Origin of the sequence: Collinsella aerofaciens (genome assembly GCF_019131995.1) — a bacterium.
Classification (GTDB): domain Bacteria; phylum Actinomycetota; class Coriobacteriia; order Coriobacteriales; family Coriobacteriaceae; genus Collinsella; species Collinsella aerofaciens_S.
Map to the genome: position 1 here is coordinate 1 of NZ_JAHONA010000020.1, position 40971 is coordinate 40971.

Consider the following 40971-nt stretch of genomic DNA (forward strand, 5'->3'; position numbering starts at 1 on the left):
TCGCCTTCCATTTTCGCTCCCCTCGGTCTGCCGCCTGCCCCGCGCCCGGGCCTCCAGACATTGCACTGACGGGAGCGCTACAATCCAATTGGCTTGTCCGATTGTCCGCGCTCATGCTCCTATTAGGTCATGGCAGGACTCCGGGACGCGGATGCCGGGGCGAGACAGGTCGGATTTGAGGACGGCCGAAGAGGCGTCAGCAGGTCGGTGGGTCATCGTCCCGGCATTCAGCATCAGGGTAGCGCTGCGACGCGGAAATCGCGCGCCGTCGCCGCGCCCCGCAGTGCCCGCTTCCCCCAAGGACAATTATCAGTGCAGGTAGGCGGGTTGCGTATTTTCGGAAAACCGAGGGATGGTCGACCCATATGGTTCAAACGTAGTAGATAGGTCGTTTTCGTGGCGCGGCCCCAAAACAGTCTTTTGGGACGGGTGGTATCCTTGGTAGCCCTGTGCTGCAAACGCACCTTAAACGCAAGGAGTCCCATGGATCTTATCGCCCAGCTCGCCCGCGAGCTCAACCTTAAGGCCGCCAACGTCGAGGCAGCCGTCAAGCTCATCGACGAGGGCAACACCATCCCCTTTATCTCGCGCTACCGCAAGGAGGCCACAGGCGGAATGGACGACGTCGCCCTGCGCGCACTCGACGAGCGCCTGTCCTACCTGCGCAATCTTGAACAGCGCAAAGAGGACGTCCTTCTGCTCATCGACGCCCAGGGCAAACTTACGCCCGAGCTCGAACAGCAAATTCGCGAGGCCGCGCAGCTCCAGCGTGTCGAGGACCTCTACAAGCCCTACCGCAAAAAGCGCATGACCCGCGCACAGAAGGCCCGCGAGGCAGGCCTGGAGCCGCTTGCCAACGTGATCATCATGCAGGCCTCGGCCAAGGGCAGCGCGCTCGACACCGCCGCGGCCTACGTCAACGAGGAAGCCGGCTTCGACACGCCCGAGAAGGCGCTCGCCGGCGCGGCGGACATCGTGGCCGAGACGGTGGCCGAAGACCCCGAGAACGTCGCCGACCTGCGCGCCTTTACGCAAAACACCGCCGACATCATCGTCGAGGCCACCGACCCCGCCGAGAAGACCCCCTACGAGCCGTACTACAGCTATGATGAGCCGCTGCGCCGTATTCCCAACCACCGCGTGCTGGCTATCGACCGCGGTGAGCGCGAGGGCAAACTCCGCGTGCGCGTGAACGTCGACGGCGCTGCCGCCACGGCGCGCCTCGGCAGCCGTTGGCCCCGACGCCAGGGCGTCTTCGCGCCCGTCTTTGACGCCGCCATCGCTGACGGCTACAAGCGCCTCATGGCCCCCTCGCTGGAGCGCGAGGCCCGCGCCAAGCTCACCGTTCGCGCCCAGACCGAGGCCATTAATGTCTTTGCCAAGAATCTCGAGGGCCTGCTCTCGGCACGCCCCGTGCGCGGCGCCCGCGTGCTCGCGCTCGATCCGGGCTACCGCACCGGCTGCAAGGTCGCCGTCATGGACGAGACCGGCAAGCTGCTCGACCACGGCGTGGTCTACCCCACCAAGCCGCGCCACGACGTCGCCGGCACCAAGCGCGAGCTCGCCCGCCTCGTCAAAAAGGACGGCGTCAACACCATCGTCATCGGCAACGGCACCGCCAGCCGCGAGACCGAGGAAGTCGTCTCGGAGTTCATTGCCGAGCAGGCGCCCAGCCTTCGCTACACCATCGTTAACGAAGCCGGCGCGTCGGTGTACTCCGCTTCCGAGCTCGCCAGCCAGGAATACCCCGACCTGGACGTCACCGTGCGTGGCGCCATGAGCCTGGGCCGCCGCCTGCAGGACCCGCTGGCAGAGCTCGTCAAGATTCCGCCCCAGTCCATCGGTGTGGGCCAGTACCAGCATGACCTTGACCAGGCCGAGCTCTCGCGCACTCTGGGCCACGTGGTGGAGGACGTCGTTAACCGCGTGGGTGTCGACGTAAACACCGCGAGCGCAAGTCTGCTGGGATACGTATCGGGCATCACGCCGAGCGTGGCCAAAAACATCGTGGCCTACCGCGAGGAAAACGGCGCCTTTACCGATCGCCGCCAGCTCAAGAAGGTCCCCAAGCTGGGGCCCAAGGCATATCTCAACGCCGCGGGTTTCCTGCGCATTAGCGGCGGCAAGAACCCACTCGACGCGACAAGCGTCCACCCCGAGAGCTACGAGGTGGCCACGGCCGTCCTGGAGCGTGCCGGCGTTGCGGCAAGCGAGCTCAGCCGCGGCGGCGTGCCCGACATCGAGCGCCGCCTGGGCAGCATCTCGGCGCTAGCAAGCGACCTGAACTGCGGTACCCTGACGCTCATCGACATTGTCAACGAGCTCAAGAAGCCCGGCCGCGACCCGCGCGACGACGCGCCCGAGGTGGTCTTTAGCCGCTCGGCGCTTTCTATCGACGACCTGGAACCCGGCATGGAGCTCAAGGGCACGGTGCGCAACGTCGTCGACTTTGGCGCCTTCGTCGACGTGGGAGTGCACCAGGACGGCCTTGTGCACATCTCCAAGCTGGCCAACCGCTTTGTCAAGCACCCGAGCGACGTGGTGCGCATCGGTGACACGGTCAAGGTGTGGGTCGAAAAGGTCGATCGCGACCGCAAGAAGATCTCGCTCACCATGGTACAGGGCAAGTAAACCGCCAAAGCAAAGGTACCCCCTGTAGCGATGTGCAAAATCGCGAGTATTCTGCAAATTCCACCGTTCCGGATGCCCCTCAGAGACGAAAAAGCATGGAACAGCCCCCGTTTTAGCGTCATCAGAGCCAAAACGGGGGCCGTTCCATGCTTCGGTTAACTGATAAAGACCTTTACCTTGCTGAATACTCTCAATTTTGCACGGCGCAGGCGGGGGTACCTTTGCCCACGGCAGGATATGGAAGCCAAGCGCCAACTTGCTGGCAAGCTCGTGTCGGCAGCCCCGGCCTTTCCTTTGCCTAGCGCGACCCTCGCGGAGCGCGTGAGCGATAGGGAAAGGAAAGCCGGGGCGAGCAGCCCGCGGCGTAGTCAGTGTTCGCGCTACGGCAGGATATGGAAGCCCAAAGCGGCGATATCCTTGGCAAAGCCGCGCACGGTGTCGAGCGAGACCTCGTACGGGTCGCGACCGATGTTCTTGCGCTTGGCCAGGATGCTGTTGGGCACCGTAATGATCTGGCAACCGCAGGCTTCTGCCTGGTAAATGTTGATGAGCTCGCGCGTGGACGCCCACAGGACCTCACAGTTGGGCTTTGCGGCGGCCTTCTTAACCGACTCCGTCATAAACGGAATGGGGTCGACGCCGGTATCGGCGATGCGGCCGGCAAAGAGCGAGATGATGGACGGCGTCTCGGTGTCAACGGCCTCGACCATCTCGTCGACCTGCTTAGGCGTAAAGATGGTAGTGACGTTGACCTTGATGCCGTCGGCCGAAAGCTTGCGCACCAGCTCGGCGGTGGACTCGCCCTTGGTGGTCACGCACGGAATCTTGACGTAGACGTTCTCGGCCCAGGTAGCGATCTCGCGCGCCTCGACCTCCATGGTCTCGACGTCGTCGGCAAAGACCTCAAACGAGACGGATACATCGGTGATGTGGGCCAGGACCTCTTTGGCAAACGCGCGGTAATCCGTCACGCCGCCCTTCTTCATAAGGGACGGGTTGGTCGTGAAACCCTGAACGTTGCCGTTCTCGTACATGTCGAGCATGCCCTCGAGGTTTGCACCGTCAGCGAACACCTTGATTGCCATCTGCCTGATTCCTTTCGCTTGCACATGGGCGTTAAACTGCTAAACACTTTACCTACGTTTATCAAGGCGTGAGCTGCGGTTTTTTATCTTCTCGGCGAACGGTATAAACACCTCAGTGTTTGGATTGATAAATCGATTGAGCATGCAAAAGCAAAGAGTCGCAGTTTGAGCAAACGTCAGAACGCGGGATTCATTAGATGAGGCCGAAATGCTGCATCGCTGTGACGGTACCGTCGTGTGCGACATCGTCGGTCACGTAGTCGGCGACCGCCTTGACCTCGGGCATGGCATTACCCATGGCCACGGCCGTCTCGACGGCGGCGAGCATGCCCAGGTCGTTGCCCGAATCGCCAAAGCCAAAGGTGCGCGCATTTCCCTCGCGGCCCAGATACGTCAGCGCTCGCGCCACGCCCACGCCCTTGTCGATGCCCTTGGGGCTCAGCTCGCGATTCTGGCCACCGGTGTTGCACAGCTCAAACTCGCGATCGATAAAGCCGTCATCATTGGCTACGCGAGCCAAACTGGGCACATTGAGGCATACCTTGCCCACGCGCAGACTGCCGTCGACGCGCATCTCCTCGGCGCTGTGCACCACAGAAGTGCCGATCAGAGACGACTGCTCAACACCCGCAGGTTCCAAGGCAAAAGTAGCCACGTTGGTCTCGAAAAAGGCCTCAATCCCTGCCGCGGCCATACGGCGTGCAAGCTCCTCGATAACGTGCTCGTCAAAGCAGTCCTCATGCACCACGCGGCCCTCGACCTCGAGCGTCGCTCCCGCCATGGCAACGACGCCCGCGGGGTCGAGCGCGCGCAGGCCATCGGCGATCAGCCACAAGGGACGACCCGTGCAGATAAATGCCTGGTGACCCGCATTGCGCAGGCGATGAAACGCCTCGACGACCGCCTGCGAGGGGCGAACCGCCGAAAAGTCCTTGTCGGTCATGTTGTCGGGATCGAACGACGTCAGCGTGCCGTCCACGTCAAAAAAGAGCACAGCGGGTTCGGGACACGCATCAATCATATGGGTTCCTTTCGAGGATAAGGGCAAACGAAGCATCCATCATATAATGGAGCGACGCAATCAGAGAGGTCACCCATGGAATTTCATGCAAGCTGCCCCGAGGGCTTTGAATCCGCACTCGCCGACGAGCTCAAGCGGCTCGGGCTTTCGCATGTCCGCCGCCTGAAGGGCCGCGCTACGTTTGAGGGCGAGCTCGAAGAAGGCTACCGCGCCTGCCTGTGGTCGCGCCTGGCGAGCCGCGTGTTCGTGGTGCTCGGGCGCTTTGAGGCGCAGGATGCCGATGAGTTGTACGACGGCGTTTACGACATCGCCTGGGAGAGCATTGTTCGCCCCGGCGCCACCATCGCCATCACCGCCCGCGGCGTGACCGAGCAGCTGCGCAACACGCGCTTCTCGGCCCTGCGCGCCAAGGACGCGCTGTGCGACCGTCTGGCCGAGACCACGGGCCGTCGCGCCGATGTCGACGCCGCCGATCCCGACGTTCACCTGCTGCTTTCGCTGCGTCAGCGCCGCGCGAGCATCAGCCTGGACCTTTCGGGCGACCCGCTGTTCAAGCGCCTGCCGCCCGCCGCGACCCGCGCCGGCGAGGGCACGCACGTGCTGCGCCCCGACTACGCCGCCCTGGTGCTTGCGCAAGTCGGCTGGACCGCACTGTGCGAGCGCGAGCTAACGGCCGACGATTACGAGAATGAAGCTCTGCCCACGCTGGTCGACGCCTCGTGCGCCGGCGGCGGCCTGCTGCTGGAAGCCGTGAATATCCTAACCGACCGCGCCCCGGGTGCCGTCCGCGAGCGCTGGGGCTTTGAGGGCTGGCAGCTGCATGACGCCGCCCTGTGGGAGCAGCTGCGTGCCGAAGCGCGCGAGCGCGAGACGACGGCACGCGAGCGCCAGGCGCGCATCGTTGCCGTGGATGTTGACCCCGCCGCCCGCAAGACCGCTGAGCGCATGGTTAAATGTGCCGGCTACAAGCGCTTTGTCGATTTTTGCGCCGCCAAGTCCGCCACCGTACTGGACCATGCGGGCGCCGTTGCCGGTGCCGCCGTGGTCGCGGATACGACCGAGACACCGCTTTCGCTCATGCATGACACCATGACGCTGGTCGGCGAGCTGCGCCGCGCGCCCGAGCTTGCCGCGGCGCCGGTCGCCGCGCTCACCCGCGACGGATTGTTGGCCCGCGCGCTCCACGCCGAGCCCAAGCGCTCGATCGCCGTCATGCCCAACAACGAGGAGGCGACCGTCGAAGTCTGGCCTTCGCTCGACCACGCCGCCGCAGCGTTTGAGGCTGCGACCAGCGCGGATGCCGAGGCTGAGGTTGCGGACGCCAACGAAGTCAACGACAAAGCCGCCGCTTCCGCCATGCCCGAGCCTGCCGCCATGCTCGACCTGGGTGACGGCAAGCCGCTGCCCGTGCTCATCCCCGAGTCGGAGCAGTTCGCCAACCGCCTGCGTAAGAACGCCCGTCTGCGCCGCAAGTGGGCCAAGCGCGAGGGCGTGAGCTGCTACCGCGTCTACGATGCCGACCTGCCCGATTACTCCGCCGCCATCGATCTGTACGAGGGTTGCCCGCAGACGCCGGGCCGCTGGCTCGTCATCGCCGAATACGCTGCGCCCAAGACCATCGACCCCGCACTAGCCCAGGCCCGCATGCTCGACATCTTGGCCATCGCGCCACGCATCCTAGATGTTCCGGCCGAGCATGTGCACGCCAAGGCCCGCATGCGTTCACGCGGCGGTTCGCAGTACGGCAAGCAGGGCGCCGGCAAGGGCGGCTCGGGCGAGCGAGCCAACATCGCGCGCCGTCGCCTGCCGCTCATCGAAGAGGGCGGCCTTACCTTTGCCGTCAACTTTGACGACTACCTGGACGTCGGCATCTTCCTGGATCACCGCGTCACCCGCAACCTAGTGCGCGAGCACGCCAAGCAGGCGCGCCGCTTCCTCAACCTGTTTGCCTACACCGGCACCGCCACCTGCTATGCTGCCGACGGCGGCGTCGAGGAAACCGTGACAGTCGACCTTTCCAACACCTACCTGGACTGGGCCGAGCGCAATATGCGCCAAAACGGCTTTGTTGGTCCGCAGCATCATTTTGTGCGCGACGACGTGCTCGCCTGGATTCGCGACCAGCGCCAGACGCGCAACCGCTGGGACCTGATCTTTGTCGACCCGCCCACGTTTTCGAACTCGTCCAAGATGGGCCGTCGCACCTGGGATGTCCAGCGCGATCACGTTGAGCTGTTGGCCGGCGTGTCGCGCCTACTCACGCAGGGCGGCCATGCCATCTTTAGCTGTAACCTGCGTGGCTTCCGTCCCGAGACGCGCAAGCTCGCGCGTGCGGGCGTGGTGCTGCAGGACATTACGGCGCAGACCATCCCCGAGGACTTCGCGCGCAACCAGAAGGTGCACCACTGCTATATCGTGCGCCGCCTGCCCATCGAGGACGCCATGGCCGAGGTCGGCTTTAGTGCCGAGGAGATTGCCGAGCGCGTCGAGGAGCTGCGCAGCCCCGAGACCCGCAAGCCCCGCGCGGCAGCGCCCCGTTCGATGCCCACCGGCGACGACAGGCCGCACGCCACCGGCAAACCCTCCCCCGCCGGCAAACCAAAAAAGAAGAAGTTCTACGCCAGCAAACCAAAGGGCAAATAACAAAGTTGCGGTGGAATACGGACTGTTTTGCCTGGAATTAGGCAGATTTAGACCGTATTTCACCGCAACTCATATTGGGATGGTGGTTGGCGATCTAGCCTTGGGTGACCAGTCGGTAACCGATGCCCACGTGCGTTTGGATATAGCGCGGATGCGCGGGGTCAGACTCGATCTTCTTGCGCAGCGTGCCCATAAAGACGCGCAGGCTCGCAAGGTCGCTCTTGGTCGCCGTGCCCCAAATCTCGTGCAGAATAAACTGATGCGTGAGCACCTTGTCGGCGTTGTGCGCCAGCAAGCAGAGCAACTTGTACTCGATCGGCGTCAGATGCAGCTCCTCGCCGTCCATCGTGGCGATGCCGGCATCAAAGTCGATATGCAGCTCGCCGGTATCGAACGTGCCCTCGGACGAACCCGCACCTATTTGCGCATACGAAAGACGCCTGAGCGTGGTGCGGATACGCGCGAGCAGCTCCTCGACCGAAAACGGCTTGGTCAGATAGTCATCGGCACCGGCATCGAGCGCGCGGATCTTGTCTGCATCCTCGCTGCGCGCCGAGACCACGATAATCGGCATGCCCGACCACGTGCGCACCGACTCGACCACCTTGACGCCGTCCATATCGGGCAAGCCCAGATCGAGCAGCACAATGCTCGGCGCCTGCGACGAGGCGGCGGCGATGGCGGCATGGGCGGTCTCCACGGCCATATGACGCAAGCCGTGCGCCTCGAGCGCGGCAACAATAAGGTTGCGGACGGCGGGATCGTCCTCAACGACCAAGATGAGCGGTTTTACGGCAGAGTTCGGCACAGCGCTACTCCTTATCAAACGAAACGTCGGCGACGGGAAGCTCAATCGTAAAGACCGAGCCGTGCGGGTCCGCCGCGGCAACCTCTATGCTACCGCCATGCGCCAGCGCAATGGAGCGGCAGAGCGAAAGACCCAGGCCCACGCTGCGATGGCTGTCGGCAAGACCGTGGTTGGCGGTGTAGAACGACTCAAAGATTCGCTCGCGGTCCTCGGGCGCAATGCCCGGACCATCATCGGCCACCGAGCACGCCACGCGTCCATCGTCGACGCTAATCGAAATCATGATATGCGAGCCCGCGGGCGTATAGGTGATGGCGTTGTTCACCAGATTGACCACCAGCTGCACCATCAGGCGCGCATCGACGTTGACGAGCGCCGGCTCATCGCACGCCACCACCTTAAGGTCGTGCTCGCGCACGGCAGGGTTCACGTGGCGCAGCGCCTCCTCCACGATATCGTCCATGAGCTCGAGCGTGGTCGACAGGCGCATACCGCCGCCCTCGAGCTTGGTGATGGCGAGCAGGTTCTCGACGGTGGCGTTGAGCCATTGCGCATCCGAGCGAATGGACAAGAGCAGGCCGCGGCGCGTTTGGGCGTCGAGCACGGCGGTGCCGGTCGAGCCCTGGTCGAGCAGCACATCGGCATTACCCGAAATACTGGTGAGCGGCGTGCGCAGGTCGTGCGAGATGGAGCGCAGCAGGTTGGCGCGCAGCTGCTCATTTTTGGCGAGCACCGCCGCCTCCTCACGGGCCTCCATGGCACGAGCGCGATCGAGTGCCAGCTCGCCTTCGCTCACGATGGCATCGGCAAGTGTCCGTTCCTCGTGTGTTAGCACATCGGGCTCGGCAACGATAGCCAGCACGCCCACCACCGAGGCGGGGTCGCCCGAGCGCACGAAGCCGTCGCCTGTGCGAACCGTCAGGTAGATGCCATAAAACGCCGAACCGCCAAACGTGGCGTCGAGCGGCGTTCCCACGTAGGCGGACGCCGAGAGCCTCGGCGGCATCTGCGGCGGCAGCTCGTGCACCGGGGCGGCATCGCCCACGGCCGTGTACGTCGCACGCGGCAGCAGGTCATCGCCCTCGGCGTCGGCGCTGTACCACACAACCGGACAGCCCGAAAGACGCGCCAGCTGCGTGGCCATGGCGTGAACGATCTGATGCTGATCGGCGCACCGCTGCAGCATGCGGTTGGTCTCGAGCACCATATGCGTGCGGCGGTCGCTGGCGGCAGCCTGTGCCAAGGCGCGGCGCAGGGCCAACGCAATCGAGCTCGACACAAGCGAAACCACGAACATGATGAAGAACATGCCGGGATAGCCGCGGTCGATAAGCGACAGCGAGTAGCGCGGGTCGACAAACAAAAAGTTGTAGAGCGCCACGGCGGCAGCCGAGCTCAGCAAGCAATACAGGCGACTCCAGGTAAAGAATGCGCACAGCTGAACGGCGAACACATAGACGATCATGATGCTCGGCGCGAGACCCGGATGGTCGAGCAGCGCGCCCACAATCGTCGCCGCGACCAGCAGCCCCACCGATACGCAGGCGTCATACAGAGGAGTGCGGCGCGTCAGCGTTGTGCGCCGCCACCAAAAGCTATCGGCAATATCGCCGTCCGTACGGACGTCCATCAGCGTCCCGCCCCTCTCTCAAAAACAAAAACCACCACAAAGGGGACAGGCACCCTTGTGGTGGTTTCCCCTTGTGGTGGTTCCAAGTGTAAAGCCTTTGCAACCTGCGGTCGTTAGACAAACAGCACGTGCGCGAGCAGTGCGCACACGCACGCCGCGACAAGCACCGTCACCACGATCGAAATCACGCGGTCGGCCATATCCATGTTGGCCCGATTCGTAAAGAACCGATCTTCGGCAGCATCGGCGCGTATCTCATGCACCAGCTCGGTCGCAAGATCGCAACCGTCAAGCACCTTTGCATCCATGGTTTCCTCCCAGGACTCAATCCCCGTCAATACAAACCCGCCCGTTCGCAGACAAACCTCGAGCGTCGACTACGGCCGCTCGTTGGGAGCCAGGCGCTGCATCTTATTCACGGCCTTGAACTTGGTGAACAGCGGCACGTACTCAAAGCTCACGTTGGAGTTCTCCAGGCCGTACCAACGCGCGGGCGTGCCGGCGGCGCGGCGGATGATGTACTTGAGCGTGATGGCCGTACGCTCGCTGGGCTCCACATCGCTTTCGGGCGCCAGAAGCTTACGGATCAGGACGAACTTGAACGTGCCGATGTTACCCGGATCCTTGTAGACCGAGTAGTCATGCGTCTGCGGCGGCAGCTCGCCGGTGGCAGCCAGGTCCTGAACGACCTGACGCAGGTAGGCATTGACGCGCTGGTTGATCTTGTAGCCCAGGTACAGATGCACGCGGAACACGTAGTCGGTGCCGAACGTCTCGACCGAATAGGCAAAGGTATGCGGTTCGTCCATGGTCTCGACGTTCACAAACCACCAGGCGCGAGCGCGCTTGGGATGCTTGTCCAGAATCGAGTAGACGATGTCGCGGTCGATGTAGTCGGTATGGGTGTCCTTGGTCAGGTACACGATGTTGTCGCTCAGGCGCTCGTAGCGATCGTCATCGCGCAGGCGCTTGAGCTGCGGCAGGTAGCTGCGCAGCGGCAGCAGCGTAAACTGGCGCTGCTCAACAGCCGTACCGTTGTACCAGCACACCATGATGCCCATGATGAGCGCGGCCATGAGGATGGTGAAGTAGCCGCCGTGGAAGAACTTGGTGAGCGAGCTCACGAAGAAGAAGCCTTCGAGCAAAAGGAAGAAGGCCGCGAAGATCCACGGAGCAACCTTGAGCTTGCGCTCCTCGTGCAGGTAGAAGAAGAGCAGCAGCGTGGTGCACATCATAGTCAGCGTAATGGCAAGGCCGTAGGCGGCTTCCATATGCGCCGAGTTCTGGAACAGCAGCACCACGATGACGCAGCCGACAAGCATGACGTTGTTGACCATGGGGATGTAGAGCTGGCCCTTGGTCTCGGCAGGGTAGAAGACCTGCATGTGCGGCATGAGGTCCAGACGGCTGGCCTCGGACACCAGCGAGAATGCGCCGGTGATGAGCGCCTGCGAGGCAATGATGGCCGCGACGGTGGAAAGGCCTACGGCAAACGGACGCAGGCCCGGGGCGAGCATCTGGTAGAACGGGTTGAGGTCGGCAATGCCCATGAGCTCGGGGTTGGCAGCGTTGTTCATAAGCCAAGCGCCCTGGCCCATATAGGAAAGCAGCAGGCAGCACTTAACGAACGGCCAGGTAGCGTAGATGTTGCCGCGGCCGACGTGGCCCATGTCGGAGTAGAGCGCCTCGGCACCGGTGGTGGCGAGGAAGCAGCTGCCCAGAATCATGATGCCCGCGTGGTTGTTGGGGCTCAGCAAAAAGGCGATGCCGCGCACCGGGTTGAGGCACAGCAGCACGGCGGGGTGCTGGAAGACAAAGAACAGACCCGTGCCGCCCAGGAACAGGAACCACAGCGTCATGATGGGGCCAAAGGCGTGACCGATCTTGGCCGTACCGATACGTTGTACCAAGAAGAGCGCGATGATGATGGCAAGCGTGATGGCCACGACACGGCCCTGATCGTCACCCAACACAGCATGGACCGCCGGGATGGTGCGCAGGCCCTCGATGGCCGTGGTAACGGTAACGGCGGGCGTCAGGATGCCGTCAGCGAGCAATGCGGCGCCGCCCAGCATGGCGGGGATGATGAGCCACTTGCCGCAGCGCTTGACCAGGCTGTACAGGGCAAAGATACCGCCCTCGCCGTGGTTGTCGGCGCGCAGCGAGATCAGCACGTACTTGACGGTCGTCAGCAGCGTGACCGTCCACACGACAAGGGAGAGCGCACCAAGCACGAACTCCTCCGTGACGCTTCCGATGCCGCCGTTGCCGGCAACGAGCGCCTTGGTTACATACATAGGGCTGGTGCCGATATCGCCGTACACCACGCCCAGCGTGACGAGCATCGCCGAGATGCTCACAGGAATCGCAGCGTGCGAGGCTGCCTCCTTGGCCTTTTGTTCCATAAGCCGGTTTCCTCCCAACTTTAATGTTCGAAGGGATTATAGGTAATCGGCCCATGTTTTAATGCACTGTTTTCCCAGCTAGATAAAGATTTATACAGTCTTTAGGCTACCGCGGCGATATGAAATGTGACAAAAGGACTGTCCCCTTGTCACATTCGTCATTTTCCGAGCCAGTTTTTGAACCACCATTCCATGGATCGGCTCATCTCGGCCATAAAGGGACTGGTGTGTTTGCGGGTGTAGATATCCACCACGCGCTCGCCCACCTCGCGGGCGTGCGGACGGAACATCGCATCCATCTCGGCCACCTGAGCATCCATAGTCGCGGCATCGGCGCGGCAGTAGCGCTCCTCGTGCACCAGGTTCACCACGGGGTGCGCGATCGCCGGACGCTCCTTACGGGGCGTGCCGATGATGAGCATCGACAGCGGCATGGTATAGGGCGGCAGATCGAGCAGCTCGGCAACTTCCTCGGCATTCTCGACGATATCACCGATATAGCAGCTCCCCAGCCCCAGGGCCTCGGCGGCAACCACGGCGTTTTGCGCGGCGATCACGGCGTCCTGCGCCGCAATGGCAAAGTCGCCCAGACCCGGTGCACGACGGGGAGACTTGCCCGTACGCTCTACAAACTCGGGCTCAAAGCAACCCACATGCTCAAACAGATCGATCCACTTGGCATAATCGACCACAAATATTAGTGCCCAGGGCGCCTTGGCGATCATGGGCTGGTGGTCGCACAGGTCGGCCAGGCGGTCGAGCGTAGCCTGCTCGCGGATGCTCACGATGGAATACATCATCATGGCACCCGCCGACGGCGCACGGCTCGCCGCGTGCAGAATCGCCGCCCGCTGCTCGTCGGTCACCGCCACGTGACGGTCGTCGTCATCACGCGCGAAGGCACGCGTAGACGAGCGATGCTCCAAGATGTCCAGCACCGCATTGCCCGTGGTCTCGACCGGGTAGCCGTTCGTATCCACGCCCGCAGCTCCGCCGCAGTACTCGGCACCCGTCATACAAACCTGCTCGCCCATAGCTCTATCCTCGCCATTTCTTTAAGAAGCCTTTACGTTTCCGTGTAATTCCCGTCCATTATCGCGCAGGTCGCCACTACATTGCGCTACATCGCCACACGCGCGCGTTAATATGGCTGGTTGTTGTGCGCAGCCACCAATTGCTGCGCATATCTTGGTAACAATCGGGTAAATCCCCGCTTTCGTAGGTTTTGCATTTGTGAGGAGTTTCAGCATGTTCGCTGCCGCCATCTCGCTCGTCGGTCTTGCGGCGACCGTCTACCTTGTCTTGCGCGAGGCCAAGGCCATTCGCGCTCAGTCGGGCACCGTTGCCAAAAGCGCTCTTGGGTGGAGCGTCGCCTTCGGCCTGTTCCAGCTCTTTTTGACCATTTGGGGCGCCATTGGCCTCGTCGCCCAAAACGAGCCGCTCGCCTTTGTGATGCTCATTCTGACCAATGCCATTCTCACCGGTTGCGCCTGGGCCAGCATCGCCCGCGCCCGCATCGCTCCGCGCGTCTTTGCATTCGCCGAGCCCGACGCCCCCGCCCCCACCGGCAAGCTTGCCCGCCTGCGCGGCGCCTTCGTGGGCAAACCGCTCGTCGCGGCCGTCCTGTGCTTGCTGCTCGCCGGCGTCTTTGCGCTGCTGGGCATGGAGGTATCGTCCAACCACGACTTTACCTGGGTCTACCCTCTGTGCATCCTGCTCGAGTGGGCCATCATCACCACACTCATGGTCGGCCTGTTCTTCCTGTTCCAGCGCCACGGCGCAGCTCCCGCGGTCCTGGCCTTTGCCCTCTTTGTCCTGGGCATTGCCGAGTTCTTCGTCATAACGTTTAAATCCATGCCCATCCAGCCGGGCGACCTTTCGGCCATTTCCACCGCCGCCGCGGTCGCCGGCACCGGCTACACCTTCTCGATCTCACTGTTCTGCGTGCTGTCCATGGGCTTTACCGCCATCGCCATGCTGCTATGCGAGTACGCCGGCCTGGTGGCACCGCACCGTCAGAAGGGCGCCGCCAACGCCAAGCGCATGCTGCTCACCAACCTGCTCGTCGCCGTGCTGTGCCTGGGCGGCGTGACCGCGCACGTCACGCTTATCGACTACTACAACACCCTCGGCATCACCGTCTACACCTGGCGCCCGCTCGAGAGCTACTGGCGCGAGGGCTACCTGCCCGCTTTCATTAGCGCAGCGCAGTCCATCAAGCCGCCCAAACCCGCCGACTACTCCGTCGACGATGCCAAGGCCACGCTCAAAAAGTACGCCAAGGCCTACGACAAGTCCGACGCCGCCAAGAGCGACGAGCGCGCCGCCGCAAAGGAGCAGTTCGACAGCGAGAAGCCCACGGTCATCGCCATCATGAATGAGACCTTCTCGGACCTGTCCATCTACCAGAACATGCGCGCCGGCTACGAGGGTCCGCAGTACTTTAAGAACCTGTCCAACTGTCTCAGTCGCGGCAAGCTCTATGTGAGCGCCTACGGCGGCGGTACCGCCAATACCGAGTTTGAGTTTATGACCGGCAACTCCATGGCCAACCTGGGCTCGGGCGTGTACCCCTACACCATCTACAACATGGAAACGACCGGGAATCTGGCAGAGCAGTTCAAATCGCTCGGCTATTCCACCACGGCCATGCATCCCAACCACGCGACCAACTGGAACCGCGAGAACGTCTACAAGGACTTTGGCTTTGACCAGTTCCTGTCCATCAACGATTTCCAGGGAGCCGATACCCTGCGCGGCATGGTGACCGACCAAGCTACCTACGACAAGATTCTTGAGCTGCTGGACCAGAACGCCGATCCGCAGTTTATCTTCGACGTGACCATGCAGAACCACTCGGGCTACGACACGGGCCTGCTGCCGGTCGACAAGCAGATGCATCTGAATATCGACACGACCGACCTGGACGCCAAGACCGTCGAGGACGGCACGCTGTCCGATGTCGACGAGTATGTCTCGTGCATCGAGCAGTCCGACCAGGCACTGCACTACTTCCTCAATGCTCTGAGCAAGCTCGACCGCAAGGTTGTCGTGGTGTTCTGGGGCGATCACCAGCCGTTCTTCCCGTCCAAGTTCAACGATAGGTGGTTTACCGGCGAGGACGACGCCACCCACCAGGAGCGCTTGTGGCAGACCGATTACATCATCTGGGCCAACTACGACGTTGCCGGCTGCGACCAGACGAGTGAGGTCGACGACCTGTCCACCAACTACCTGTCCACGCAACTCATGCAGCTGATCGGTGCCCCGCTGACCGACTACCAGAAGGCGCACATGACGCTGCGCGAGTCGCTGCCCGCCATCAACTCGGTGGGCTACGAGGACGCCAGCCTGCGCTGGGCACTCTCCTCCAACGTCACCGGTGACGACGCCGCCGCAGCAGCCGCCACCAAGGCGCGCAAGGATTACGCCAAGATGCAATACTACGAGATGTTCCGCGACGGCAAGAACGTCTATACGGAGCACTTCCAGACCGAGGCCAACGAGACCGACCCCAACCTGGCACCGGGCACGACCAAGATCAAGTAGCGGCGCGTCTTAACTGGTTCGTCTGCCCGGCGGCGCGGAATGTGAGGTTCCCTGCTCGGACAGTCCTGCTCGCACGGAGAGCACATTAAGTGCTCTCCGGCTCGTGCGGAACTCGCGATGAACCTTACATTCCGCGCCGGCCGGGCAGACGCCTCGGTGTTGAAACGCGGCTTGTCATGGGGACATCTGCTGAACATATATAAGTTGAAGGCCACGTCATGTGGCCTTTTTGCATCCGGAAACCGTGTCCCAGAATTCTTGTCTGGAATGGGATGCAGTTTCCGCTTGGGACCCGATTGGGAAAGTGTGTCCCACTATTCAGCTGGATTCCGGGATGTATTTTCCGGTTGAGGCTCGTTGGGAAAGTGCGTCCCACTTTGGGGGCTGATTCTGGGACGTGGTTTCCGGTTGGCTCTCATTGGGAAAGTTCATCCCATTTCTCGGCCTAATTATGGGACGCAGTTTCCCGTTGAGGACCCTTTGGGAAAGTGCGTCCCGGTCTGGGCGCTCAAACTGGGATGGATTTTCCGGATGAGGGCTTGACGGAAAATGTGTCCCATTCCGGGCGCTAATTGTGGGATGCAGTTTCCGCTTGCGGAGTCTCCACTCAACAGAAAACCCGGGTGGCCTGTTTTTTGGCTACCCGGGTTTTTGGGTTGTCGATATGTTCGACTGGCTACTAGTGGGTCTTGCGGCGCTTGATCAGCATGATGAGGGCTATCACTACGAGCGTTGCTCCCGCTGCTGCTGCGGTGGCGACTAGGGCGAATGTTTGGTCGCCGGTGTTTGCGAGGTTCTTCGCTGTGGTCGTAGTCTTGACCTTGGTGTCGGTCTTAGCTCCGTTGTCGGACTTGGGCTTGTCCGGGTTCGTCGGGGTCTCAGGAGTCTCGGGGTCCTTTGAGCCTTCGGAATCGGTTGGGCCGGCGGTGTTTACCAGCGTATGGTCCAGGAACTTCTTGGCGCCCGCACTTGCCTGTGAGAACAGGCGGCGCGTGCGGATCGGGGTGGCGTTCACCGTTGTGGGCGCCGTCTCCTCGGCCTCGATATTCACGAGCGTCGTGCCGGTGTCGAGGCCCACGTCGTTGTATCCCACGTGGCAGTAATACTGCGCACCGTCATCGTCTGCGGTCAGGTCAATCTCGAGCTTTGAGGCCGTTCCAGCCGCGAGGTTGCCATCGGCACCCACGAGCTTAAACTCTGTCTCGCCGCGGCCCTTGCGGTACCACATATAGGTCGGTGCCAGCCCTGTTTCGCTATCGTCGGCACCGAGTTGCTTCACATGGCCAATCGCCGAGAGCGTCAGGTGGCTTCCCGCCGCGCGCTCAACCGAAGAGTCGTATCCAAGATCCGACCCCTCCGCAGCATCCGCCGCAGGTCCGCTCACGGTCATCGTCATGCCATCGGGCATGGTCTTGACCGTGATGATTGCCGAGCGAATACCTGTTTCGGTCGTGGATCCGTTCTTAACGGCGGCGATGGCGAATCGATACTCCGTATTGGGCTGCAGCCCATCCCACTTGAGCGAGGTCTGCGTGTTGTCGGCAATCTTCCAGCTATTGACGACCGCATCCGCCGCATTGCTCTGCAGCATGCCCACGCCGTAGCTAAAGCCACTCTTGTTTGCGAGTACATCGTCCCAGCTAAACGTAACGCTGGTCGAATCGACGGCGTTTGCCGTAAAGCCCGTCACGGCCGGCGCGTCGGGCATCTCGACGTCCTTAACGTCATAGCCCACGATCCAGAACTGGTCGGTGTCCTTGGTGCCGAGCTTGTCGCCCGAGTCTGCCTCGAACTTGTCGACATCCACCGCGTTGACGCCCAGACGCCACACAAAACCGTACTTGCCCTGCGCGGCCTCGGGCAGGTTGTCGACGGTGCCGCCGTATTCGGTCGATTCACTCGAGGAGTTACCCGTAGTAAAGCCGGCGTTGGCACCAAAGCACAGGCCGCCAAACAACTCGTGCTTTGCGAGCTTCGCGCCCATGACAACGCTGCCGTTCAGCGTCAAGCCGAGCTCGAGCTCCTGCTCCTTGCCCTCCTCGACTTCGATGGTCTGCTCAATGCTCGCCCCCGACTGCGCGGCGGCGCCGTTAAACCCATCGTGCGTGTAGGCGCGCGTTACGCCAGGCTTGCCCAGGCCAAAGGAATCCCCAACGGGAGTCTCGCCGTTGAGCGTCGTTTGATAGGTTCCGGGTTCTCCCGACCGGTTGGTCAAAAAGTAGCTGAGCGGCGTCATATTGTGCTGTTTGGCAATGCGGTCATAGGCCTCGACATTAACGACCGAGGTCTGCGCGCCGAGCGACACGGGCGCCGCCATCACGCCCTTGCCACCAGTTTCCTCATTTTCGATCTCATACTCGTAATAGACCATCGGAATCGTGTAGAGCACGGCCTTGTCACCCTCGCCGGCATGCGACTCATAGCTTACGCTTGCGCTGACCGTGCGCTCGCTCCGGTAGTCATAGCATCCCTCGGCGGCAAAATCGACTGAAGCATTCATCGCGACCAGGGGCGGACCGGTCTGCACCTCGACGGCAACGCCCAACTCGGCGCCAATGGTATAGCCCTGGGATGTCCCCGTGCCCTTTTCCTCTCCGTATGACGTGCCGCCCAACACCAGATAGCCGTATGCCTGCTCCAGATCCTCAACATAGGGCGCATCCTGCAGCACGGCAAGCACGCGCGGGTTGGTATAGACCTTGTAGCGGTCCTTGTACGTGATCTTGACGCTGTCGTTGTCGACATCGGGCAGCGCGAGCGAGATAAATGTGCCGTAGGTAGTGCCGCGACGGTTGCTCTCGCTAATCACCTGCTCCTCGCCGCGGCGCACCTTTCCGTTCTCGTCGAGCGAAAAATGCGAGGCGGTCATCCAATAGTAGTCATCGTTCTTGCGCAGGTCCTCGTCGCGGTGCTTGCCCACCACGGCGATAAAGCTCTCGTTATAGCGGTCCGAACCCGAGACGCTGCCCGCCTTGACGTCGCTGATCCACACCTGTTCTATACCCTTGTGGTCATGCTTGTTGCTGCTGTTGTATTGCTGACCGCTCATGCTCATGGTTCCGACCATGGACCCCAAGCCCTGAGCCCCGCTCTGTGCCGTGTTGCAGGCAAAGTCGCGGAACACATCGCCGCCCACGAGCACCTCGTCAACCGCCAGCTGCTCGGACAGGCCGTCAAGGTTGGCAGTGGCAAGGGCAATAGGCGCCAAGGTGCACGGATAGCGCTTATCCTGAGCGCTATCCTTCCATGCGCTGTTGGGCACATGCATCAGCCCATAGGAGGCGAGGAGCCCGTCTCTGTATTCCTTACAATCGGAAAGCTTGAACTCGCCAGACTCCGAGTCAAAATACGCGTAGCGGTACAGCGCGCCGTACAGCCCCTTGCTGCCGTCAGAAGCGCCGTAATCAAAAGCGCTGCGTTGCCAGTCATAGCCCGCAAGAATAAGGCCCGTGACGGTTTCACCCGTCTTCTTTCCTTCTTCATCGTAGGCGGCAAACGTGCCGAACGTCGCATTCGCAGCGACCATGGTCTTGCCGTTCGCGGAGAGGGAGATTGCGCCCGCGTCGCCCAGAGCATCGACATGGACGAGCGCACCCTTGGATGCATCCCACGAAAACAGCTCGCAATGCGTCGACTTATCAATATTCTTCTTGCCGCAGGGTGCCGAGACCACGATGGCGAGGTCATCGCAAAAATCGCGATCGAGGTCGCCGGCCGCTAGCGAAACGACAGGAGCTGACTGAAGCTGCGTCCAGGAGTCGTTCCCGCCCTTGTTGTGCGTGGTGTAGTCCGCGGCGTTACCGGCATCGATCTTGACGACGCTTTGCTTCCAGTTGCCGCCCTCCAAGTCATACATGTCGACTACAGCCTTGCGCACGCCGTTCTCGTCGACATAGCAGCCCGCGTAGACAAAAAGCTCGTCGACGCCGTCGCCATCGACATCGCCCGCCTCGACATCAAAGACGGCGTCGCACTCTTGCAGGTAACCGGCATCCAGGTACTTAAAACGGCCTTCGTACATCATATTAGTGTTGACCGTCACCGGCAGGTGTGTGTCGAGAGTGCGCGTACGCCCGTTGCTAAACGAGTAGAGGACCAGCTCAACCTTTCCGGCGTATGACTTGCCGTCAATCGTCGTGGAGGAACTGTCGCCGTAGGCACGGAGCTCGGCAACGCGGCTCTTTTTGCCCGTGCTGGCGTCGCTGCAGAACTCAACACTCGTGGCGTGAATGCCCGAGAAACCGTTGTTGTCGTTGGCGAGTACTGTTGAAGACTCATTGTTGCTTAGGTACGACCAGGTGCCGCCACCGTAGTCGCTATGCTTGTAGAGATCGCTGTTCGTATCGAAGTTGTTGACGTTTTGCCAGAACTTTGCGGCGCCCCACACACTTCCATAGCCATCGGTGAGTTTGCTGCTGCCGCCAATGTCACCGCGCTCGACGTTCTCGAGCTTGTCGCGCAGAGTGTAGCGATTGCCATGGCTACCGTTAGCTGCCATATAGACCTCGCTGCGCGTGGCAAACGTCGTGGGGGTATCAGTGGAATAGGGGCCAACGGTATCGGCCGGAATGTCCTCGCTCGTGCCCAGACCCAGGGCTTGATAATCCTGCTCGGTCATATCGGTGATTGCGGGCGCGTCTGCCGCCTGGGCAACCTGGGGCGTGGCCGTGAAGCAGGCGACGCTCGTGGCGATCAACGCAGCAAGCGCCGCCGTCCCAACAAGCGGGATTTTCGACAGCCTACGGATACGGGGGTGTGGAACGTACATGAGGGACCTCGCTTTATTCGAGTGGAGTGGACTCATTTTTGCAAATGATACATCCGATGCCCGATATCACGTGTCTCATTTTTGAGAATCCGAGATGCCGCGGAAATCTTATCCCAGCTCAAAGGCCATTTCTGGGATGTATTTTCCGTCGAGTGCCTCATCGGGAAACTGCATCCCATTTCAAGCGTCGATTCTGGGACGCACTTTCCGCAAAGCACCTCAACGGGGAACTACGTCCCATTCCAAAGGCAAATTCCGGGACGCATTTTTCGAAAGCCTGCCCATCCGGAAAGCCCGTCCCACTTTGGACGCATCCGGGCACGGAACCATCGACCTATCAGGCCTCCCATCAATAAAGAGGCGTCCTCCCGGACGGCGGGGCACGAAGTTCATCGCGAGTTCCGCACGCAAAGAAGGCCACTTAATGTGGCCTTCGTCTTGCGCAGGACTGTAGAGCAGGGAACTTCGTGCCCGCCGCCCGGGAGGGCGTTGCGTTTAGAAGATGGACCTAACGCTTATCCCTCCGGGATAAAAGCAGCGCGGCCATGAAAGCGATGATTGCAAGCGTCAGCAACACCAAGAGCAATGCGAGCGTGCTGTCGCCGGTTGCCGCCAGGCCAAACAGACCGGGGCTCTTACTGCCAGCAGGTTGTACGGGAATCTTCTCGCCATCGTCCTCGGCGGTGATTTCCCAGCGAATGGTCTTGCTTGCGTCGGCAAGCTCGTTGCCCACCGACGTCGGGACACTTAGTTGCAGATTGAGCACCGTGCTGCCATCGCTCGTGAACGTGGCGACCTGCGTGGGATAGGCGAACACGCTGCCCGGCGTTCCCGTCTGGAGCCAACCGTCAGACGCATCGCCAGCCGACGCCGTTAAGGTAATGGGCGACAGCAGGTGTGCCGTCTCGTGATTGACAACGGCCCGCACAAACACGCGTACCTGGGACTTTACGCCCGTGGCACGAACCTCGATCTGCTGCTCGCGCGCATCGCCGGGCATTAGATCTTTAAAGGCGGGAAACAGATCGGGCTCCCCCGAGGAGCCCGTCGCCCCCGTTACCGTCAGCTGGCGCGCATTTCCGTCATAGGCAATCGCGGGAGTATCGGCAAACGCACGGGCGGGAACAGCGAGCGCGACCACGCAGAAAATGGCCGCGACCATGCAACGCAAGGAGCGCGCAACACCTTTGCGAATTGGGAATGCCATACTTACGCACCTCCATGCGGCGGCACCAGCACGCCATCATTGACCGTGCAACCCCATGCCTCTTTAACTGCATCGTCGGGCGTAGACTGAATTGCCTGGGTCGAAATGTCGACGACTAGGTTTTTACCATCTGCCTTCTTTTCGGACACGCTCTTGATGAGCACGCCCGTCTTGTCGAGCGGCTTAACAGAAGACGTCCAGTAGTAGAACCCGTCGCTCGCAAGAACCCAAGACGAAGGTCTGTTAGTGGCGGAGGCATCGCCTTTATCGCCCCACTCAATGGTGTAGTCGGTGCCGGCAACCGGCTCATCCCACAGGCGCGCGCCATCCTTATCCTGCCAGTAGATATCCACCGCGACACGCAGGTATGCCGGAGCCGAGCCCGTGTTTTTTACCGAGACATCCCTTTTCACGTTGTCCTTGCGCGTCTCGTCCACCGAAGGCGCCACCGAGCCAAAACCAAACTCGTTGACCAGCACGCCCGTAACCGAAAGCCACGCAAAGGCGCCGACGACGCCGGCCAAAAGGAGGACGCCGACAAGGAGGGCAACGATCCGCTTGCGCTTAGTCATCCTTGTCCTCCCTCCTCAGCGTGCCGTTTTCCCAAACATTCTTGGCACGCGAGCCGCCATCGACCCATTTGTCCTTCGCGCGCGTGTTGACGCACGTCACCACCGCATCGCCCGCGCTCGAAGCAGACGAAATCGTCAGCTCGGCAGATTTACCGGGCGCCTTGCCCGGCGTGCTCAGCTCGCCCTCGTAGCGCCATGCCCAATTCGTGTCTTCCTCGACGGTATAGATGCCCGCCGGAGCGGCGAACTGCACGCTGCCGACATACCAGGTCTCACCGTTTTCCGGCTGCTGCTTATCGACCTTCACCTCGACCACGCGCGTCTCGGGAGAGGCTCCCTCCGCCGTCTTCGTCACCTTAAAGCGGAACGTCTGCCCCATGGCACTAGCATCGGTAGTCTTTTTAACGATCGTCAGCGCATGAGTCTGGTCAAAGTTGAACACGGCATTGCCGTCGCCTTGGCCGTCTTCACCCGTCTTTTTATACTCCAGACGGTTGGCCAGGTCGAACGAACCATTACCCGAACCCAGGCTGTAGAGCGAGACAAACTTGCCGTTCACAGGCTCTTCCGCCGCAGAAACGCCCTCTGCACCAGGGCCGTAGCTTGCCTGCGTTACCGTAACAGTCAGTTGCGTCCCCATAAACGGCTCGGCAAAGCAGACCTTAAACGGCGCCTTGTCGGCACCGTCATCGACGGTGTTGGCGGCGGCGGGATCGAGCAGCCATTTAAGCTGCGCGGTCATAGTTACGGGGCTCGCGGGATCAGACGTATCGTTGGCAACCACGCGATACGTCACGGGATACAGGTCCATGTCACCCTTGACTGGCTCACTCTTAAACTCATCCCAAGACTTCGCATTGCCATCCGCACCCACATATCGCCACTCCAAGAAGAGCTCACGCTTATCGCCGTTGGCAGCAGCCTGTTCATCGAGCAGCGCGACGATCTTGGAGTGGGCGTCCGGATCGTACGCCACGGATTTTTGCTCCATCACAGGATTGCCGTCGTTGTCGTAGACAGGGTTGCCGCTCTCGTCCATTTTGGGAACATCGACCGTGTAGACAAAGCCAGGCTTACCGTCCTGCGCACGCTCGTCGCCCGAGTCGACCGTCGCCGTAAAGATGACCGCCCCGTCGACGCTGTGATAGCGCACCTTATACGGCGTGACCTTGTACACCGCGGTATACGTCGCGCCCTTAAAGGGTTCACTACCCTCGAGGGGATACTTATCGTCTTCGGTCATCAGAGTGTATTTACTATCGGATTCATAGTCACGCGACCAGCCGACAAAGTCGTACTTGGTGCCATCCCTGCCGACAACCTCAGCTGTAGCTCTTACTTCCAGCGAAATTTGATCGCCAGAGTCGGTGCGCGAAAGAAAACGCACGGAATCGGGGTTATCCAGATTGGCATCGATATTCGATTGGACAATTACCGCGCTGGCACGGTAGACCGGGTACAGCTCCATGGGGGCGTTAACCACAGTGTTTGTATTCACCATGGGGAGGCCGTCCGACCAAATGACATAACCGTTGCCGGATGCCGGTTTAGTTTCCGTCCAGCCTACGAAGGCATTGCATGCGTTCGTTACAGCATCGATGTCGCCAACGTTATACGTCGGCAGTGGCATGCCATCCTTAAGGCTGCCGAGCGTATTGCCCTCCTGCGCGAGCTTGCCATCGATATCGGTGTCGTTCAGGTGATACACCACCGCAATGGGCGTGTAGTAGGCCACAAACGTATAGGGTTTACCCGGCTCCACGGTATAGGAATAGGTATTGCCGCCTTCGCCCGTCGGATCGAGCTTCTTTACCGTTCCGTCGGGAAGCTCGATCTCGAGCTTCTTAAGCTGATAGGCGCCACCAGTACCGTCGGCATACACCGTCGTCGTAATGTCGGGGCTCACCGTAGCCACCACGTCACCGTTCTGCTGAGGATCAAGTTTAGGCGTAATGTCGAATCGCGGAACATTGATGCCCGACGTTCCATCAAAGCCCTTGCGGTGCAGGTTGGTGGTGTAGTTAACGTTATATTTTACGTATACGGGATAGGCATCCTGCCACTGGGTAACCTTGGACGCGTCGGTCGCCAAGTATGGCGTCGCCTTCTCCGGATCGCTCGTCACATAGGGGTCGTTGGCGACATCATAGATATATTTCCAGACGGCAGAATCCTTCTTGACCTCGGCGGTCGAAATCCAGCCCAGGAACTTATAGCCCGGCACGGCCATGTCGGCATCGGTCGGGGAAGCTTCGAGGGTCAGGGGGCTCTCATACGATCCTTTCTCACCATCTTCTGGTTTTTCGGCCACTTTAACCGACTTATTAACATGCGGGTAGTAATACGTGAACGTCGGATCCGCCCCGTTCACCTTGGTCTGCAGCAAGTTACTCTCATAGCGCCGCGTGGCAGTCCTCACGACATTATCGCCCTTGTTGTAGAAATTAACGTCCGTGGTAATCATCGCGCGAACGTAGTACTTCTTATCTGTACGCACTATGCTCTCGATGGGATTTTTCACATATGTCCAATATTCACCATCGCGCTCAAGCGTCCAGAAATTCAGGCGATAGCGATCATTCACCAGTTTGGCCGTTACGTTCAGCGAAGCCGAAGTCCAAGTATCGCTTAGAGTTGCAGCGCCTGGAAAATCAGTATCGGCATAGAGGTTTTTTAGAGTATCGGCTCCCGTATCGTTTTTAACGTTGTGCGAGTACGCGTTAAGGGGACTCACGACAAGGGTTTCCTTCGTGAAGCGCGTGCCACACGTTTTGTCATACCTATCCTTTATACCGTGGTCAACATGCTCCGGACCCCAGTGGACGACGTTTTCACGCACGAAGGTACTACCGACGTTTTCCTCAAAGGGCGTTTGATAGCGATTCCAAACGGAACAAAGTAGCTTGCTGTCCGTAAACTCATGGTTGGTATAAGCCCGAACGTAATAATCCACTCGGTACTCAAAGCGGGCGATGTAGGTATGCGGCGCGGTTAAATCGACATCTGCGGGGAGCGTATAGCTGGGATCGCGGCTTACGCGCACCTCGAGCGGAGCATCCTCGGTTCCCTTGTTTTCGTACCAACCCAAGAAGCGATAGCCATCGGGCAGCTTGCCGCCATTGGACAGGGGCGTACCTTCCGTGTTGCACACCTGTACCGTGTAGACGCTGGTGCCGTCCTCGGTAGTCTGGACGTCGACATTGGTTTTGCCCACACCGTCGCGCAGAGTCTTATCGTCGGTTGTGTCCTGCTCATTGCCCTCGAACACCGTTATGATGTTCGACACGTAGTCGCTGTACACCGGGTAGAAGTCGGTAGGACGGACAACCGTGATCTCGCTACCCGCAGGATAAAAAGCTCCCTGATTTTTAAGCTCGGCTAACTGAGTCGAGGTGATGGCGGCATAGCCACCATTCATCCCCGCCTCGCTGCTAGGCTGCGTGGTCCAGCCGATAAATGTCGCGGTAGGCTTCAAGTTGCCGCGATCCGCGGGGGCAGCGGGCGTCAAACCCACGCCATAGCGGTACCAATCAGTTGACTTGCCGTGCGCAGCACCGGTTTTCCAATCAAGCGTCTCGCCCTTAACGTTATAGAACAGCACCTGTGCCTCGTACGAAGCGATAAACAGGTCATTGCCCTCAAAAGCCTTGGCCCCTTTCGCGTTATCGGCAGTATAGGTTGACGTTTCGTCGTGCAACTCGCTCTTCTGGACCTGCTTGCCAGCAGCCACAGCATCGGCATCGGTCTTGCCATCAAACCAGCTGTTGTCTTGTCCAATTCGATTCACTTGCACATCGGGCTCGCGGAACCAGCCCATAAAACGGTAGCCGCCGTTCTCATCGCTCAGCCCCTCAGGCTTTGCGGAGGTATCCTGCTTAAACGTTACCGACGTATCGCCCTGGGCCAAGCCCTGGGCCGTTCCCGCCAGCACGGCACTCACGGCAAAGGTATACGGATCCGAGGTCGCCTGATCAATACCGAGTTTGGTTGCCTCGATGGTCGCGATGCCTGCACCGGGAAAATCAATCGTCGCCTTAACGCTCTGGCCATGCACGGGAATATTCAGTTTGTAGTCCATCGCCCACTCATTGGGGTGTGAGTCATTCAGATACGCATCGTTAGCAGTCGAGCGCATGGTGCCGGCACAGAAGTCGTAATCATGCTGCTCCCACAGCTCACGTGTGACGTAGCGTTCGTCGTCCCAGGGACCGAATCCGGCACCGGATACCGTGCCATCACCCGCAAGGGCGTAAATCTTCTTCTTGGCTGCCGTACCCTGACTAAACCCGGATAGGCTGACACTGGGCTTGAAGTAGCAATCAGTGATAGTCGCATCACCCGCATTAGCGCGTGCAGCAATACCACCCAGGTTCACGTCGTTTTGAATAATGGGGATCACGGCGATGGGGTTGTGCTGGCGCGAGCTCAAATCGCCGGCGAAATGGCTGCGAGTGATTTCATTACCGCTCTTAGACAAGATGCGGCCTGCAAGACCGCCCGTCCAAGCGCGCGTTACGGAGACAACGCCCACGTAAGAAGCAGCATAGCTATAGCATTTCGCCGTTGAAAAGCAGTCAATGACTTTAGCGCCTTCTGCCATGCAGCCCACAAAACCCGAGGCGTACACGTTGTTGCCGCCCAGGGCGCCAATGGCCACATCGTATTTATTGGTAACGTCGGTCATGCCCTTCTCGGCAATCGAGCCATCCTCGTTGCGCGTAGGCGTCACGCGGCAATACTCGATGGTCGAGTTCTTAACGTAGCCGGCAAACGCCGCCATATACAGGCCCTCGCCACCGATTGCCTGTACGCCCGAAGTCGTGTTGTTAACGGCGCGGCCACCACGGACCTCGCAGTTGTAGAGGGTGCAACCATCGAGCTCGCCGGCAATCAGCCCCCCCTCAAAACCCGCATTAGTAATCACATTGAGCATGTTGTTGGCACACGTAACGTGCAGGGTGCTCTCCATGACCATAACGTTTTCGAAGTGGGTGTTGATCGCCCTGCCCACGATAATGCCGCCGCGGAAGTCAGCCCAAATGTTGGCATCCTTGACCAGGAAGTTCTTAATGGTGGCGCCATCGGTCTCGGCAAAAAAGCCCGTATCGCGCTCGGGATCCAAGACCTTATTCTCGTAGTTCAGGCCCTTCACGGTGTGGTTTTGACCGTCAAAGACGCCCTTAAAGGGATGTTCTTTGTTGCCAAAGGAGAGGTGCTTAACCGTATCCTCAACAATGGCGTTCATATCATCATCGTTAAGAACGATATCGTTATCGAGATAGACGCGCCACAGCGACGTGTCGCGCTGACGCGACAGCGCGACGCATGCCAAGAAGTCGTTCCTGTTTGTGATATGGAATTCGGTCTGATCCTCGGCATGCGCTGCCGCCGGCAGCACCATAACGCAGCAAAAGGCGATCGCCGCCACGGCAACCAGCCTGCCGAGCACGCCTCGGTTCACGATCTTAATCTTCATGGGCTAGTTCGCCTCCGGCCAGCCCGCGACGTCGAGCACGTCGAGGACGGTATCGTTTGCCTGCTGGTTTTTGGCCTGCACGGCCTGAACGTCGATATCGAGCCTGTATGAGCCGCCGCGCGCGGCATCGTGGTAGTCGCCCACAAATCGCAGCGAGTCCATGAGGCTTTCCGTCATGGCGCCGGGGTCGAGCATGCCGCCACGCCCAGCCAATCCACGGTAGTAGTACCACCCATCGCCGCCATCGATCCACGGGGACCCCTCGCCCGCGTTCACGTGAAAGGCAACGTTGCCCGAGGCGTCCGCGCTCGAACCGTCGGGCGCCACCGACGCCATACGCAGGCGCGCGCGAACGTACTCAGGCTGCGCGCCGGCGTTCTCCACGCGCACGATGCGGCTGATGTCAGAGCCCCCGGCCTTGGTATCGGGATAGTCGCCGCGCTCGTTGGCCTCAAACGGAATCTCCTCGCCCTGCTCGTTTAGGGTGTATTCGCAGACTCGTACCTTCACGCTGCCAAACGATAGGACGTTGTTCGCCGGAACCATATCAACGGTAAAAGCCAGCGTGCCGCACAGGCACGCCAGGGCCAACAGCGCCATCGCGGCAAGCGCCAAGGTGCGTTTCTGATTGTCGGAAAGATTGTTGAGCATTACGTTCGCCAATCGTCGATCAAAAGGGGACCGAGATCCCGGCCCGAAAATGGGGATGGGGAGCGGGCTGGGATCTCAGTGGGGGTGGGGTTACTACTGGTTCTTAATGGTATTAGCCCAAGTCTTGGCCTGAGTGACGGCGTTGTCAGCAGCGCTGGTGTTGCCGTCCGTCTGGTCGGCTCCGAAGATGTAGGCGGAAACCTTCATCGTGGGGTTCGTGGCGACCATGGAGCCCTCCAGGGTGCCCGGGAACACAACCTTGCTAAAGAGCTCGCCGGTGTAGACGTCCTCAGTAGCGCCCTTGGCGGGGAGGGCAACAGGTTTGTCATCGGTAGCACCCTTGGCGTACATGAACAGACCGCTCAGGTACTGGCCGTCGGCAGAGGAGGTCACCTGTCCATCAACCGGCTTCCAGTTGTCGTTGAGGGCGAAGTACGGGGTGTTCTTGGCAGTGGTGCCATCCTTGACCATGGCGTTCTTCACGTAGATGAACACGTAGGCGTCGTCTGAGCCCTTCGCGATGCCAACGTTCGGGTTCTTATCGGTGCTGGAGCCAGGAACAATCTTGGAGTTGTCTTTCCACTTGGTCTCGAACAGATAGGCTTTGTCGGTATTATTATCGGTGCCAGGCTTATCGGGCTGGTCGGGATCGGGCTTCTTTTCGGGAATGTTGATGCTGCCCACCGTAAACACGTTGTTCAGCGTCTGCGTGGCTGTCAGCCATGCATAGGTGCCCACGCCGGCAGCCAGCACCAGCAGCAGCAGGGCGGCAACGATGCCGTGGCGTTTTTTCTTCTTGTTTTCCATCGTTCTCTTCCTTTCGAAAACCGACTTCCCCGGCAACGGCCCTTGCCGCCGCCGACACCTCTCCCTGCTGCTATGAACGCCGCTCTCTCACATGCGCGCGGGTATGCTTGCCCGCAGGCTCGTCGGGAACCATCCGATCGAGCACTATCGACGCCGCGACCAGCAGCGCCAGAACGGCCACCACAACAAGCAAACCGGGCATCGTCGTGCAATATGCGTTAACGAAGCCCAGGTAAGGGACACAAAAAGAAACGACGCCGATCACGCGTGAAAAAGGCGTCTGCTCGGCGTCGTGCATGATGCTTCCATCTGCATTTTTGTTTGCGATTCCCTGCGTGCTGATCGTCTGCGCCACAGGGTCGACCTCGTACACCTGGTGGGTCACTACGGCGCCGTCCGATCGGTAAAAAGTTGCATTGTCGCCCACGGCAATATCCGATGGCTCAACCTGGCGAACAAACACCATGGAGCCAACGGGAAGCTTGGGCTCCATAGAGCCCGAAAGCACTGCAAAAGGCGTGTATCCAAATGCGCGGGGAGCAAAAGAAACAACGGCAAGGGCTATGACAAGCGCAAGCGCCAGACTGCTAAGAAGTGCAATAAAACGTTTGAGTCCGCGAGTCATCAAAACGATTAATCCATCCCCATCGAGGCCTTATTCGATCCCCTGAAGGGGCAGTCGCTTTCCTCGGGCACCGCAAGGCACTAAAAAGTGAGTTCGAAAAAAAGCCAATTTGAATTCTTTTCGTAATAAAAACGTTAGCGATGTCCTGCATTTTTATCAAGCTCTCAGCGCCAAACGCTACCAATTTAGGCGTAAGCGGTCATTTATCCCCATACCGGACTGCCATATCCAATATCTACTACTAACCCCCTACGCATCTTCTTCATAGGGGGTCTGTTTTTTGAATATCTAAAAGAATGCGCCCCCCCCCCCCGACATTAAAACATACTGCCCTATGTCTTATTTATTTTTAACCCCCCTGCGAGTTTAAGGCAGCCCATTGTAGTTCGCAGCCCATACCTTCTGGAAGGCGTGTCCCAATCTTCAGGTCCGGAGTGGGATGCGGTTTCCGCTTGTGACACCGATGGGAAAGCGCGTCCCACTCCGATCACAAATTCCGGGTCACATTTTCCGCCAAGGCTTCAACCGGAAACCGTGTCCCATTTCTCAGCCGAATACTGGGATGCATTTTCCACTGAGCCCCTCAACCGGAAAGTGCATCCCATTCCAAGCCTTGATTCCGGGACATACTTTCCAAGACCCCGCCCATTCGGAAAGCCCGTCCCGCTCTGAATACATCCGGACATGGAATATCCGCTTATAAGGCCTTCCATCAATAAAGGGGCGCCCGCCCGGCGGCGGAATATAAGGTTTATCGCGAGTTCCGCACGAGCCGGAGAGCACTTAATGTGCTCTCCGTGCGAGCAGGACTGTAGAGTAGGAAACCTTATATTCCGCCGCCGGGCGGGCGAAACATTTAGAAGATGGACCTAGCACTCCTTCTTCATGGCGCTGTAGCCAATCAGCACGGTCCACACGTACGCGCAGGTCTTGGGGATCATGAGCATGCCGATAGCCGGGACAACCTCGGCCCACAGGACCACGGGAATGTAGAAGCCAAAGCTCAGCACAATGGTGAGCCACATCCAGCGGAAGGCTTCGTCGTTATCTTCCCTGGCACTGCGGTAAAACAGCACGATGACCATAAGGCCCATGATGGCAAACGGGATGTTGCGCAGGATACCCCATGCAAGCGGGGTCTGGTTGGTGAGCCACTGGTTTTGCGGCAGCATGCACAGCGCGACACGCATGACGGCCAGGGCAAAGATCGCCACGGTCGTTCCGACGTGGTTCTTCACCTGGTAGCGCTCGCGCCACACGTAGTAGAGCAGTACGTAGAAGATGGTCATGGTAATCGAGGTAATCCACTTGCCCAGGCCCAGCTGCACGGCATAAGCGTCAAAGCCGGTCGTGCAGAGCGCCAGCGCGCGGGGGACCAGGTGGAACGAATCACCGGCGCCCAAAACGACCGCCATCCAGCCAAACAGCTGGAACTGACGGTTGCCCTTGCTGCCGCGAATCATGCGAATGCCGAGGGTAATGACCGTCACCAGATAGACGATGTCGAATAGCGTTTCGAATAAAGCACGCATATATACGTCTCCCTTAATGAATGGTTGCAAACGAACGGTTTTGGTTCTTGGTGCCACGCACCACCTCCTTAACGTGAACGCTGTTCACTTTCTAACCATAAAAATCCCCGCCTTGCGCGGGGCCGTTAGTAGAGGGTTCGGCGCGTAATCTCGAGCGCGGCACTCGGATCGAAATCTTGCCGAATCACGGCAGAGAGCACGAGCGAGAACAGGACCTCGGCAAATTGCTCGGCAGAAAACTGATCGGTAAAGGCGTCCGGGCGTACCCGAGGATCACGCTTGAGCACCACGCAAAGCTGGTCGAGGATATGCTGCCAGGCATGATGCATGCGGCGCTTGCCGTCCGCAGTGTCTTGCTGCATAAAACTCAGCGAGTGATGCGTAAAGAAACCCGGATACTTTTGACAGCCGTACTCCATCTGGCGATACATCCAGCGAACGCATGCGAGCGTGTCGTCTAGGACGGTCTCGTCATCGGGGTGACGGAAAATGTCACCCCAAATGCTTGCCACGGTTGCGCCCGCGAGTGTCAAGAAAAAAGCCTCGAGGATTTCGAGGCTTTCACATTTGTATTGTTTTGCGCGAAGGACCGCGAGCGGCGAAGCTACTCACCCAGCACGGCCTTTTTGGCGGCTGCAGCCATGTTGTCCAGATCTTCCTTGGTGGGATGGTCCTTCGCGGCAACCCAGTTGTCGAGCAGCATCTTAAATCGGGCGTTGTCGGGATCTTGCTCGAGCATGGCCTCGTAGCGCTGCTTGACCGCGGGACCCATCTTGCCCTGGCACATCGCCCAGCCCGCAAGCTCGGCATCCCCAGCCAAATTGGAAGTCACGCGATCAATAATCTGCTGGTAATAGCTCTGGTCGGCCCCAAAACCGCAGGTGCCAAACAGGAAGACGCGCTTGCCGTGCAAGGCGGAGAGCAACGCCGCGACCGAAGGCGTGCACGCGCCCTTGTCGCACCAAAAACCGACGAGCACCGTGTCGGCCGCGCAGGCGCCCTGCGCCTCGAGCGCAACCTGATCTGCATCCGCATCGTCGCTCAACGCCGCGGCATGGACAAACTCAACACCCGCAGCCTGCAGAGCGCGCTTGATCGCGCCCGAAACCATCCTGGTATTACCGCTCTTGCTGTTAACCACCAAAGAGCACGTCATAGTCACGTTGCCTCGTATCCCCCAAAACTAAAGCCACTAATGCAATTTATTAGATGAATATCTTAGTACTAACGTGACAGATGTAAACCACCGTCTGTCGATTGATTAATTTGCCCCACGGGCTTGCTCACTGGGCGAACTGACTGCGGTAGAGCTCGGCATAGAAGCCGCCTGCCGCTAGCAGCTCGTCGTGCGTGCCGCGCTCGATAATCTGCCCGTCGCGCATCACCAGAATGCAGTCGGCGTTACGAATCGTGCTCAGGCGGTGCGCCACGACAAAGCTTGTGCGACCGGCCATGAGCTCGTCGAATGCCGCCTGCACCTGCAGCTCGGTACGGGTATCGATACTCGAGGTCGCCTCGTCCAGCAGCAAGATAGCCGGGTCGGTGAGCATGACGCGCGCGATGCACAGCAGCTGTTTTTGACCCTGGCTAAACGTGCCGCCGTCCTCGCCGATGACCGTATCGTAGCCGCCTGGCAGCTGCACGATAAACTTGTGCGCATGCGCGCGCTTGGCAGCTTCGATAACCTGCTCGCGCGTGGCGTCGGGACAGCCGTAGGCGATGTTTTCGGCCACGGTGCCCTCGAACAGCCAGGTATCTTGCAGCACCATGCCAAAGGCACGGCGCAGGCTTGCGCGCGTGTAGTCACGCGAAGACCGGCCATCGACCATGATGCGTCCGGCATCGATATCGTAAAACCGCAGCAGCAAGTTGATGAGCGTCGTCTTGCCACAGCCCGTAGGACCGACCAGGGCAAAGCGCATGCCGGGCTTAGCCTCGATGCAGATATCCTGCAGCAGCTTGCGGTCGGGCACGTAGCTAAAGTCCACATGCTCAAAGGCGACCTCGCCCTGCGGGGCGGCAAGTTCCACAGCATCCGCCGCATCGGGCTCCTGCTCGCGTGCATCGAGTAGCGCGAACATGCGGCGCGCCGAGGCATACGCCGTCTGGATCTGCGTAATGACGTTGGTGACCTCGTTGAACGGCTTGGTGTACTGGTTGGCGTAGGACAGGAAGATCTGCACGCCGCCCACCGTGAGCGCCGCAGGCACGCCCGTGATCACGCCCACGCAGCCGATCACAGCGACCACGGCATAGATGATGTTGTTGATAAAGCGCGTGCCGGGGTTGGAGAGCGAGCCCATAAACTGCGCGCGCTCGCCCGCGGTGTAAAGCTCGGCATTGAGGGCATCGAAGCGCTGCTGGGCGTTGGGACCATAGGCAAAGGCGTCGACAAGCTTCTGCTCGCCTACGTACTCCTCGATATGACCACCGAGCTGCCCTTGAATACGCTGCTGCGCCGTAAAGCTCTTGTTGGAGAGCTTGGCAATAGCACCGGCTGCAAAAATGGAAAGCGGCGTGACGAGCACCACCACGAGCGTCATGGTCAGATTAATGGAGAGCATAAACGCGAGCGTGCCAACGATGGTGATAACGCCGGTAAAGAGCTGGGTAAAGCCCTGCAGCAGACCGTCGCCCACCTGGTCGACGTCGTTGACCACGCGGCTCATGAGGTCGCCGTGGGCATGGCTGTCGATAAAGCTGAGCGGCATACGGCTGAGCTTGTCGCTCGCCTCCACGCGCATGTCGCGCACCGTTTCGTAGGACAGGCGATTGACGCAGTAGCCCTGCAGCCACTGGAAAGCCGCAGCGCCTACGACGACAATCGCGAGCTTGGTAACGAGCGGCAGCAGTGCGTCAAAGTCCACCTGCCCGGCGGCAACGATCAGGTCGATGCCCTCGCCGATGAGAATAGGCGTGTAGAGCTGCAAAATCACCGAAATGGCGGCGCTCACAAACGACGCCGTAAACGAAATACGGTGCGGACGGACGTAGCCCGTCAGGCGACGGGTCACCGCGCCCACGGGATAGCGCTCAGGGTCGCCGGGCTGGCGCGGACCGTCGCCCAGGTCGTTGAGGTTATCGTTACCGGACACGTTGGCCGTCATCGTGGCGACCGAACCGGAGGAAGTGTACGGATTCATTTAGCAGCCCTCCTTTGCGCAGACGGATGCGGAGGCGATCGGGGTGGACACGGGCGTCGTACTCCCCTGCTGGCCCTCGAGCTCCTCGCGGCGCAGCTGCGACTGGCAAATCTCGCGATAGAGCTGACAGGCCGCGTACAGCTCATCGTGCGTGCCCAGGCCCGCGACCGAGCCGTGATTGAGCACGCAGATCATGTCGGCGTCGCGCACGGTCGAGACGCGCTGGCTCACAATGACCGTAGTCAGCGGCAGCCCACCCTCGGCGGCACCACGCACGCTGCGCTCGCGGATGGCATGGCGAAGCGCCGCGTCGGTCTTAAAGTCGAGCGCCGAGGCGGAGTCATCCATGATTAGGACCTGCGGAGCGCCCACCAGGGCACGTGCGATGGTCAGGCGCTGACGTTGTCCGCCGCTGAAGTTCTTGCCGCCCGCCTCGACCGGGGCGTCGAGGCCCTGGGGCTTGTTGTGCACGAACTCGCTCGCCTGCGCCATATCGAGCGCTGCCCAAAGCTCCTCGTCGGTCGCCGTCTCGTCACGCCAGGTCAGGTTGCTGCGGATGGTGCCGCTCACCAGCGACGCGCGCTGCGGAACAGTCGCGACCACACGGCGCAACTGGTCGAGCGGCCAGGTGCGCACGTCGGAGCCCATCACGCTCACGCTGCCGGTGCTCGCATCGTACAGGCGCGATATAAGCGAGACGAGTGTGGACTTGCCGCTGCCCGTGCCGCCGATAATGCCGAGCGTCTTGCCCAGCGGGAGTTCCAACGTCACATCGTTGACAGCATTGGCCGCGCCGGCGCCAAAAGAGAAGCTCGCATGGCTCAAGCTCAGCGCAGGAACTGGAGCGGCATTGCTCGGCTCGGGCAGCGCGACCGGCTGGTTGCCCTCGTCAGCGATGCTCGGCACGCAATTGAGCACCTCGTTGATACGCGACGCGCTGGCGCTCGCCTTGGTAAAGACCACGACCAGGTTGGCGACATACACGATGGAGGTGAGCGTCTGCGTCATGTAGTTCACAAACGCCATGACCTGACCCTGCGTGAGCTCGCCCACGTTGACCTGGATGCCGCCCACCCACAGGATGGCGCACACGCCCAGGTTCATCACCAAAAACGTGACGGGATTAAGGATCGACGAGAGCTTGCCCACCGCGATGGCAGTATTGGCCTGGTCATCGGCAGCTTGGGCAAAACGCTCGCGCTCGTGGTCCTCACGCACAAAGGCGCGAACAACGCGGGCGCCCGAAAGCCCCTCGCGGCAGATAAGCGCGATGCGGTCGAGCTTTGCCTGCAGCTGCCTGTAATACGGGATACAGCGCGCCATGACAAACCAAAACACCAGGCCGATAGCGGGCGTGCAGATCAAGAAGATCATGCCGAGCTTAAGGTCGATGGCAAGGGCCGCGCACATAGAGCCCACCGCCAAGAAGGGCCAGCGGATGAGCATGCGTACGCCCAGCGCCACAGCAAGCTGCACCTGGTTGACGTCGTTGGTGATGCGGGTGATAAGCGACGGCGTGCCAAAGCGGTCGAGTTCGGCATAGCTCAACTTGTTGATGTGCTGGTAGAGCGCACCGCGGATATCGGTGCCCATGCCCTGCGAGGTGAGCGCCGCCATCTTTTGGCAGACGAGCGTAAACGAGATGCCGATCACAGCCATGGCGGCAAGCAGCATACCGTAGTGGACGACGGCGTTGACATCGTGTGCGCCAATACCCTTATCGATCATCTGGGCAATCACCAGCGGCGTCAGCAGGTCAAAGATCACTTCGATCAGCTTACACGCAGGGCCAATCACCATATACCGGCGAAACTTACCACCAAAACGCCTGAGCAGCTCAATCATGTATAGGCGCTCCCTATCATCATCTCAATTCAATCTGATTCATGATAGTACGGAGAACCCTGGAGATGCGTAAGCAACTCGTTACAGATGTAAGGGCAACGGTCACTAGCGCCCAAGGCACGTAGCAGCCGATGTTTTGGCAACGCCAGCGAGCGGCATAACGCCGGGGATTCAATTATCAGATAAATGTGACCCTTCAGGCGGTTTTGGTCGGCTACCCGCGGGTGCCGGCAGGGCGCTTGGTAGTCGAGCGATCCCGCAGGCGAAGCCGAGGACCAGCGAAACACCAAGCGCCCTGCCGGCACTCGCGGGTAGCCGCGGCACCAAAAAACGCCTGCGCACTCGATGGATTCGGATGCCCGACAGAGGCTCCTTATGGCTGCTTCCTTCCGGACCTGACCAGATTCGGAACATGTCGTCATCCGAACCCATCGAACGCGCTAGGCGCTCGATATATCTTACCCGCTCCCGCCCGATGGGACAAGGTAGCTAATTTGGGACGGGGCTTTTTGACTACTTGGGCAATCAGATCGACAGGTAGTCAAATAAGCCCCGTCCCAAAAAGACTGGTCTGCTGCCGTGCCACAAAAGGGGCCTATCTACTACGTTTAGGCCGCAGGGGTCAACCATAGCCGGCTTTTTCGAAAATCGGCAAGCTTTCTACCTGCGGTTTTAATTTCACAAAATCCGGGATGGTCAAGGGCGCTCGGCTAAACGTAGTAGATGGCCGCATTTCATGGCGGACGGTCCGACCCAAGGCCCAAGGCGACCAGCCTCGGATAGCCATTCTCGAAGTTGCGGTGGAATAGTTCCTGTTTTTGCCGCCTGAGCCGCCAAACAGGAACTATTCCACCGCAACTTATAGGGAGTTGGGTTTTAGAGGCGGGCGAGGTCGTAGGCTTGGGCGGCTGCTTCACCGGCGCAGATGAGGTTGGTTGTGGCTTCCTGGGGGTCGAGCGCTTGGTCAAGAGGCATGGGCCTGCGGCAGACCGGCAGGACCAAGTCGATGCCCTGACCATACACCGCATCCAAATTATCCGCACGACCGCCCACGACGGCGACTACCGGCTTGCCATAGCGATTGGCACGGCGGGCCACGCCCACCGGCGCCTTGCCGGCAGCGGATTGCTCGTCCATGTTGCCCTCGCCTGTAATGACCAGGTCGACATCGCGCACGCGCTCGTCAAACCCAATCAGATCGAGCACCGTCTCCACGCCCGAACGCAACTCAGCACCGAGCGCCAGCAGCGCGGCGCCCAAGCCACCTGCCGCGCCCGCGCCAGGCACGCCGAGCACCGAGCCAAATGTCCGCACGCCCTCGGGCACGCGCAACAACCCCTGAGCCCGCACCCCGGTAATCGCCGCATCGAGCAGGCGGCCGTAGCCGACCATCCAACTGTCGTACCTGCCCAGCGCTTCGACATCGTCTGTCGGCAGGCCCTTTTGCCCGCCAAACACTGCAAGTGCCCCACGACGCCCCACGAGCGGGTTCTCGACATCAGAGAGCACGACGATACGCGCGCTATTCAGCGCCCGAAGCGCCGGTGCCAAATCGATACTCGCCACCTGCTCAAGCCCCGCGAGACCAGGGGCGACATCGCAGCCCTGATCATCGACCACACGCGCGCCCAGCGCCTGCAGCATGCCGGCGCCACCGTCGTTGGTGGCACTGCCGCCCAGACCAATATAGATAGTCTTTGCCCCAGCACGAACCGCTCGAAGCATGAGCTCGCCCACGCCATAGGTCGTAGCGGCCAACGCCGCCGGCTCTGTGCAAGGCGAATACCCAATACCCGCCGCCTCGGCCATCTCGATTACAGCCGACTCGTACTCGCCGTCCACCAGCATCCGGGCAGACACACAGTCGCCCAGAGGGCCTGCGACTTCACATGCCACGACCTCACCGCCGCACGCGGCAACGGCATCGAGCGTTCCCTCGCCGCCATCCGCCAGCGGCAGCGCGCTTACCTGGGCATCGGGCCACACGCGGCGCACACCTTCGGCAACGGCCTCCTCCGCCTGCGCGCTCGAAACGCTGCCCTTAAAGGAGTCGATCGCCAGCTGCACACGGCGGGGCCGGCGGCACGCGGCACCAAAATCGACCGCCCCAACGGCAGTATCTTCGACACCCGCAAGCGCCTCGGCGTGGGCGGTATGCGCCTCAAGATCGGCCCCACAACCGCAGCCAGCACCATCGGTGCCACGCAGCCCACTAAAATAACCGCTCAGCACCGCGCGGCACTCGTCTGCCAGCACGCCGGCGGTCACATTAAACCGATGATTCAGGCGCGAATCGGCATTGAGGTCGTATAGCGACCCCAGAGCGCCCGCTTTAGCATCGGCCGCGCCGTACACGCAGCGCCCCACGCGCGCGTTAACCATAAGCCCCGCGCACATGCAGCAGGGCTCGAGCGTCACGTAGACCGTACAATCGGAAAGACGCCAGCGTCCAAGCGACTGAGCGGCGGCGCACAGGGCCGAAAACTCGGCATGCGCCGAAGGATCCTGGTCGAGCTCGCGGCGATTATGCGCCCGCGCGACAATCTCGCCGTCGCGCACCACTACGGCTCCGATGGGCACCTCGCCCACCGCAGCGGCGGCGCGCGCCTCGGCCAGCGCCTCACGCATGAACTTCTCATCGATTTCGGTGATCGTCATCGTTCGCCTTCCCTGTTGCAAATCCAAAACGATGCTATCATTACGACTCACGGAGAGATGGCAGAGCGGTTGAATGCGGCGGTCTTGAAAACCGTTGAGCGCGAGAGCGTTCCGGGGGTTCGAATCCCCCTCTCTCCGCCACTCCTAGTGATGCACCGGTGTCATGGTCCGCTCAAACAGTGCATCGACCACATCGGCTATCTCAGGTCGACGCTCAAGATCGTGGCCCGATTCCCACCATATCGTGAAAAGTCGAATAATACCGCCGGCGACAAACTCAGACGTCGTCTCGAGTGACACGGGGGCCAGGGCATCCTCGGCAAGCACGTTCATCACACGCTCGCGGATGGAGCGGGCAATGCGGTCGCAAATAACGTTGGTCAACATGCCCGACATGCTGCTTGCCAAAATGTTATCCATGAGCCGCTCGTGCGCCAGAATCAAATCCATGGCATCGTCCAAAATCGCGTGCCGAAGCGCGCGCACGTCCTCGGCAGATACCGCGCCGGCCTCATCGGGCTGTTTTTGCGGCAAGCCCGACATGAGCTCATCGATATAAAAGGCAAAGTAATCGTTCTTGTCGCGAAAGTGCTTGTAGAACGTCGTGCGGCGAATCATGGCGCGGTCGCACAGCATGGCAACCGTCAGGTCCTCAAAACGATGCTCCTCGAGAAGCTCGGTAAAGGCATCGAACAGGGCGCGGTAGGTTTTCTTGATGCGAAGGTCCACTGGTATCGCCATCCTCAGGGCAAAGACAACACTCGTCAATCTGTCGCATATCTTACACCTGTACCTCGCGCGCTTTGCCCCGGTGCCAACCCCGCCGAAAACACAACGCTTACCGGAAAGTTCGGCACGACAAAACGTTGCGGGTATACTAGTAGCGTTATACCAACGGCAGCTGGCGCATGCCGCCGCGGCCATTCGAAACGGAGACATCATGCTTCCCGTCATCATCGGCATCGTTGTTGTCATTGTGATTGCCTGCGCCATCGCCGGCATCTACAACAACATGGTCACCAAGCGTAACCGCATCGATAACGCCTGGCAGAACATCGATACGCAGCTGCAGCGCCGCAACGACCTGATCCCCAACCTGGTCGAGACCGTCAAGGGCTACGCCAAGCACGAGCAGGAGACGCTCTCCGCCGTGATCAGCGCGCGTAACACCGCCGTCAAGGCCACCACGCCCGAGGCCAAGATGGAAGCCGACAACGTGCTGACCGGTGCGCTGCGTCAGCTCTTCGCCGTGGCCGAGGCCTATCCCGATCTTAAGGCAAACACCAACTTTACGCAGCTGCAGGCATCACTCGAGGATACCGAGAACAAGATTAGCTACGCACGCCAGAGCTACAACGATTGCGTGCTCAGCTACAACAACGCCATTCAGACGTTCCCGGCTGTCATCTTTGCCGGCATCTTTCAGTTTAAGGAGCGCCAGGGCTTCGAGGCCGCCGAAGCAGCCCGCCAGGCCCCGACCGTCAAGTTCTAGTAGTTTGGCAGTGCATCCTTAATCGGCCAAACGCATAAACCGCCCCGTCGAATGCATACTTCGACGGGGCGGTTTCCTTTTTCGCGAAGGTCCCCCTCTAAGCGTCGTGCATTTTTAGGAGTATTCAACATAACCAAGAGCTTCGGGCGCCACGATAAATGCCAAAGACCGCGAATATCCCTGCAAATCAAACGCTGCCAGCCCATAACCCCGCCCATCATTCGTAGAAAACATCGAGAACTCCCGATTTTTTGCCCGAGATCGGTATGCAGGGACCTTCGACTGCAGAATACTCGCAAAAATGCACGTCGCCACCGCCCCCACATGGCGCGAAGCAAAGCAAAAGCGCAGCCTAAAAGGCCGCGCACGGTAGCGCGCAGAGATGTGGTGTAAGAGGCGGGGCATGCCCCGCCTCTTCTCTTT

General features: G+C 60.3%; 25 protein-coding genes, 1 tRNA gene and 1 other RNA gene. 5 read left to right on the top strand and 22 right to left on the bottom strand.

Annotation, left to right across the window (positions count from 1 at the left end):
• The first annotated feature begins 483 nt into the window (after nt 1-483).
• Nucleotides 484-2631: a Tex family protein gene (locus tag KSY82_RS07115; protein ID WP_217750686.1), complete on the top strand. Its 2148-nt coding sequence runs from the start codon at nt 484-486 to the stop codon at nt 2629-2631.
• Nucleotides 2632-3011: 380 nt separating this feature from the next.
• Here KSY82_RS07115 and KSY82_RS07120 read toward each other — a convergent pair whose 3' ends face one another.
• Nucleotides 3012-3716, bottom strand: coding sequence for a transaldolase (locus KSY82_RS07120; protein ID WP_254881759.1), 705 nt, complete (start codon nt 3714-3716; stop codon nt 3012-3014).
• A 193-nt stretch (nt 3717-3909) separates the two neighbouring features.
• Entirely contained in the window at nt 3910-4737 is an 828-nt protein-coding gene (locus KSY82_RS07125; protein WP_217750688.1) for an HAD-IIB family hydrolase, read from the bottom strand.
• A 75-nt stretch (nt 4738-4812) separates the two neighbouring features.
• On the opposite strand from KSY82_RS07125, the gene rlmKL reads away from it, so the two are divergent.
• A complete protein-coding gene (gene rlmKL, locus KSY82_RS07130) occupies nt 4813-7380 on the top strand; it encodes a bifunctional 23S rRNA (guanine(2069)-N(7))-methyltransferase RlmK/23S rRNA (guanine(2445)-N(2))-methyltransferase RlmL (RefSeq protein ID WP_217750689.1) in 2568 nt (855 codons plus the stop codon).
• Between the two features lie 94 nt (nt 7381-7474).
• Here the strand turns inward: rlmKL and KSY82_RS07135 are convergent, their stop codons facing one another.
• From KSY82_RS07135 to KSY82_RS07155, 5 genes are all read right to left on the bottom strand, one after another.
• Nucleotides 7475-8188 carry a response regulator gene (locus KSY82_RS07135; protein ID WP_195534825.1) on the bottom strand — a complete coding sequence of 238 codons (714 nt, stop codon included), beginning with the start codon at nt 8186-8188 and terminating at the stop codon, nt 7475-7477.
• A gap of 4 nt (nt 8189-8192) precedes the next feature.
• The gene (locus KSY82_RS07140; RefSeq protein WP_217750691.1) at nt 8193-9818 is read right to left on the bottom strand and encodes an ATP-binding protein; all 1626 of its coding nucleotides are present in this window, start codon (nt 9816-9818) and stop codon (nt 8193-8195) included.
• 113 nt (nt 9819-9931) lie between these two features.
• The gene (locus KSY82_RS07145) at nt 9932-10126 is read right to left on the bottom strand and encodes a hypothetical protein (protein WP_217750693.1); all 195 of its coding nucleotides are present in this window, start codon (nt 10124-10126) and stop codon (nt 9932-9934) included.
• Between the two features lie 69 nt (nt 10127-10195).
• On the bottom strand, nt 10196-12223 hold the full coding sequence (locus KSY82_RS07150; protein WP_217750694.1) for a KUP/HAK/KT family potassium transporter: 2028 nt from the start codon (nt 12221-12223) through the stop codon (nt 10196-10198).
• Between the two features lie 158 nt (nt 12224-12381).
• Complete coding sequence (locus KSY82_RS07155) at nt 12382-13257, bottom strand: nitroreductase family protein (RefSeq protein WP_217750695.1); 876 nt, start codon at nt 13255-13257, stop codon at nt 12382-12384.
• A gap of 214 nt (nt 13258-13471) precedes the next feature.
• Here KSY82_RS07155 and KSY82_RS07160 point away from each other — a divergent pair, with 214 nt between their 5' ends.
• Entirely contained in the window at nt 13472-15772 is a 2301-nt protein-coding gene (locus KSY82_RS07160; protein ID WP_217750696.1) for an LTA synthase family protein, read from the top strand.
• 679 nt (nt 15773-16451) lie between these two features.
• On the opposite strand, the gene KSY82_RS07165 is transcribed toward KSY82_RS07160, so the two are convergent.
• From KSY82_RS07165 to tadA, 14 genes are all read right to left on the bottom strand, one after another.
• Entirely contained in the window at nt 16452-20540 is a 4089-nt protein-coding gene (locus KSY82_RS07165) for a fibronectin type III domain-containing protein (RefSeq protein WP_217750697.1), read from the bottom strand.
• A gap of 508 nt (nt 20541-21048) precedes the next feature.
• Nucleotides 21049-21747: a hypothetical protein gene (locus KSY82_RS07170; protein WP_217750699.1), complete on the bottom strand. Its 699-nt coding sequence runs from the start codon at nt 21745-21747 to the stop codon at nt 21049-21051.
• A gap of 2 nt (nt 21748-21749) precedes the next feature.
• On the bottom strand, nt 21750-22319 hold the full coding sequence (locus KSY82_RS07175; protein WP_055251917.1) for a hypothetical protein: 570 nt from the start codon (nt 22317-22319) through the stop codon (nt 21750-21752).
• Nucleotides 22312-27795, bottom strand: coding sequence for a hypothetical protein (locus KSY82_RS07180; RefSeq protein WP_217750700.1), 5484 nt, complete (start codon nt 27793-27795; stop codon nt 22312-22314). The genes KSY82_RS07175 and KSY82_RS07180 overlap by 8 nt, the downstream gene beginning before the upstream one ends.
• Before the next feature lie 3 nt (nt 27796-27798).
• Complete coding sequence (locus tag KSY82_RS07185) at nt 27799-28446, bottom strand: hypothetical protein (protein ID WP_217750701.1); 648 nt, start codon at nt 28444-28446, stop codon at nt 27799-27801.
• Between the two features lie 93 nt (nt 28447-28539).
• Nucleotides 28540-29253: a SipW-dependent-type signal peptide-containing protein gene (locus KSY82_RS07190; RefSeq protein ID WP_217750703.1), complete on the bottom strand. Its 714-nt coding sequence runs from the start codon at nt 29251-29253 to the stop codon at nt 28540-28542.
• Nucleotides 29254-29323: 70 nt separating this feature from the next.
• On the bottom strand, nt 29324-29878 hold the full coding sequence (locus KSY82_RS07195) for a signal peptidase I (protein ID WP_217750704.1): 555 nt from the start codon (nt 29876-29878) through the stop codon (nt 29324-29326).
• An 869-nt stretch (nt 29879-30747) separates the two neighbouring features.
• Nucleotides 30748-31410, bottom strand: a complete 663-nt coding sequence (locus tag KSY82_RS07200) for a hypothetical protein (protein ID WP_217750706.1) — start codon at nt 31408-31410, stop codon at nt 30748-30750.
• Between the two features lie 125 nt (nt 31411-31535).
• Nucleotides 31536-31922 (bottom strand): hypothetical protein, encoded by a 387-nt coding sequence (locus KSY82_RS07205; RefSeq protein ID WP_217750707.1) that lies wholly within the window; start codon nt 31920-31922, stop codon nt 31536-31538.
• 92 nt (nt 31923-32014) lie between these two features.
• Nucleotides 32015-32566, bottom strand: coding sequence for a flavodoxin family protein BilS (gene bilS, locus KSY82_RS07210; RefSeq protein WP_099432355.1), 552 nt, complete (start codon nt 32564-32566; stop codon nt 32015-32017).
• A 127-nt stretch (nt 32567-32693) separates the two neighbouring features.
• The gene (locus tag KSY82_RS07215) at nt 32694-34553 is read right to left on the bottom strand and encodes an ABC transporter ATP-binding protein (RefSeq protein WP_217750708.1); all 1860 of its coding nucleotides are present in this window, start codon (nt 34551-34553) and stop codon (nt 32694-32696) included.
• Nucleotides 34554-36398, bottom strand: a complete 1845-nt coding sequence (locus KSY82_RS07220; RefSeq protein WP_217750710.1) for an ABC transporter ATP-binding protein — start codon at nt 36396-36398, stop codon at nt 34554-34556. It abuts the gene before it with no gap.
• A gap of 339 nt (nt 36399-36737) precedes the next feature.
• An RNA gene (gene ffs, locus KSY82_RS07225) (signal recognition particle sRNA small type) lies at nt 36738-36833 on the bottom strand.
• A 441-nt stretch (nt 36834-37274) separates the two neighbouring features.
• The gene (gene tadA / locus KSY82_RS07230; RefSeq protein WP_138375140.1) at nt 37275-39056 is read right to left on the bottom strand and encodes a tRNA adenosine(34) deaminase TadA; all 1782 of its coding nucleotides are present in this window, start codon (nt 39054-39056) and stop codon (nt 37275-37277) included.
• A 51-nt stretch (nt 39057-39107) separates the two neighbouring features.
• Between tadA and KSY82_RS07235 the strand changes: the two genes are divergently transcribed.
• Nucleotides 39108-39197 (top strand) — tRNA-Ser (locus tag KSY82_RS07235).
• A gap of 3 nt (nt 39198-39200) precedes the next feature.
• Here KSY82_RS07235 and KSY82_RS07240 read toward each other — a convergent pair.
• The gene (locus KSY82_RS07240) at nt 39201-39785 is read right to left on the bottom strand and encodes a TetR/AcrR family transcriptional regulator (protein WP_052044212.1); all 585 of its coding nucleotides are present in this window, start codon (nt 39783-39785) and stop codon (nt 39201-39203) included.
• 211 nt (nt 39786-39996) lie between these two features.
• Between KSY82_RS07240 and KSY82_RS07245 the strand changes: the two genes are divergently transcribed.
• Nucleotides 39997-40548 (top strand): LemA family protein, encoded by a 552-nt coding sequence (locus KSY82_RS07245; RefSeq protein WP_171021549.1) that lies wholly within the window; start codon nt 39997-39999, stop codon nt 40546-40548.
• The last annotated feature ends 423 nt before the right edge of the window (nt 40549-40971 follow it).

Coding starts and splice junctions, on each gene's coding strand:
- KSY82_RS07150 (WP_217750694.1), bottom strand. CDS start 12,223: ATGGAACAAAAGGCCAAGGAGGCAGCCTCGCACGCTGCGATTCCTGTG.
- KSY82_RS07170 (WP_217750699.1), bottom strand. CDS start 21,747: ATGGCATTCCCAATTCGCAAAGGTGTTGCGCGCTCCTTGCGTTGCATG.
- KSY82_RS07125 (WP_217750688.1), bottom strand. CDS start 4,737: ATGATTGATGCGTGTCCCGAACCCGCTGTGCTCTTTTTTGACGTGGAC.
- KSY82_RS07120 (WP_254881759.1), bottom strand. CDS start 3,716: ATGGCAATCAAGGTGTTCGCTGACGGTGCAAACCTCGAGGGCATGCTC.
- bilS (WP_099432355.1), bottom strand. CDS start 32,566: ATGACGTGCTCTTTGGTGGTTAACAGCAAGAGCGGTAATACCAGGATG.
- KSY82_RS07175 (WP_055251917.1), bottom strand. CDS start 22,319: ATGACTAAGCGCAAGCGGATCGTTGCCCTCCTTGTCGGCGTCCTCCTT.
- KSY82_RS07140 (WP_217750691.1), bottom strand. CDS start 9,818: ATGGACGTCCGTACGGACGGCGATATTGCCGATAGCTTTTGGTGGCGG.
- KSY82_RS07195 (WP_217750704.1), bottom strand. CDS start 29,878: ATGACTCGCGGACTCAAACGTTTTATTGCACTTCTTAGCAGTCTGGCG.
- KSY82_RS07200 (WP_217750706.1), bottom strand. CDS start 31,410: ATGCGTGCTTTATTCGAAACGCTATTCGACATCGTCTATCTGGTGACG.
- KSY82_RS07220 (WP_217750710.1), bottom strand. CDS start 36,398: ATGATTGAGCTGCTCAGGCGTTTTGGTGGTAAGTTTCGCCGGTATATG.
- KSY82_RS07145 (WP_217750693.1), bottom strand. CDS start 10,126: ATGGATGCAAAGGTGCTTGACGGTTGCGATCTTGCGACCGAGCTGGTG.
- KSY82_RS07185 (WP_217750701.1), bottom strand. CDS start 28,446: ATGCTCAACAATCTTTCCGACAATCAGAAACGCACCTTGGCGCTTGCC.
- KSY82_RS07155 (WP_217750695.1), bottom strand. CDS start 13,257: ATGGGCGAGCAGGTTTGTATGACGGGTGCCGAGTACTGCGGCGGAGCT.
- KSY82_RS07160 (WP_217750696.1), top strand. CDS start 13,472: ATGTTCGCTGCCGCCATCTCGCTCGTCGGTCTTGCGGCGACCGTCTAC.
- KSY82_RS07115 (WP_217750686.1), top strand. CDS start 484: ATGGATCTTATCGCCCAGCTCGCCCGCGAGCTCAACCTTAAGGCCGCC.
- KSY82_RS07245 (WP_171021549.1), top strand. CDS start 39,997: ATGCTTCCCGTCATCATCGGCATCGTTGTTGTCATTGTGATTGCCTGC.
- KSY82_RS07190 (WP_217750703.1), bottom strand. CDS start 29,253: ATGGAAAACAAGAAGAAAAAACGCCACGGCATCGTTGCCGCCCTGCTG.
- tadA (WP_138375140.1), bottom strand. CDS start 39,056: ATGACGATCACCGAAATCGATGAGAAGTTCATGCGTGAGGCGCTGGCC.
- KSY82_RS07165 (WP_217750697.1), bottom strand. CDS start 20,540: ATGTACGTTCCACACCCCCGTATCCGTAGGCTGTCGAAAATCCCGCTT.
- KSY82_RS07180 (WP_217750700.1), bottom strand. CDS start 27,795: ATGAAGATTAAGATCGTGAACCGAGGCGTGCTCGGCAGGCTGGTTGCC.
- rlmKL (WP_217750689.1), top strand. CDS start 4,813: ATGGAATTTCATGCAAGCTGCCCCGAGGGCTTTGAATCCGCACTCGCC.
- KSY82_RS07215 (WP_217750708.1), bottom strand. CDS start 34,553: ATGAATCCGTACACTTCCTCCGGTTCGGTCGCCACGATGACGGCCAAC.